Genomic DNA, 56235 nt, shown 5'->3' with positions numbered 1-56235 from the left:
GCGAGCGGTACGGTTTTCAGAACCAGCCGGCCGCAAGGCCAGCTCCCACGCCAGCCCTCAGACCGGCCGCCGCGCCGACGTTGCCGCCGAGCTGCGAGGTCGTGCCGGCGGCACGGCCGGCGTTTTTGGCGCGGCCACCGTCATGGCGAGTTCGAACAGGCCGTCCCACGGATCGGGCGGCGGATCGTTGCGATGATTGCCCGGCGTGCCGCCCGACAAACCCTTTACCTGCCGGTCGAGCCTGGCTGCCAGCGCAAGCGCCTTTTCCAGCGCGCCTTCAGTGACACGCGACAGCGCGGGCCCGATCAACCGTTCACGCGGACCCCACACGCGGTTCTCGCGCACCAGCACCGCCAGCGGCTTGCCGGCCGCCGCGCCGCGCTTGATGCGCAGCAGCGTGCGCACTTCTTCGACCACGGCCCACAGCACCAGCACCGCGGCTTCGCCTTCGCCACGCAAGCCGTCGAGCATGCGCGACAAACGGCCCACGTCGCCCGCCAGCATCGCTTCGTTCAGCTTGAAAACATCGTAACGGGCGACGTTGAGCACGGCGTCCTGAACCTGTTCGAAGCTCAACGAACCCGCCGGATACAGCAGCCCGAGCTTCTGAATTTCCTGATGCGCGGCGAGCAGATTACCTTCCACGCGCTCGGCGATAAACGCGAGCGCGCGCCGCCCTTCTTCGCCTGCGGCAACCCGCTGACCCTGCGCTGCAAGCCGCTGCCCAACCCAATTCGGCAACTGCGCGCGCTCGACCGGATCGATCTTCAACGCGACGCCCGCCTCGGACAAAGCCGTGAACCACGCCGACTTCTGCGTGGCCGCGTCGAGCCGCGGCAGCGTGATCATGGTGAGCACGTCGTCATTGACGGCAGCGGCGAGCGCTTTCAGCGCTTCCGCGCCTTCCTTGCCGGGCTTGCCGGACGGAATGCGCAACTCGACCAGTTGGCGGTCGCCGAACAGCGACATCGACTGGCTCGCGCCGAGCAACGAACTCCAGTCGAAGCCGCGCTCCACGGTGAACACCGAGCGGTCGGTGAAGCCGGCCGCGCGCGCCGTGGCGCGAATGCGGTCGCACGCTTCCTGCGCGAGCAGATGCTCGTCGCCGTACACGACGTACAGTCCGGCGAGTCCCTTGGCGAGATGCGCTTCGAGCGCGTCAAGTCGCAGTTGCATGGCTACCGATCGGCGAGGTTGAACAAAGACGGCAATTCGAACGAATGGTGCGACTCACAGCGGCGGCGGCGGCAACGGCGCGCGCGGCGCAACCGCGGGCACTTCCTCGCCCGGCGCCGGATGCATCGAGCGCACGACGGCCAGACGGCGCGTGAGCTGGTCGATCGCGTCTCTTTCCATGTCGTCGAAGAGAATGTTGCTTTCGGAGGCTTTCGCTTGCGAGAACTGATCGCTATAGGTCATCGCGCGGTTCAACGCGATCACGCTCGGCGGAATCAGCAGCGTGCCGTCCTTGGCCGTCAGCGAATAGTTCATGTTGAGGTTCAATTGATACTCTTCGACCACACCCAGCGAGTTCAGCGTCAGCGTGCCGATGCCGCGGCCTTCGGTGATCTGCAACGTGGCGTCGGCATTCGCGACCGACGTGACCACCACCGTGTCGCTGCCGCCTTCCACGATGCGCGCGAGACGCGCGCCCGCCGCCGCGGAACCGCCGGCGATATAGAGGCGTTTGAATGCGTAGTCCTGCTGGCCGCGCAACTGGAAGCCGCAAGCGGTCAACATCAGCACGCTGCAAGCCAGCGTCAAAAACGATCTGCGAGTCACATTGGCTCCTGGTTCGCAGTGGATTCCGCAGCGCGGACAAGCGCCGCCATGCGCGGCGGCGTCCTGCCTGCTGTCATGTCTTCGTCGATGCTCACACAACCACGTTCACGAGGCGTCCCGGCACCACGACGATTTTCTTCGGCGCCTTGCCTTCGCTGAACTTCGCGACCATGTCATGCGCGGCCGCGAGCTGTTCGATCGATTCGCGCGAGGCGTCTTTCGCCACCGTGATCGCGCCGCGCACCTTGCCGTTCACTTGCAGCACGAGTTCGATCTCGGACTGCTCCAGCGCTTGCTCGTCGACCTTCGGCCACGGCGCGTCGAGCAGCGAGCCGAGTTCGTCGGCGTAACCGAGTTCCTGCCACAACTGGAACGTGAGGTGCGGCACGACCGGATACAGCACGCGCAGCATCACGCTGCACGTTTCGCGCAGCACGGCCGGGCGGGCGCCCTTCGCGCTGTCGAGCGCGTTGAGCATCTTCATGGCGGCCGACACCACCGTGTTGTACTGCAGACGCTGGTAGTCGAAATCAGCCTGCTTCAGCACGCTGTAGATCTCGCGGCGCAGCGTCTTTTCAACATCGCTCAGTTGCGCGGCGTCGAACGTGCCGCCTTCGCGCAACGCGGCTTCGTTCGCCTGACTGAAGCTCCACACGCGGCGCAGGAAGCGGCTCGCGCCTTCCACACCCGAGCCGGACCATTCGAGCGACTGCTCGGGCGGTGCGGCGAACATCACGAACAGACGCGCGGTGTCCGCGCCATGCTGATCGATCAGCAATTGCGGATCGACGCCGTTGTTCTTCGACTTCGACATTTTCTCGACGCCGCCGAGCACCACCGGCTGACCGTCCTCATTCAGGACGGCGCCGACCGGGCGGCCCTTGTCGTCGAACGAAACGGTCACGTCGGCCGGGTTGTACCAGGTCTTCTTGCCCGCTTCGTTTTCGCGGTAATACGTTTCGTTGAGCACCATGCCCTGCGTGAGCAGGTTCCTGGCCGGCTCGCTGAATTTGACGAGGCCCATGTCGCGCATCACCTTCGCCCAGAAGCGCGAATACAAGAGGTGAAGAATCGCGTGTTCGATCCCGCCGATGTACTGATCCATCGGCGCCCAGTAGTCGGTGCGCTCGTCGACCATGGTCTTCGCATCCGGCGACGCGTAGCGGTAGAAGTACCACGACGAATCGACGAACGTGTCCATGGTGTCGGTTTCGCGTTTGGCCGCGCCGCCGCAGGTCGGGCAAGTGCAGTTCACAAACGCTTCGGACTTGGCGAGCGGATTGCCCGTGCCGTCCGGCACGAGGTCTTCCGGCAGCACCACCGGCAGATCTTTTTCCGGCACCGGCACGTCGCCGCACGTCGGGCAGTGGATGATCGGAATCGGCGTGCCCCAGTAACGCTGACGCGACACGCCCCAGTCACGCAGACGCCACGTGATCTGTTTGTCGCCGAGGCCGAGTTCCTTCAGGTCCGCGGCGATCTGGTCGACCGCTGCTTCATAGCCAAGGCCGTCGTACTTGCCGCTGTTGATCAGCGTGCCGGTCTTGTCGGCGTACCATTCTTGCCAGACATCGGTCGAGTATTCCTTGCCTTCAACCGCGACCACCTGCTTGATCGGCAGACCGTATTTCTTCACGAATGCGAAGTCGCGCTCGTCGTGCGCCGGCACGCCCATCACGGCGCCTTCGCCGTAGCTCATCAGCACGTAGTTGCCGATCCACACTTCGATCTGTTCCTGCGTCAGCGGATGCGTGACGTAGAAGCCGGTGGCCATGCCCTTCTTTTCCATGGTCGCGACGTCGGCTTCAGCGACGCCGCCGCGCTTGCATTCCTCGATGAAGGCCTGCAATTCCGGCTTGTCTTTCGCGAGACGCGTGGCGAGCGGATGCTCGGCGGCGATCGCGCAGAAGGTGACACCCATGATCGTGTCGGCGCGCGTGGTGAACACGCGCAGCAGCTTCTGTTCACCGTCGATCTCGTACGGGAAGCCGAAGTTCACGCCGAAGCTCTTGCCGATCCAGTTCTGCTGCATGATCTTGACACGCTCGGGCCAGCCGAGGCCTTCGAGGTCGTTCAGCAGTTCGTCCGCGTATTGCGTGATGCGCATGTAGTACATCGGGATTTCGCGCTTTTCGACGAGCGCGCCCGAACGCCAGCCCCGGCCGTCGATCACCTGCTCGTTGGCGAGCACGGTCTGGTCGACCGGATCCCAGTTGACGGTGCCGGTTTTCTTGTACGCGATGCCCTTTTCCAGCATCTTCAGGAACAGCCACTGGTTCCACTTGTAGTAGTCCGGGCTGCACGTGGCGACTTCGCGCGACCAGTCGATCGCGAGACCCATGGACTGCATCTGCTTCTTCATGTAAGCGATGTTGTCGTAGGTCCACTTCGCGGGCGGCACGTTGTTGGCCATTGCCGCGTTTTCCGCCGGCATGCCGAATGCGTCCCAACCCATTGGCATCAGCACGTTGTAGCCGTTCATCCGCAGATAGCGGTACATCACGTCGTTGATCGTGTAGTTGCGCACGTGGCCCATGTGCAGCTTGCCCGACGGGTACGGCAGCATCGAGACGCAATAGAACTTGGGCTTGTCGGTGGTTTCCGTCGATTTGTACGCGTCGATGGCGCGCCATTGCCCTTGCGCGGCGGATTCGACGTCGGAGGGAACGTATTTTTCGTGCATGGTGTGATGGGATCGCTGGGTCGGTGCTTTCGCACCGGCCGCTTGGTGCTCTGCTGGATGAATTGGCGTCGTTTCCCCTTCTGCGGGGGAAAGGGCTGATTATACCGTCCGCGGACGGGTCCGCCGCGCGGCGTGCTGCATGCGACGGCTTGGCTTGGCTTGGCTTGGCTTGGCTTGGCTTGGCTTGGCTTGGCTTGGCTTGGCTTGGCTTGGCTTGGCTTGGCTTGGCTTGGCTTGGCTTGGCTTGGCTTGGCTTGGCTTGGAAAGTATTTGCAGCGCGCGGCGCGAAAAGCAACTCGCACGCGATCTGGAAGCGCGGCGGCCTCATCACCCGCCCGTTCCACCAATTCCCGCGCCGCTAAGGCTTTGCAGCCGGCGGCGGCGGATCCGTCACGAAACCGATCCGCTCGAGGCCGGCCTGCTGCGCCGCGCCCATCACCTGCGCGATCACCTCGTAGCGCGTGGAGCGTTCGGCGCGCAACTGGATCTCCGGCTGATCGCTCTGCTTGCCCGCCTGCGCGAAGCGCGCGCGCATCTGCTCGAGCGTGATCACGCTGCCGTCCCAGTAGAGCTTGCCGGCGGCGTCGATGGAAAGAGAAATGGTTTGCGGCGTCTGGCGCGCGGGCGCGGCCGCGACCTTCGGCAAATCGAGCCGGATCGCGTGCGTGAATAAAGGCGCGGTAATGATAAAAATCACCAGCAGCACCAGCATGACGTCGATCAGCGGCGTCATGTTGATCTCGGCCATGGGCGCGGCCGTCTGCTTTTTCTCGAGTCCGCCGAATGCCATACCGCCTCCTTCCGCCCGAGCGCGCTTAGTGGGTCGGGGCCTGCTGGGCCCGCGCCGGCGCCTGCGCGTGGCCCTGCTCCGCCGGTGCGCACACGTAGGCGTGCAGGTCGTGCGCGAAGCCGTCGAGTTCCTCCGACAACTGCCGCACCATCCGCCCGAGCACGTTATAGGCGAGCACAGCCGGGATCGCCACCACAAGGCCGAAGGCGGTCATGATGAGCGCCTCGCCGACCGGCCCGGCGACGTTTTCGATCTGCGCCTGACCGCTCGCCGCGATGCTGCCGAGCGCGTGATAAATGCCCCAAACGGTGCCGAGCAGGCCGACGAACGGCGCCGTGCTACCCACCGAGGCCAGCAGCACCTGGCCGAATTCGAGCCGCCGCTGCGACACGTTGAGCGCCTGACGCAACGCCCGCAGCACTCGCTCGCCGCGTTCGACACGCGCGAGCAGTGCGCCCGGAATATCCACTTCAGACGCATGCAGCGCCGCTTCGGCCAGCGGCGTGAAGACGCGCTCGCGGTCCGCGCGCTTTAACGCCGCGACGCCTTCGGACAACGTCGGCGCCTGCCAGAAGAGCGCGATAGCGCGTGCGGCCTGGCGCTTGGCGCGCGTAAGAACCCAGCTTTTGACGATCAGAAAGCACCAGCTCGCAATCGACATGGCCAGCAGCACGTACGCGACCCCATGCGTGATGGCATCGCTGGTTTGCAGGTAATGGATGATGCCGCTGCTGCCTGCCATCTGACCTCGCCATGGAGTTGTGATTTCAGGGGCGCGAACACGAGGCGCGATGCCCCTGAAGTTCGCTCGGGAGATGCTCAGCGCAGACCGAGCACGTCCTGCATGTCGAAGAAACCGGTTGCGTGGCCTTCGAGGAAACGCACAGCACGAAGCGCGCCTTGCGCGTACGACAGACGGCTCGCCGATTTGTGCGTGATTTCGATCCGCTCGCCGATGCCCGCGAACAGCACCGTATGGTCGCCGACGATATCGCCGCCGCGAATCGCCGAAAAACCGATCGTGGACGGGTCGCGTTCGCCGGTCACGCCTTCGCGGCTGTAGACCGCGCAGTCGTCGAGATTGCGGCCGAGCGCGTTGGCGATCACCTCGCCCATGACCAGCGCCGTGCCGGACGGCGCGTCGACCTTGTGACGATGATGCGCCTCGATGATTTCAATGTCGTAGCCGGTCGCGAAATGCCTGGCCGCGAATTCGAGCAGCTTCAGCGTGACGTTCACGCCCACGCTCATGTTCGCCGAGAACATGATGGCGATCTTGTCCGCCGCGGCGCGCAACTGCGCCTTCTGCTCGTTGTCGAATCCGGTCGTGCCGATCACCATTTTGACGTTGTGACGCTGGGCCGCTTCGAGATGCATCAGCGTGCCTTCAGGGCGCGTGAAGTCGATCAGGTAATCGGATTCGGCGAACACGCGCTCGATGTCGTCGGTCAGCACAACGCCCGTCTGTTTGCCCAGAAATGCGCCAGCGTCCTGACCGAGTTGCGGAGAGCCCGCGCGGTCGAGCGCGCCGGACAACGTGGCGTCGGAATCGTTAAGGACTGTTTCGATGAGCATGCGGCCCATACGGCCCGATGCGCCAGCAATGGCAATTTTCATGGCTACGAGGGTTCGAAAGGCAAAACCCGGCAAGGCGGGCAAAAGCGGCGGCGGGCAGCACACCCAGGCGCCGCGCATGACTGAAAAACGAAGAACCGGACGGACGCTTTGCGCAGTGCGGTTGCCCGCGCAAAGCGCCTGTCTTAACAGCCTGTCTTAACACACGGACAGCGCGATTAGCCGCCCGTTCCCGAAGCCGGAGAAGAGGTCAGCGGCGCGTTGTGCGTCGGGCCGCTGTTGCTGCTCTGCGGGCCCGTCGGTCCAACCGGATTGCTGTTGTCCGTACCCGGATTTTGCGGCGGCGGCGGACGGTGGAACTGGAACTGCGGCTGACCCGCGGCCGTCGGGCTCTGTTGCGGGATGCCGCCGCCGTTGGCGGTCGGCGCGCTCGGCACGCTCGGACGCGCATTGGGCGACAACTGCACCGCATTGGTCGCACGATTGGCGGCTTGCGCGGCTTCGGCGTTGGCGTCCGTGGACGGCACGCCCGCTGCGGCCGCGCCGGCAACGGTCGGCGAACGCGTAGTGTCGAGCGTGGCCGGCGCGGTTGCAGCAACCGGCGCGCTCGCTTCGCTGGCGCCAGCGGCCACGGCCGCCGCGGCCTTCTTCTTGCCCAACTTGTCGCCGTCGATTTCAGCCAGCAATTCGAGGTTGGACGGCAGATCTTCGCCACCCGACCAGCTGGCGACACGGTCGCCCGCGAACATGACGACAAAGTCGCGCTGCTGCACGACGCTAGTCGAGCCGCGCTTGAAATAGAACACGTAGTCCCAGCGATCCGCGTGGAACATGTCGGTCAGGAGCGGCGTGCCGAGGAGTTGCTTGACCTGCGCGCGGGACAAGCCGACCTGCATCTGTGCAGCCGCTTCTTTCGAGACGAAATTGCCTTGCACCACTGTAATGCGGTACGGCGTGATGCTTTGGGCAATACGCTGTGTCAGGCTGTCGTACGTGGAACATCCGGCAAGAACCGCGACAGTCGCAACAGCGATCAAGGTACCCCGCATGCGGCTCCCCCGGTAGATCAATTGAGATTTTGAAATCATTTCACTCACCGTGCGGGCCCGCTGACGAGCCGCGCGAGTTTCATTCCATCGAAGATGACCAGAACGGCAAAAACACATTACTATGAGAGCCCAGCATTGTACTCTAGGGATCCCTTGTCATGACCAATCCAACCGATCTCAAGAATATCGGGCTCAAGGCGACCCTTCCGCGCCTCAAAATCCTTGAGATTTTTCAGCACAGCCCGGTGCGCCACCTGACGGCTGAAGACGTGTACCGCAACCTGCTGCACGAAGAACTCGATATCGGTCTTGCAACCGTGTATCGCGTGCTGACGCAATTCGAGCAGGCGGGCCTGCTCTCGCGCAGCAATTTCGAGTCGGGTAAGGCGGTGTTCGAACTGAACGAAGGGTCGCACCACGACCACCTCGTATGCCTCGATTGCGGGCTCGTTGAAGAATTTTTCGACTCGGAGATCGAGAGCCGTCAGCAGTCCATCGCGAAAGAACGCGGCTTCAAGCTGCAGGAACACGCTTTGGCGCTGTATGGCGCCTGCACCAAGGAGAATTGCCCGCATCGCAAGCATTGATGCGGCGCCGGCCGCGCCGGGGTGCGCGGTGCAAGCGGGCAGAAAAAGACCCGGCGGATGCGAATCGGCCGGGTCTTTTTGCATCTGCGCGGTGATTATGCGGGAAGGCTTTTTACGACCCTATTCCACCAACTCGGCGCTCGCTTCAAACGTGAGCCGCCACGGCTCTGCCAATGACAATTCGTCGCAATTAGGTTGCTCGCCGCCACGATCCACCACCACGAAATCGCTCACCCGATCGAGCGCGAGCAATGGGTGATGCCAGACGCCTTTCGCGTAGTTCACGCCCTGCCACGCGTCGGTCCAGAAGGCGCGCATCTGCGCCGGATCGAACTCGCCCGCCGGCGCGACGACCACCAGATAACGCCCCGCGGTTAAGGGAATGAAAGCCTGGCTGCCGAGCGGATGCCGCTCCATCATCGTGATTTCGACCGGCAGCGCGCGCGGCTGCGCGCGGAACAGGTTGATCAGCGGCCGCCCGCCATGCTCCGTCACGTCGACGCTGGCCAGATCGTGATAACGCTCGGTCGTGCCGCCGTTGATGGCGAAATGCCGCGCGCCGTCCAGTTCGATCACGTCGCCGAACGGCGCGAAGGCCGCGCGCGTGAGGCGTTCCATCTGCAATGTCTTCATCAACGACTCCGCTATGCGATTTCGCCCCACAGGCGCAGGCGCGACACGCCGCCGTCAGGAAAGATATTGAAACGAACGTGCGTGACCGGGCCCAGCGACGCGAGGTTGTCCGCGAAGGTGTGGACGTGGTCCATCTGCAGCTTCTGTTCGTCGAGCAGTACCGGCCAGAACATTGCCTGCGTGACGAGCGAATCGTCCGTGCCGCCCGTCACCGACGCGGCTTGCAGCGAGCAACGGTCCGGGAAGTTGCCCTTGAAGTGCGCCGTATCCACTTCGATCTTGCGGATCACGCCGGGCCGCGCCAACGCGACAATCGCCCAGTCGTTGCCCGGCTCGCGACGGCGCCGCGTTTCCCAGCCGTCGCCCATGTTGACGCCGCGACCCGGCATCAGCATCTGCGAGGCCGGCCCGAAGTGCTGGTTGTTCGCCGCGACCAGGTACGCGCCGTTCTCGATCGCCGCGAGATCCAGCAGCGTGCCGCGCTCCACGCGCTCCCAATCGCGCTTGGGCTGGCCGTACACGCGCAGGCGCGCGAGGCCGCCATCCGGATACAGATTCACACGCAGATGGGTGAAGGCGCGCGCGTCGTTCACGTCGACGTAGTGGTGCTGATTGCCCTGCAGCGTGGTGGCCGGCACGAGGGTTTGCCAGTCGGCGTTATCGGCCGGCACGTCGCCGTCCGCGTAGCAGGCGTCGATCGACGCCGCCGGCGGGAAGTTGCCGGTGAAGTGGCTCGTGTCCAGATCCACGCCATGCACGACGCCCGGGTGGGCGAGGCGGATCACGCAGTAGTCGTGGCCGGTAGTGCGCTTGCGGCGGGTTTCCCAGCCGTCCATCCATTTGCCGTGATCGTCGTATTTGCCGGGGATGAACACCGCCGGCTGCGGCTCCAGCATGCGTTCCTTCGGCGCGAAGAATTCGTCGCTGGCGAAGAGCGCCTTCGCGCCTAGACGCGGGTCGGCGAGGTTCATATAGCGACGGGCGAAGGCGGGAGCGTTGGGGTCGAGGATCGGATTAGCCATGGTCGTCTAGTCTCGGTCAGGCAGCGAAAAAGTGAAGGAGAGCCGGCATTCTTCAGATCTGCCGGCGCTGGGAGCGCGCTGCAATGGCGCGCGGTTTCCAATGAGGTTTCTCAGGTTCAGACCGCCGGAGCGTGCTCGCCGGCGGCAGCGGGTTCGGCACCTTCACCGGCCGGCACGTAACGCAACGCCGCATCGCGATTCAACACGCGATGCGCGCGCGCCCGGTCGATATCGTTTTCCCACACGGCGACCACCACCGTCGCCACGCAGTTGCCGATCAGATTGGTCAGCGCGCGGGCAATGCCGACGAACCAGTCGACCGGCAGGATCAGCACGAGGCCGAGCACCGGGATCGCCGGAATCGCGGACAACGTGGCGGCCAGAATCACGATCGCCGAGCCGGGAATGCCGTGCGCGCCCTTTGACGTCACCAGCGACACCAGCACCACCACGATCAGGTCATGCACCGACAACGGCGTGTTGGTGGCCTGCGCGATGAAGATAACCGCGAGCGTGAGATAGATGGAAAACCCGTCGAGATTGAACGAGTAGCCAGTCGGAATGACGAGACCGACGGTCGAATCCTTCACGCCCATCCATTCGAGCTTGCGCATGATCTGCGGCAGCACGGCGTCCGACGAGGCGGTGCCGAGCACGATCGACAGTTCTTCGCGCAGGTAGCGAATCAGCTTGAAAATGCTGAAGCCCGCGAGTCGCATGACGACGCCCAGCACGACGGCGACGAACACGAAACAGCTCACATAGAACACGAGCACCAGCATGCCGAGCTGCTTGAGCGACTCGACGCCATATGTGCCGGTGGTGAACGCGATTGCTCCGAGCACGCCGAGCGGCGCCAGCTTGATGATGAAGCCCATCACGCGGAAAAACACTTGCGACAGCTCGTCGATGAGGCTGCTCACACGCTGCGCCTTACTGCCGAGCAGCGACAGCGCCGAGCCGAACAGCACCGAAAACACGAGGATCTGCAGAATGTCGCCGGTGGCGAACGCGTTGATCGCCGTGTCGGGGATGATCTTCAGCAGAAAGCCGGCCGTGTCCTTGAGGCTCTTCGCGTGCTCGGTGTAGGTCGAGAGCGAGGCCGGATCCAGCGAGTGCAGATCGATGTTCATGCCGACGCCCGGACGCGTGACATACGCCAGGATCGCGCCGATCACGAGCGCGATCGTCGTCATCACCTCGAAGTAGATCACGGCCTTGAGGCCGACGCGCCCCACCTTGCGCAAGTCGCCGGCATGCGCCATGCCGCTGACCACGACACAAAAGACAATGGGCCCGATCACCATCTTGATCAGCTTGAGAAAGCCGTCGCCGAGCGGGCGCAGCGATTGAGCGAAATGCGGAAAAACGGCGCCGACTACGATGCCCGCAACTAGCGCAATGACGACCCGCCCAAACAGCGAATTGAAAAATTTCAACACGGCTTCCTCCTGGTTGCGATTCACATCTGTTCAGACTGGTCCGACCAGTGCTGTTATCTCGAATAGTAGGAAGCCGATATACTGACGTCAAGGATTCATAAAACGGTGTTTACCCGCTGTTTTTCATGGCGGTTTTGGGTCGGATCAGCGCCGGCGCGTAGCGAGCCGCACGAACGTTCAGACCACGCATTACAATGCTGGTCAGACCGCGCTTCCACAGTGAGCTAACGATGAAAAACGTCCCGCATACCGTTACCGATGCCGCCATCGCGACCATCCGCGAACGGATCGAAGCGGGCGTCTATCCGGTGGGCAGTTTGCTGCCAGCGCAGCGTCAACTTTCCGAAGAACTCTCGATCAGCCGCGCGTCGCTGCGCGAAGCGCTTTCGACACTCGAAGCGCTCGGCCTGCTGGTGATTCGACCCGGCAAGGGCGTCTACGTGGAAAGCGCGCAGGCGTCGGCCGCGCATGCGTGGCGCTTCGCGGAGCAGTCGTCGCTGCCGGACACTTATCAGATGCGCTTCGCGCTGGAAGGCTTTATCGCGCGCATGGCGGCGCTGGCGGTCAGCGATTCCGACCTCGCCTGGCTCGAAGACAACATCACCGCCATGCAAACAGCGCTCGCCTGCGACGAACTCGACGAAGCCGCCCGCCTCGACTACGACTTCCACATGCGCATCGTCAACATTGCCGGCAACGCGGCGATCGAATCGATTCTGAGCAGCAGCGCGGAAATCATGAAGGAAAGCCAGCGCATGCCGTTCTACCGGCGCGAATTGGTGCTGTCCACTTACAACGAGCATCGCGTGATTCTGGACGCGCTCAAGGCGCGCGATTCCGCCGCGGCCGGCAAAGCCATCGAGACGCATATCTCGAACGCCGCGCAGCGCGCCGGGGTCTATTTCCCGACGCCGCAGACGCAACCGCGGGCATAGAGGCATAGGCGAAAAAAAACCGCTCCGAAGAGCGGTTTTTCTTTGCCCAGCCACCGCCGGCACGAAGCCGGCATTGCGGGCGCAATGCGCGCAAGGCGCAGTCGGTTACTTCGCGTTGGCCAGCGCCACAGCCGTGTCCAGCATGCGGTTCGAGAAGCCCCACTCGTTGTCGTACCAGCTCGACACCTTCACCAGACGGCCCGACACCTTGGTCAGCGTCGCGTCGAACGTCGACGAAGCCGGGTTGTGGTTGAAGTCGATCGACACCAACGGTGCCTCGTTGTAACCGAGGATGCCCTTCAGCGAGCCTTCCGACGCTTCCTTCATGATCGCGTTGACTTCTTCGACCGTCGTGTCGCGCGCAGCGATAAACGACAGGTCGACCACCGACACGTTGATCGTCGGAACACGAATCGCGTAGCCGTCCAGCTTGCCGTTCAGTTCCGGCAACACCAGGCCGACCGCCGAAGCCGCGCCGGTCTTGGTCGGGATCTGGCTGTGCGTGGCCGAGCGAGCGCGGCGCAGGTCTTCGTGGTACACGTCCGTCAGAACCTGGTCGTTCGTGTACGCGTGGATCGTGGTCATCAGACCGTTCACCAGGCCGATCTTGTCGTTCAGCGGTTTGACGAGCGGCGCCAGGCAGTTCGTCGTGCACGATGCGTTCGAGATCACCGTGTCCGAGGCCTTCAGCACGTTGTGGTTCACGCCGTAGACGATCGTGGCGTCAACGTCTTTACCGCCCGGTGCCGAAATGATCACCTTCTTCGCGCCGCCCTTGATGTGCGCGCTCGCCTTTTCCTTGGTCGTGAAAAAGCCCGTGCATTCCATCACGACGTCGACATTCAGCTCGCCCCACGGCAGTTCGGCCGGGTTGCGGTTGGCCAGCACGCGGATCTTGTCGCCGTTGACAACCAGGTAGTCGCCGTCCACCGACACTTCGCCCGGGAACTTGCCGTGCGCCGTGTCGTATTGCGTCAGGTGAGCGTTGGTCTTGGCATCGCCGAGATCGTTGATGGCGACGATTTCGATATCGTGCTTCTTGCCGTTTTCATAGAAGGCGCGCAGCGTGTTGCGGCCGATCCGGCCGTAGCCGTTGATTGCGACGCGAATCGTCATGGTCTATCTCCTGAGGGCTGAAAAAATACGTCCAGGTTTCGTCTGACTGACTGCGTTGCCGCGCGCTCGCACGCACGCGGCAACGCTTGTTCAGGATCAGCCGAGGGCGGCTTTTGCCGTCTCTACCACGTGCTCGACGGTGAAGCCGAAATGCTTGAACAGCACGCCAGCCGGGGCCGATTCGCCGAACGTGTCGATGCCGACCACGCCGCCTTCCAGACCCACGTACTTGCGCCAGAAATCCGTGACGCCCGCTTCGATCGCGACGCGGCGCACGCCATGCGGCAGCACGCGTTCACGGTACTCGGCGTCCTGCTTGTCGAACACGGTGGTCGACGGCATGGACACGACGCGCGCCGCGATGCCTTCGCGCGCCAGCGGCTCGACTGCGTTCAGTGCCAGTTCGACTTCCGAACCGGTGGCGATCAGGATGACCTTGCGTGCGACGATTTCGTCGTTCCAGTCGCGCAGCACGTAACCGCCCTTCTCGATGTTGGCGATCTGCGCGTCCGTGCGCTCCGAGAACAGCAGATTCTGACGACTGAAGATCAGGCACGACGGGCCGTGGTGTTCGACCGCGTGGGTCCAGGCTACCGCAGTCTCAACGGTATCAGCCGGACGCCACACTTGCAGGTGCGGAATCAGACGCAGGCTGGCAACGTGTTCGACCGACTGGTGAGTCGGGCCGTCTTCGCCGAGGCCGATCGAGTCGTGCGTGAACACGAAGATCGACGGCGCTTTCATCAGCGCGGCGACGCGCAGCGCGTTGCGGCTGTAATCCGAGAACGTCAGGAACGTGCCGCCGAACGCCTTGAAGCCGCCGTGCAGCGCGATGCCGTTGATGGCGGCGCTCATGCCGAATTCGCGCACGCCGTAGTTGACGTAGTTGCCGGCAGCCTGACCTTCGGCGTTCACACGCACCGGCTTGGCGGCCTTCCAGTTGGTCAGGTTCGAACCGGTCAGGTCGGCGGAGCCGCCGAGCAGTTCCGGCAGCACGGCCGACAAAGCTTCGATAGCCTGCTGCGAAGCCTTGCGCGTCGCGATGGTTTCCGCGCGTTCGTTCGCGCCGGCGATGATCGCCTTGGCCTTTTCTTTCCAGTCGGCGGGCAGTTGCTTCGCGTCGCGACGCTTGAATTCCGCGGCTTCCTGCGGATATTTGGCTGCGTACGCGGCAAACGCCTTGTCCCAATCGGACTCGTTGCGCGCGCCGGCTTCTTTCGCGTCCCACGCTGCATAGACTTCTTGCGGGATCACGAACGGTTCCCACTTCCAGCCGATCTTTTCGCGCGTGGCCGCGACTTCCTTGTCGCCCAGCGCCGCGCCGTGCGAATCGTGGCTGCCGGCCTTGTTCGGCGAGCCTTCGCCGATCACCGTCTTGCAGCAGATCAGCGTGGGCTTGTCGGATTGCTTGGCTTGCTTGATGGCCGCGTCGACGGCTTCGACGTCGTGGCCGACCACGTTCGGGATCACGTTCCAGCCGTACGCTTCGAAGCGCTTGGGCGTGTCGTCGTGGAACCAGTGCACCACCTCGCCGTCGATCGAGATGCCGTTGTCGTCGTAGAACGCGATCAGCTTGTTCAGCTTCAGCACGCCCGCCAGCGAGCAGGCTTCGTGCGAGATGCCTTCCATCAGGCAGCCGTCGCCGACGAACACGTACGTGTGGTGGTCGACAATCTTCGCGTCAGGCTTGTTGAATTCGGTGGCGAGCAGCGACTCGGCGAGCGCCATGCCGACCGCATTCGCCAGACCCTGGCCGAGCGGGCCGGTGGTCGTCTCGACGCCCGGCGTGATGCCGTATTCCGGGTGGCCCGGCGTCTTCGAATGCATCTGGCGGAAGTTCTTCAGCTCGTCGATCGGCAGATCGTAGCCGGTGAGATGCAGCAGCGAGTACAGCAGCATCGAGCCGTGGCCGTTCGACAGCACGAAACGGTCGCGATCGGCCCACTGCGGGTTCTTCGGGTTGTGGCGCAGATGGCGCGACCACAGCGCCACGCCGATTTCTGCCATGCCCATCGGCATGCCGGGGTGGCCGGAATTCGCTTTTTGAACGGCGTCCATGGACAACGCGCGGATTGCGTTGGCCATCAGGGAAGTGGGTGCGGGAGACGGGGTCGTCATGTCGAGTCCGGAGACAGAGTCAGAAAGCGGTGCGCGCTTGAGTCCCGAATGCTCGAATGCCGGTTCACTTTGGCGCACGGTGCGGCGCCAGGAGACGCGAAACGGGCAGAGCAAACGGACAAGGCTGAAAGCGTGACATTCTAACAGAACGTTGCCCACGCCCCGCTCCGAAAGCCGTCTGGCTGTGCGGCCCGATGCGCCCGCCGAGCCCGCGCCGCGCGTCGGACATTACAATTGCTCAACCTCGACCCACCGCGCTCCGGACGGAGCCCGCCATCCGTGAGCATTCCCTTGCTGTTCCGACCGAATCCCGGCGCCGTCTACGGATTTCCGCACGCGAAGCGCCTCGTGCGCGTCGATTCGCCGTATCAGCGGATCGAGGTCTGGGACACGCCGCAACTCGGCCGGCTCTTCACCCTCGACGGCCGTCCGATGACCTCCACCGGCGACGAGTTCATCTACCACGAGTGCATGGTGCATCCGGCCGCGCTGGCGCATCCGTCGCCGCAAGCGGCGCTTGTGCTGGGCGGCGGCGACGGCGGTGCCGCGCGGCAATTGCTGAGGCACCCGGACATTGGACGGATCGTGGTAGCGGAGCTGGACGCGCAAGTCGTACGTCTGACGCGCGAACATCTGCCCGAGGTGCACGGCGGTGCATTCGACGACCCACGCGTCGAACTGATCATCGGCGACGCCGCGCAATACGTCGAGGCAGCCGCTCCGGCGCAATTCGATCTCGTCGTGTTCGACCTGACGCCGCCGGATTCACCCGCCGCCGGTCTGTACACGCGAGCCTTCTACCAGCGGCTCAAGCGCGTCATGAGCCCGACTGCAGCACTCTCCGTGCACCTCGGCTCGCCGTATTTTCATGCCGAACGCGTCGCGCGCCTGCTCGACGACCTGAGCGCGGCCTTCGCCGTCGTCCGCACCATGAGCACGTTCGTGCCGCTATACGGCTCGCTATGGATGATGGCGACCGCCAGCGACACGCTCGACCCCGCCGCCCTCACCGTCGATACGCTTACGGACCGCCTGGCCGCGCGAGGAATCGACACCCTGATGCACTACGACGCGGCCACCCACGCCGGACTGTTCTCGGCATCCCGCTCACTGCGAGATAAACTAGGTCAATTCTTAAAGCCAGCAAGCTAACGCGTGGGCAAAATGCACGGTTCCGTCGGACTGCGCTATCGGCATAACGATACGCAAACGTCCACCTGGACTCGCAGCACGTGCCCCGCCAACCCCATCGATCCGGAGAATCCCATGACCGCCTCCCGCCCAGCCGGTGTGCCCTGGTTGACCCCTTATCTGACGGTGCGCGACGCACATGCCGCGTCCGCGTTCTTCACAGCGGCGTTCGGCTTTGAAGTGCGTGACAGTGTCCAGGACGACGGTGTCGTCATGCATGTCGAGATGACCTATCAAGGCCAGTTGATTGTGATGTTCGCTCCGGAAGGCGCGTTCGGCTCGGCGGCGAAAACACCCAAAAGCGCGGGCGCAATCGCACCGCAATCGTTCTATGTCTATGTCGACGATGTCGACGCGATCTATGCGCGGGCGCTGGCCGCCGGCGCAAAGTCGCTGAGCGAGCCACAGGATCAGTTCTGGGGCGACCGCTTCGCCCAGGTCGAAGATCTGGACGGCTACCGCTGGGCGCTCGCTCGCCACCTTTCGTGAACCAATGAGTATTTTTCTGATGCCTCGCTTTTTCGTCGGTACGTCTCTCCAGCCCGAGGACGTCATGCCGCTTCCCGATGACGTCGTTCGGCATGTGCTCGTGCTGCGCCTGCAGCCCGGCGATTCAATCGTCCTTTTCAATGGCGAAGGCGGCGAATACAGCGCCGAACTCGTCGAAGTCGAACGGCGCTCGGCCGTGGTGAAGATCCGCGAATTCCGCGCTATCGAGGTCGAGGCGCCCTATCGCCTCACGCTCGCACAGGGCATTGCCGGCGGCGACAAGATGGACTGGCTGATCGAAAAAGCCGTCGAACTGGGTGCGTCCAGCTTCGTGCCGTTGACCACCACGCGCAGCGTCGTGCGTCTTTCCGGCGATCGCGCGCAGCGGCGCCATGCGCACTGGCAAGGCATCGTCCGGGCGTCGTGTGAGCAGTGCGGGCGCAATCGCCTGCCGGAAGTGATGCCGGTGCGCGAGATCGCCACCTGGCTCGGCTCGATGCCCCGCACGCCTGAAGAAGGCGACCTGCGCATTCTGCTCTCACCGCGCGCCAGCATCAGCTTTTCCGCGTTGCCCCCCGAACCGCCGAAAGGACGCGTGACTGTGCTGGTGGGCCCGGAAGGCGGCTTTTCCGCGACCGAGGAAGCAGCGGCGGCCGCTCACGGGTTTACCGCCGTCGGCCTCGGGCCGCGCGTGATGCGTACCGAAACGGCCGGCATCGCCGTTCTCTCCGCGCTGGCGGCCGGCTGGGGCGGCTGGTAAGCCGCTCGCCTGCCACGCCGGCCGTCTCGATTGAGGGCAGCAAGCCGGTGTCGACATTCGCACCAAAAGCTAAGGCCCGCCGACTGGCGGGCCTTTGCTGTTTTGCCTGAACGCGCAACGCCGAAGCAAAAACTCAGGCGAACGAGTAAAACACCCGGAACGCCACTTTCCGCTCGGCCCAGAACTCCGCCGCTTCGCGGAACACGTCCAGCAGCGTCTCGCGCCCTTCCTTGTCGAACTTCTGGGCGACCGGCAACTGTTCGAGCACGATCACAAAGCCCGGCTGCGTACCCGCTTTCTGGACAAGATCGGTCAGGCAGTCGTAGAGCGCGTCGTAATTCTTGCCGAAATGCTTCGGAAACAGGAACGAGGTCGCGATAGTTTCGAGCACCTCCTGCTTGGACTGCGCGTTGGCGCAATACGCATAGAGAAAATGCTGGCCGAGCCGGTTGGCTTCGTCCGCGAGATCCTGCACGCGGAACGCGCGGATCGACTGTACGATGTTGGGTCGTACGGTCTTGAAAAGACTCATGGGCTCCTCGTTCGATGAAACCACAGTGCCTGCTTCGCTCTGGTTCTCGCGGCCCTGATCGCCGGCTCGCATCCGCATGACGCGTTGGAACAAATTGCCGTCGCCGGCCGCGAAAAGATCCGTCGCGACTCCGGAGTCGTGCGCGTAGACGTTGTCGCTCATGCCGTTCATCCCGATGTCATTCAACAATACGATTAAAACTGGTGTAGTGGTCGTCCGAGTAGTAACAATTGTCGGTTCGCTTCAGCGGACCTCCGCAGACGATGCGACGCGCCCCGCGATTACGTGAGCGAGGCGTGGGAACGGTGTATTCGTGGTAATAGCCGCGCCGATGGGCCGGCAGCAACCGTTCGCGATTGCCGAATACGATGCCGTCCTTCTCATACGGGTAAGGCCCGCCTGCGGCAATCAAGTTCAATGTATTGACCGCTTCGCGTGGCAACTGCGCCAGCGCGACGGTGCCCTGCAACTGCGCGTTCGCGTCAGCGGGTGCCGTGGAGTCGCGCGCAAACGCGCCAGGCACGGGGCCGGATAAAACGCACAGCGTAATAGCACCGATCAGCACGCCTTTCATGCGATGCCACTTGCGTGCCATGTATCAGGGTTCCCCGCTGTTAGATCACGAGTTTGACGACCATGAAAGTCGTAAGGGTATCGCTAATGGCCCCCGGAATCAACGCTCGCCGGGCCGGCGAAATCCTCACATAGGGCGCGAAATGGCCACCGGCGCGGCTTTGACGACTTTTGACAGAATATTTAGCTTAGTCAAGCTAAACTTTATCTCAATGTTGCGAATGGCGGTGGAGGCAGGCAAGTGGGGAGCGGATGCCGGGCCGCTTTGCGTCAGTCAGTAAAGTTCGATTCCCGAGGCAAGGGCGATTCGCCCATTAGCGTTCCGAGGCGGAATGTCTGACTTGCCGTTTTTCCTGGGTGGCAATCCCCTGTTCACCCTAAGGCGTGCCCGTTGCGGGCGCGCCTTTTTTTTGCATGGCGCACGGTCTTCAAACCGGCGCCATGCTTCGTCTGGATCGTGGATTAACGGGCCGCGATCACATCCGCCACCAGCAGCGCCGTCATATTGACGATCCGGCGCACCGTTGCCGAAGCCGTCAGCACGTGCACCGGCTTGGCCGCGCCCAGCAGCATCGGACCAATCGCGATGTTGTTGCCCGCGGCGGTCTTCAGCAGGTTGTACGAGATGTTGGCCGCGTCGATGTTCGGCAGCACCAGCAGATTGGCGTCGCCTTCGAGCGTCGAGTCGGGCATCACTTCGCGGCGCAGATTCGCGTCGAGCGCGATGTCGCCGTGCATTTCGCCGTCCACTTGCAGGTCCGGCGCGCGTTCGCGCAGGATCGCCAGCGTGTCGCGCATTTTCTGTGCGGTCGGCGCGTTGCTCGTGCCGAAGTTCGAATGCGACAGCAGCGCGATCTTCGGCTCGATGCCGAAACGGCGAACTTCTTCAGCCGCCATGATCGTGATTTCGGCCAGTTGCTCCGGCGTCGGATCGACGTTCACGTGCGTGTCGACCAGGAAAATCTGGCGGTTCGGCAGCACCAGCGCGTTCATCGCCGCGTAGACCTTCGCGCCTTCCTTCTTGCCGATCACCTGATCGATGAAGTGCAGGTGGCGATGCGTGGTCGACACCGTGCCGCAGATCATGCCGTCGGCCTCGCCCTTTTCAACCAGCATCGCGCCGATCAGCGTGGTGCGGCGGCGCATTTCGAGCTTCGCCATCTGCGCGCTGATGCCCTTGCGCGACATCATCTTGTGATATTCCTGCCAGAAATCGCGATAGCGCTCGTCGTGGTCGGTGTTGACGACCGTGTAGTCCTGCCCTGCGATAAGACGCAGACCGTAGCGCGCAATACGCTGCTCGATCACCGCCGGACGGCCGATCAGGATCGGCTTGGCCAGCTTTTCGTCGACGATGATCTGCATGGCGCGCAGCACGCGCTCTTCTTCGCCTTCCGCGAACACAATGCGCTTTTTCTCCGGCTCGACGCCACGCGCGAGCTGGAAAATCGGCTTCATGGTCGTGCCGCTGTGATACACGAACTGCTGCAGATGCTGTTCGTAGGCTTCCATGTCCTCGATAGGACGCTCGGCAACGCCCGAATCCATCGCGGCCTTCGCCACGGCCGGTGCGACCTTGACGATCAGACGCGGATCGAACGGCTTCGGAATCAGGTATTCCGGACCGAACGACAGGTCCTGAATACCGTACGCCGTCGCGACGATGTCGCTCTGCTCCTGGCGCGCCAGTTCGGCGATCGCGTTGACCGCCGCGATTTCCATTTCCCGCGTCACCGTCGTCGCGCCCGCGTCCAGCGCGCCGCGGAACAGGAACGGGAACACCAGCACGTTGTTCACCTGGTTCGGGTAGTCGGTGCGGCCGGTGCACAGCACGGCGTCCGGACGCACTTCCAGCGCCAGTTCCGGCAGGATTTCCGGCGTCGGGTTGGCCAGCGCCAGAATCAGCGGCTTGTCCGCCATCTGCTTGACCATGTCCTGCTTGAGCACGCCACCGGCCGACAGACCGAGGAACACGTCCGCGCCGCCAATCGCTTCAGCGAGCGTGCGCGCGTCGGTTTCACGCGCGAAGCGCTCCTTGTCCGGATCCATCAGTTCGACGCGACCCTTGTAGACCACGCCGGCCAGATCGGTCACGGTGATGTTTTCGAGCGGCAGGCCGATATCGACCAGCAGATCCAGGCAGGCCAGCGCCGCCGCGCCCGCGCCCGAGGAGACCAGCTTGACCTCCTTGATGTCCTTGCCGACCACCTTCAAACCGTTGGTGATGGCCGCCGCCACGACGATCGCGGTGCCGTGCTGGTCGTCGTGGAAGACCGGAATCTTCATGCGCTTGCGGCATTCGCGTTCGACGATGAAGCAGTCCGGCGCCTTGATGTCTTCGAGGTTGATGCCGCCGAAGGTCGGCTCCAGCGCCGCGATCACGTCGACCAGCTTGTGCGGATCGGACTCGTTCAGCTCGATATCGAACACGTCGATGCCGGCGAACTTCTTGAACAGGACGGCCTTGCCCTCCATGACCGGCTTCGAGGCGAGCGGCCCGATGTTGCCGAGGCCCAGCACCGCGGTGCCGTTCGTGACGACGCCGACCAGGTTGCTGCGCGCGGTGAAGCGCGCGGCGTTCAACGGGTTTTCGACGATTTCTTCACACGCGAACGCGACGCCGGGCGAGTACGCCAGCGCGAGGTCGCGCTGGTTGATCATCTGCTTGGTCGGGGCGATCGCGATCTTCCCGGGGGTGGGGAACTCGTGGTAATCGAGGGCGGCTTCGCGGAGTTTGCTATTGACGGGAGTCGACATAAGGCGGGCTTCGGAGGGCGGATTAGAATAGACGTTCGACGGCATTGTAGCCCTAATTGCCGGCCCAATTCCTTCAATACGGGTACAACTGCCGCGACTGAAACATAGCGAAAGGCTGACGTGGCATGCTGTGGGCGGAACGCGACCCGAATCGGAGTTGCGGGCGGATCGAAGGTTTACCCTTCGTTCGCTCCGTACAATGCGCGCCGTTAGCCGAACTTCACGGCACCTGACCATTCACCTGCGCGTTCACCCTCGCATCCACCCATCGCCACCATGCTCTCAGAGTTTTCGCTGATCGATCGTTTCTTTGCCCGCCGCGCCGCTGCCCGGCCATCCGATGTTGCCGCAGGCTCGCTCGGCATCGGCGACGACTGCGCGCTGCTCGCGCCGCGCGCCGGCGAAATGCTGGCGATATCGACGGACATGCTGGTCGAAGGCCGCCACTTTTTCGCCGATGTCGATCCCGAGGCGCTCGGTCACAAAGCGCTCGCCGTGAATCTGTCGGACCTCGCCGCGATGGGCGCGCAACCGCAGGCGTTCACGCTGGCGTTCGCCTTGCCCAAGGCAGAAGAAGCCTGGCTCGCCGCGTTCAGCGAAGGGCTGTTCGCGCTGGCCGAACGCTACGGATGCGAGCTGATCGGTGGCGATACGACCGGCGGCCCGCTGAATCTGTGCATCACCGTGTTCGGCAGCGTGCCGCCGCGCGCTGCGCTGCGCCGCGACGCCGCGCAGCCGGGCGACGACATCTGGATCTCCGGCACGCTCGGCGACGCGCGCGCCGGCCTCGGCGTACAGCGCGGCGAATGGTCCGCCAATGCCGGCGACACTGCGACGTTTCGCCGCGCCCTCGATCGACCGGAGCCACGCGTCGCGCTCGGCATGGCGTTGCGCGGCATTGCCCACGCCGCGCTCGACCTCTCGGACGGCCTTGCCGGCGATCTGCTGCACATTCTGGAACGCTCGAACCTGCGGGCCACCGTCGATGTCGACGCCGTGCCGCGCTCAGATGCGCTGCGCCGCCTCGCCCCCGACATCCAGCGACGCTGCACGCTCGCCGGTGGCGACGACTACGAGCTGTGCTTCACGGCGCCGGTCGCAGCGCGCACCGCGGTCGACAAGGCCGGCCACGAGGTGGGGATTCAGCTCACCCGCATCGGTACAATAAGCGCTCTCGAAACGGCGCCCGACCGCCCGGCGATCGGCTGGCACGACGCCGCCGGCGCGCCGCTCACTCTGACGTTGCAAGGCTTCGACCACTTTCATGCAGACTGATCCCCCGCTCGGCCCGGCCGACAAACTCATCGCCGCCGAGACCTCCCCGCCCCCGCCCGCGCCCGATCAGCGCCCGCCTGGCCGTCAGCCGCGTCGCGCCACAGCGCGTTTCATGCTGTCGCATCCGCTGCACATTCTGTCGCTTGGGTTTGGCAGCGGCTTGTCGCCGATTGCGCCGGGCACGATCGGCACGTTGTTCGCGTGGGCTTCGTTCGCCGTTCTCAGCCGCCATCTGACGGTCATCGAGTGGGCCGTACTGATCGTCGTCGGCTTCTTCGGCGGCATTGCGGTTTGCGGCTTCACCGCGAAGAAGCTCGGCACCGACGATCCGTCGCCAGTCGTGTGGGACGAAATCATCGCGTTCTGGCTGGTGCTGCTGATGGTCACGCCGGTCACGCTGACCGGCCAGTTCTGGGCGTTCATCGTGTTCCGCTTTTTCGACATGGTGAAGCCGCCGCCCATCGGCTATTTCGATCGCCGTCTGAAAGGTGGCTTTGGCATCATGTTCGATGACCTGGTTGCCGCGTTTTTCACGCTGCTCGTGATTGCGCTCTGGCGTATGTCCGTTTGATTGCTGCCCGGCGGCCGCCGCGCCGCCGTGCATTCACCGCCAGCCCCCGTTTTCCGGATTGACGCCATGCCTACCGATTCCGTCGTTCATCAGCTCGCGATTCGCGTGAGCAACCGTCTGCGCGACGAGCGCCTCATGCTCGTCACCGCCGAGTCCTGCACGGGCGGCATGGTGGCGACCGCGATCACCGATATTTCCGGCAGCAGCGGCTGGTTCGAGCGCGGCTTCGTCACGTATTCGAATCAGGCGAAGAGCGAGATGATCGGCGTGCCCGCCGAGCTGATCGACAAACACGGCGCGGTCAGCGAGCAGGTGGCGCGCGCCATGGCCGAAGGCGCGCTGCGCAACAGCCGCGCGCAGGTCTCGCTGTCGATTACCGGGGTGGCCGGGCCGGGCGGCGGCACCGAGACGAAACCGGTCGGCATGGTCTCGTTCGGCTGGAGCAACCGGCTGCATACGTCGGTGGAGACGAAGATTTTCAAGGGCGACCGCGAGAAGATTCGCGTGCAGGCTGCCGCGCATGCGCTGCGCGGCGTACTAGCCTTGCTCGACGAACGCGAGCACTAACCTCTGTTCGAAGCGGAAAGCCCATGCCTGATTCGCACGCAATCAAAGACGAACTGATCCGCCGCCTCGAACTCAAGCCGCATCCCGAAGGCGGATTTTTCAGCGAGACGTATCGCTCGGTGGAGCGTGTGATCCGCGACAGAGAGAGCGGCTCAGCGCAAACGCGCTCCGCGTCGACGGCGATCTATTACCTGCTGTGCGACGGCGCGCATTCGGCGTGGCATCGGATCAAATCCGACGAGGTCTGGCATTTCTATGCGGGCGAGCCGTTGAACGTCCACGTGTTAGACGAAACGGGGGCGCTGGTGACGCATAAACTGGGCAATGCGCTGACGCATCCGGATGCCGTGTTTCAGGCGGTAGTGCCGGCAGGGTTATGGTTCGCGGCGGAATGCGCCGACCCGGCGGCCTTCGCGCTGGTGGGTTGCACGGTGGCGCCGGGTTTTGAATTCAGCGAATTCGAGCTGGCGGATGTTGACGCGTTGAAAGCGCGGCACTCACAGCATGCCGCGTTGATCGCGCGGCTGGGGCCAAACTCAACTCCACGCGCACCCGAACAACGCTAGCCCGTGATTTACCGGAACGCGTTGATCCGATCCCGCGTTTCCATCGCGGCCTTCGCCGCGGCTTCGGCGAAATCGTCGCCCTTGCCCGCGTAAATAATCGCGCGCGACGAGTTGATCAGCATGCCCGTGCCGTTCGCGGTGCGGCCGGCGCTGACGGTCGCTTGCACGTCGCCGCCTTGCGCGCCGATGCCCGGAATCAGCAGCGGCATATCGCCGACGATCCCGCGCACCACCTCGATTTCCTTCGGGAAAGTCGCGCCGACCACCAGACTCAGTTGGCCGCTCGCATTCCATTTCTCGGCCGCCAGTTGCGCGACGACCTGATATAGCGGACGGCCGCCCGTCTCCAGGAATTGCAGATCGGAGCCGCCCGGATTCGACGTGCGGCACAGCACGATCACGCCCTTGCCTGCATGCTCCAGATACGGTTCGATCGAGTCGAAGCCCATGTACGGATTCACCGTCACCGCGTCCGCCTGATAGCGCTCGAACGCCTCGCGCGCATATTGTTCGGCGGTGCTGCCGATGTCGCCGCGCTTCGCGTCCAGAATCACGGGCCGGCCCGGATGGTTCGCGTGAATGTGGGCGATCAGCTGCTCGAGCTGATCTTCCGCGCGATGCGCCGCGAAGTAGGCAATCTGCGGTTTAAACGACGACGCATACAGCGCGGTCGCGTCGACGATCGTGCGGCAGAAATCGAAGATCGCCTCGGGACGGCCCGCGAGCGCGCCCGGGAATTTGCTCGGCTCGGGATCGAGGCCGACGCACAGCAGCGAGTTGGTGCGCTGCCAGGCGTCGTTGAGTGTCTGGATGAAGTTGGGCATGGTGGTCTCGCGGCAAGCAGGAAAACGGAAGAGGCGCGTATTTTACCCGTCCCGCGCGGCGGGCCGCGCCGGGAGCGTGCGGCAGCGGCGGTCCGGCGCCAGATGCTGACAGGCGCGGCTACCGGCCGCAATTCGTCGTGAGTGCGCACATTCATCGGCCAGGCGCTCGCGAAGAACCGTGCGAGCCGATGATGTCCGCAGCGCATCAGGGTATGCACACGTGCGCCCTGTCGCGCTATCCTCGCTCGCTACTGCCGCCGCTTCGAGCCGCGCGCGCCCGGCATCGAGCGCAACCCTGTGCGTTCGACGGTGAAGCGGAACGTGCGCGTCAGTCGCTCGCCACGTCCCAGCAAAGTCATGCCGTTTTCGCTCGCGCCGCCGACCAGGTTCATCGCGTTGATCGGATGATCCACCGGTTCGAAGCAGAAAAAGTCTTCGCCGGGCGGCGTGTACAGCACGTAGTAATCGGTGTCGGCGGCAATGTTCAGCGACAGGCGGCGCTTCGGCCACACGACCGCCGCTTGCCCGCTCCAGCCGGTAAAAGCGTGATTGACCATGGTTTCCGGCAGCGGATACGCCACGCCGAATTGCCAGGCGGGCGGCGCCGGCACATGCCGCACCGGCAGCCAGTCGTCGCCGGAGAGCCACAAGCCGCCGGCAGCAGCCGACAACTCGGTGTCCGCGTCGCGCACGAAGAAGGGATGCACGCCCAGCCCGAAAGGCAGCGCCTCGCGGCCGGCATTTTCGATTTCGAGCGCGACGACGAGCGTCGGGCCGTCCAGCGTATAAGTTTGCGTGGCACGGTAGGCGTACGGCTTGCCGTCGCGGCGCTCGAGCGTGAGGCGGACGTTTTCACGATCCGACTCCGCGACCTGCCAGACCGATTGCCAACCGTCGCCGTGAATTGGCAAGGGTTCGTCGGCGCGATTGCGCGGCACCTCGACCCGCCGTCCCGCCACATTGAATTGCCCGCCGCCGATGCGGTTCGAATACGGCAGCAGCGGATAACAGGCCAACTGATTCGGTTGCGTATCGGCCGTGACGTGGCGGCAGCGGCGGAAGATCGGCGTGAGCGCACCGTCGTTACGCCAGTCGAAACGAGTGACGCCGCCACCGAGCGTCGGCGCGACGTCGAGCCGCAGTTGCGCATTGGCAAGCGTGATGCATGCGACATCGCCGCCGCTGTCTTCGCCGACGGCCACCGCCGACGTGCTGGGACCGGCGAGCACCGGATTGGCCGCCGCCGCGAGTCGCGAGCGTCGACTCTGTGAGGTCTGAGGGGAGGAGGAAACAGGATTCGCAACAGTCATATCTGGCTCCATCGAGAGGCTTGGGACGTTGCCGTCATTGCTGACGGATGCTGTTGGGCGATTTTCTTAAAACGGGTCGCCTCTGGGTCCGAACTGCATGCTGCCGATTTGCTGCCACTGGGATTGCACCATCAACTTGCGATTCACTTCTGATTCACTGCCCGACCGTGCTTGATTGCTTCATGGCTGCCTAGGGAGCGAGGCAGCGTCATTCTGCGCTAAGCGGGCGCGCCTTGGAACACCGGCTCCGGCAAACCTTGCCGTCCGAGCGTGGCGATAAACACGCCGCCTGCCTGCATATCGTCGGCGAGCGCCGCCGCATCGAGGCCGCAGCGCGCGCTCGTAATGTACAGCGTGTCCAGCTGCGTGCCGCCCAGCGCGACGCAACTCGGCTGCGCGGTCGGCACGTCGACGCGCTCCGTTTCCACGCCGTCCGGTCCGTAACGCACGGCGCGCCGGCCGCCCCACTGCGCGTTCCACAGGCCGCCGTCGCGGTCGACGGTCGAGCCGTCGGGTTCGCCGCTGGCGTCGGTGAGGCGGGTGAACAGGCGGTCATTGGCGATGCTACCGTCCGCGCGATAGTCGCACGCACGGATTTCGCGTGTCGGCGAATCGCAGTAGTACATCGTCGCGCCGTCGGGACTGAACGCGATGCTGTTCGAGATAGCCGGCGCGGGCAACGGCAAACGCTCCAGCGACAAATCTTGACTGAGCCGGTAGAAGCCGCCGATTGCCTGCAACGGCGCGCCCTCATCTTTGGTGCCGAACACGAAGCGGCCCTGACGGTCGCAGCGGCCGTCGTTCACGCGGGTGTTCAAGCCGGCCTCGACGTCGATGATGCGCCGCGTCTCGCCGGTGGCCAGCTCGAAAAACGCGAGATGCGTGGCCAGGCCGAGCAACAGGTAACGCGGATCCGCGCACAGCGCAAAGGTGGCGAGACGCTCGGGCATCTGCCAGGACATGTTGCTGCCGTCCCGTGGGTCGTAGCGCCACAGACGCGCGCCTTCAATATCCGTCCAGTAGAAACGGCCGGTTTGCGCGCACCATGTCGCGCCTTCGCCGAGCGTGCATTTCGTATCGAGCAGCAGCGCGGCCGTGCTGGATGAACCGCTCGCACTCACGCCCAGCCTCCGTCCACGATAATGTCCTGCGCGGTGATCATCCGGCTGTCGTCGGCGGCGAGGAAGAGCGCCATGCGCGCGAGATCGGCCGGTTCCAGCTCGGCGTCGATACACTGCCCTTCCTTGATCGAACGACGGCCCGCGTCGTCGAGCCACAAGCGTTTCTGCTTCTCGGTCATCACCCAGCCTGGCACCAGCGTATTGACGCGGATATTGAAGTGGCCGAGGTCGCGCGCAAGACCGCGCGTCAAACCCTGCACTGCGGACTTCGACATCACATAGACCGGATAGCCGCCGTTTTTCAGCATCCAGCTGATCGAACCGAGATTGATGATCGAGCCGCTGTTGGCGGCTTTCATGTCTTCCATCACCGCCTGCGCCGCGAAGAACTGGTGACGGATGTTCACCGCGATGCCCGCGTCGAACGACTCGCGCGTGACTTCGCCGATCGTATGGCGCTTGTCGTTCGCGGCGTTGTTCACCAGCACCTGAATCGGACCGAGCGCGGCCTTCACGTCGGCGATTGCCTTTTGCAGCGCGTCGATGTCGGTCAGATCGCACGACAGGAACAGCGGCTTGTGTTTCGAATCGCCAAGTTCGTCGGCAAGCGCTTCACCAGCGCTCGCGTCGATATCGAAAAACGCGACGCGCGCGCCTTGCGCCGCGAAATGCTCGACGAACGATGCGCCGATGCCGGTCGCGCCGCCCGTGATCAACACCGTGCGGTCGACGAGGCTCGGATAACGCGCGAAGGCGCTGTCCGCGAGACGGACGTTTGCATTGGCCGGAGACGACATCGTTCGATTCCTTTTAGAGCAAGTGAGTGGGCGGGGCGTTTAATCGCGCGAGCCGCGGTTCTTCAACTGGTCGAGCAGCACGGCGGCGAGCAGGATCGCGCCACGCACGAGGTACTGATAGAACGCGTCGATGTTCATCAGGTTCATCACGTTCTCGACCGTGCCCATGATCAGCACGCCGATCACCACGCCGGAAATCGTCGCGCGGCCGCCGAGCAGCGACACGCCGCCCAGCACGCACGCCGAAATCACGTTCAGCTCGAAGCCTTCCGCGGCATTCGGCTGACCCGACGTGATACGCGAGGCCAGAATCACACCGGCCAGCGCCGTCACCGCGCCCTGGATCAGGAAGATGTAGACGCGCGTGCGTTCCACATTGATACCGGCCAGACGCGAGGCTTCCGGATTGCCGCCGATCGCGAGCGTATTGCGGCCATACACGGTCTGGTTGAGCATCACGCCGAACACGATGAAGCACAGCAGCGTGACCCAGATCGGCAGCGACACGCCGAAGAAGCTCAAGCCGCCGAGCGCGATAAACGTATCCGACGACACGCCCACCGCCTGACCGTGCGAGACGATAAAGCCGAGACCGCGGACGATTTCCATCGTGGCGAGCGTCGTGATCAGCGCGTTGATGCGCAGATACGCGATCACCGCGCCGTTGACGAAACCGATCACGCCGCCCGCCGCCACCGCCGCGACGATCGCGATGAAGGTGTTACCGGTTGCGTTGAGCACCATCGCGCACAACACGCCGGCGAACGCGACCGTCGAGCCAACCGACAAGTCGAAGTCGCGCGAGGCGAGACAGAACATCATCGTGCACGCGACCATGCCGATCTGCGAGATCGACAGCGCGAGGCCGAGCATGTTCTCGATCGAGAAGAAGTGATCGACGGTCAACGACATCGTGACGAACATCACGACGAAGATCACGATCAGGCTGTACTCGGTGATCTGCTGCCACCATTTGGCCTTGTCGTTCGACTGCGGAATCAACGCATCGGCAGCGCTCTTGGCGGCCTGTTGCGCGAGGTTTTCTCTGGCTTGCATGTTGAAGACTCCTCCCGTTCCCCACGGGTTGCCGGACTTTCGTCCGAATGATGTTCAGGCCGCCTGTTGGGCAGCGGTTTCCGTTCCGGGCAGTGCGGTCGAGCTTTGCGGCAGCGCGAGGCTCAATACCGATTGTTCCGTTGCATCCTTACGCGACAGTTCGCCGGAAATCCGGCCCTGGCGCATTACGACGATCCGGTCGGACACGCCGAGCACTTCAGGCAGCTCCGACGAAATCATCACGATCGCGCAGCCGCGTTCGGCAAGCTGATAGATCACGTTGTAGATTTCATGCTTCGCGCCGACGTCGATACCGCGCGTCGGCTCGTCGAGAATCACCACTTTCAGATCAGGCTCCGCCAACCAGCGCGACAGAATCGCCTTCTGCTGATTACCCCCCGAAAGGAAACGGATTTTCTGGCGGCGGCTCGGCGTCTTGATCTTCAACAGCTTGATGAAACGGTCCGCGGTTTCCGCTTCCTTCTTGCGGTCGAGGAACATCCCGGCGCGCAGATAGTGACGGCGGCAACTGATATTGATGTTCTCCGACACGGTCGCCATCGCGACAATGCCTTCTTCCTTGCGGTCTTCCGGGCACAGCACGATGCCGTGCCTGATCGCTTCGCCCGCGCTGCGCACCTTGATCGGCTTGCCGTCGAGCATCAACTCGCCGCCCTTCTTGTGATCGGCGCCGTACACCAGATGCATCAGTTCGCTGCGGCCCGCGCCCACCAGGCCAAAGAAGCCGACAATCTCGCCGCGCCGCACTTCGAAGCTGGCCGGCTGCGCGAGCGCATGACCTTCGATCGCCTTCGCCGCGAAACGCACTTCGCCGAGCGGCCGCGCCGAGTAGTTATAGATGTCCGAAATTTCCCGCCCCACCATCTCGCTGACGATGGTGTCGCGCGACACGCCTTCGAGCGTCGGATGCGAGGCGATCTTGCGGCCGTCGCGGAAGATCGTGCAGGCGTCACACAGTTCGTAGATCTCGTCCATGCGGTGCGAGATGTAGATCATCGCGCGGTTGTCGGCGCGCAGATCGCGCACCAGCTTGAACAGCACTTCCGTCTCACGATGCGACAGCGAACTGGTCGGCTCGTCCAGCGCGATCACGCGCGCGTTACGCAGCAGCGCCTTGCAGATTTCCACCATCTGCCGTTGCGCGATCGAGAGCTTGCGCAGCTTCGCGTTCGGGTCGAGCGCCACGCCCATCGCTTCGAGGCGTTCGCGCACGAAGCGTTTGGCTTCGCGCTTGTTGACCCAGCCGAGCGAGTTCGGCAGTTGACCGAGCAGCAGGTTTTCCGCGACCGTCAGATCGGGCACGTATTGCAGTTCCTGGTGAATCACCGCGATACCCGCCGCGATCGACGACGCCGCGCTCGTGAAGCGCACCTCGTTGCCGTCGATCATCACGCGGCCCGAGTCGGGCTGATATTCACCACCGAGAATCTTCAGCAGGGTCGATTTCCCTGCGCCGTTTTCGCCCATCAGGCCGTGCACCTGGCCGACGTTGACGTCGAAGGACACACCGTCGAGCGCGCGCACGCCTGGAAAGACTTTACCGATATTGTCAAAACGTAGCGTCGCTGACACTTCGCCTCCTGTTGCTTCGTGTGAACCGAGTTCGTCGATGTGCTTGGCGGGCAACATCGCAAAAGCACGGCCTGTCTCTACTGCTGATCTTTTATTGCTGCTGCCGGCGCGCCGATCTTGGCAAAAGGCGCGCCGGCAGTTCACTTCATCTCACCACCTGCAGAATCAACCCGCTTAATTCGCCGCGAGTCCCATCTTCTGGCGCACATCGGCGACGTTGTCACGCGTGGCCAGCATGCCGGTCGTGAGCGTCAGCGGCGGCGGTGCCTTGCCTTGCGTGATCCAGTCGTACATCAGCGTGGAGGTTTCTTCGCCGTGACGCTTCGGGCTGATGATGACCGTGCCGTAGAAGCCCGTCGGCGACGGCTTCTTGAACTCGTTGAGTGCCGAGTCCGAACCGCCGATGCCGATACCGATCATGTTGTCCGCCTTGAAGCCGCGGCCTTCCGCGGCACGCACGGCGCCGAGCACGGCTTCGTCGTTCAGGCCGTAAGCGACCCAGTGCTTGAAGTTCGGATTCTTCGTCAGCGCGATGTTGGCGGCGTTGAACGCGTTTTCGGTGTCGGTCTTCGCTTGCGGCGCGGCGATGATGTTGGCCTTCGGGAAGCCGGCGGCGACCAGTGCGTCGGTTGCGCCGCTGGTGCGGTCATGCGCGGTCGGCAGCTGTTCGTAGGTCACGTCGATCGCGCCCACGTCCTTCATGTCCCAGCCGCGCTTCTTGATTTCCGCAGCCAGGCCGTCGCCGACCTGCTTGCCGATGTTGTACGCCGAGATGCCCATATGCGGCACCGACGCGATCGGCTTGCCCGCGCCATCGACCAGGCGGTCGTCCACCGTCATCATCTTCAGGCCGTCGGCCTTCGCTTTCGCGACGATGCCCGGTCCGAGCTTGACGTCAGGCGTGCAGATCACGAAGCCTTGCGCCTTTTGCGCCGACAGGTTGTCGATGGCGCTCATCACCTTCTCGCCCGACGGCGCGCCGATCTTCACCAGCGTGAAGCCCTTTTCCTTGGCGGCGATTTCGGCGAACTTCCACTCGTCCTGGAACCACGGTTCTTCCGGCTGCTTCACGAGGAAGCCGATCTTCACCGGATCGGCGGCTTGCGCGACCGGTGCGTTGAAGAGCACACCCGTCGCCGCTGCTGCCAGCGTGAGGAAAATTCTACGTTTCATGATGCGTGTCTCCTGACTAATTGATAACGAGAAGGTATCGGCCGCGTCTTCTTGTACCGGGTGTGACACACGCGGCCAGCGCGTCGTCCGGTGTACTCCATGCGCCCCTGCGCAATCCGAGTCCTGCAAAAATCAGTCGTGATACAGCGCCGAGCGCCCGCCATCCACCGTGATGCAGGTGGCGTTGATGAACGGCGCTTCGTCCGAGGCGAGAAACACCGCCGTCATCGCCACTTCTTCCGGGCGGCCAATGCGTTTCATCGGCTGCAGATCGAGCGTCGCCTGCTGGGCGGCGGCCGGATCGGCTTGTTCGTTCCACCAGTCATGCGTCAATTGCGTTTCGATGTAACCCGGCGCGATCGCATTGACCCGCACATTGCGCGGCGCGTATTCGATGCCGAGCGCGCGCGTCAGGCCGATCACGCCGTGCTTTGCCACGGGGTAGGGAAAGCAGCCCGGAATGATCTTGAACGAATGTGTCGATGCGATGTTCACAATGCTGCCCGCGCCGCGTTCGACCATGCCCGGCAAGGCCGCGCGGCAACCGTTCCACACGCCGTCGAGATCGACCGCGAAGCAGCGGCGCCAGTCGTCGTCGGTCATGGTGAGCGGGTCGCAGAACACGTTGATGCCGGCGTTGTTCACCAGCACGTCGAGCGCGCCGAATGCGCGTTCGGCTTCGCTCACCGCGTGCTGAACCGACGCGGATTGCGTCACGTCCGTGTGCACCGCGAGCACGTGCGCGCCCGTCTGCGCCTCGATGTGCTCCGCCGTCTGCTGCGCGGTCTCGATATCCAGTTCGGCCAGCACGACGGCCGCGCCTTCGCGCGCGAACGCATGCGCGATCGCCGCGCCGATGCCGCGACCGGCGCCGGTGACAAGAGCGACTTTGCCGGCGAGCCGTTTCATTTCTTCGCACCCGCGCGAGCGATGCGCAAACCGTTGATGTAAGCCTTCGCGTGCGAAGCCGTCACTGCCGCACTCTGCCCCGGCTTATACAGCGCCGAGCCGAGGCCGAAGCCGTTCGCGCCCGCGCTCAGAAACGGGCCCATGTTGTCGGGCGTGATGCCGCCGACCGGTACCAGCGGCACTTCCGCCGCGATCACCGCGCGCCACGCTTTCACCACCTGACAGCCGAGTTGTTCGGCGGGGAACATCTTCAGCACGTCCGCGCCGTTCTTCAACGCAAGGAATGCTTCGTTGGGCGTCGCGACGCCCGGCGCGCAGGCCATGCCTTGCGCTTTCGCAGCACCGACGACTTCCGGATCGCTATGCGGCATGACGATCAGTTCGCCGCCCGCCGACTTCACGTCGTTGACGAAACTCGGATGCAGCACCGTACCCGCGCCGACGATCGCATCCGCCGGCAACACCTTGCGGATCGCTGCGATGCTGTCGAAAGGCTGCGGCGAATTCAGCGGCACTTCGACAATCCGGAAGCCGGCTTCGTAGAGCGCCTGGCCGTGCTCGGCGGCATCGGCGGGCGTCACGCCGCGCATGATCGCGATCAGCGGACACGCCTCGAAAGCCGCGACCAAACCCGCGTGCGGCATGTACGGAGCGGGCAGATTGATGTGAGGTTGCATGTCGGTTCCTTGTTTCGTGAGCGGCGGCGCTGATGGTCAGGCGCGCGCCGTCTTGGCGGCCGGTTTGACGAGCCCCGCCTGCGAGGCGACGCGCCACAGGCCGCGCTCGGTGGCGTGCTTGACCAGCTCCGCCTGGGTGCAGCCGAATTGCGCCAGCGCGAGCCGATAACGCTCGCACAGCGCTTCGTTGCCGATCAGGCGCAGGCTCTGCCCGGCGAGCGCGCTTTGCTGTTGCGCAAGCACGGCGTCGAGACCGGCCAGTTCGTGTCCGATCAGTAACCCCGACAGATAGTCCGGTTGCTGTTCGCGCGACAGTTGTCCGGTGAGGCCGAGCGTGCGCGAACTGAACACGGTCGCGAGCACTCCCGCCTGGCCTTTTTCCCGCGCGATGTTCACGCCATGCAGGAACGCGCCGGTGTCCGGAAGATCAGGCGTGAGCATGGTGCGGCCGAGAATCGTGTGCTCGCGCAGTGCCGCGAATACTTCGCCGGTCATGAAGGTGTGGAAACGCTCGATGCGGTCCGCCTGCACCACGGCCCATTTGGCGTGGGTGCCGGGGAGGCCGATCAGCGAGCGCTTGCCGCTGTCGACAGTGTTTGTTTGTTCGCCGAGCGCGCCGAAGATCTGCGTTTCTTCGCCGCGCATCACGTTGGGCAGTTCGCCGCGTTGCAGGACGCCCGGCACGATATGCAGCGTCACGCCGCACGCCGCCTGCACGCGGACGATGCCCGCCACCAGCGCATCGGCGCTCGCCGGCGTGTCCACGTACGGCGCTTCCAGCCAGCCCTGCGCGCTGCCGACCATGCCTGCGGCGATCACCGGGGCGGCGGGCGCTTGTTCGAGCCAGGCGCCGCAGGTGTCGTCGAAGGCCGCGTCGAAGCCGCCCTGCTCCGCGCTGCGCGGCAGATTCATGATGCCCGCCGTCGATGCGCGCGTCGCCAGCACGTTGCCGGACGCGTCGTACAGATAGGCGCGCAGCGACGTTGTGCCCCAGTCGAGCGCGATCAGCGCGGCGTGCTCGTGGCTCGCATCGACCGAAACGGCTGCGGTGTGGCCGGCTGCCTGGGTGGGAGAACCCGCTCGCTTCATCGCTTGATCCTGCGGGTTGCCGGCTGCGGAGCGCGCCAGCCGAGTTCTTCCGAAATCGCGCGCGCTTCGCGCTGCACGACCGGAATCAGTTCGTCCATGCGTTCGAGCGACATGTATGGAATCGTGCTCGCCACCGACAGCGCCGCCACCACCGCGCCCGACGCATCGCGCACGGGAGCCGCGACGCAGCGGATCGACGCTTCGTTTTCTTCGAGATCGAAGGTGTAGCCGCCGGCCGCGTAGTTGGTCATGCGCTGCATGAAGGTCTGCGCGTCGGGACGGTTGTCCGGCTTGAAACTGACGCCGGCGAGCGCGCGGCGCGAGGCGTCGAAGAGCGACTGCCAGACGTCCGGCGTGAGGTCGAGCATCATAGCCTTGCCGATCCCCGTCGATGCCAGCGGCATGCGGTGACCGACGCGCGAGCGCATTTCGAGGCCGCGGGTGCCAGGGATTTTGTCGATGTACAGGACGTCGTCGCCGTCGCGCACGCCGAGGTGGATCGTGTCGAGCGTTTGTTCCGCGAGCGATTCGAGGTGCTGGCGAGCGACCGCGGTGAGCGGCATCTGTTCGAGCGCGATTGTGCCGAGTTCGATTAGCTTCGGGCCGAGCAGGTAGCCGCCTTGGACCTGGCGCAGATAGCGCGCCTGCACGAGGCTGCTGACCAGGCGATGCGTGGTGCTGCGGGTCGTGCCGAGCGCGGCGCCGAAGGTGCGGAGGTCGCGCACGCCCGCTGCTGCGGCTTCCAGGATCGCCAGGCCGCGCAGGAGGGTTTGCGTGCCGGCTTGCTGCGGGGTGATGTCGAGCAGCGTGCTGGGGAGCGCGATTCCGTCCACCGGGGCCGGGTGGATGCCGGCGTTCGCGCGCGGTGTCTTGGCGGCGGGCGCCGACGGACGCGGCGGCGTGCCGCTAGTCGCGTGGTCGACGGATGGCGATAGATCGGCTTCGGATTCGCTCGCGGCGTGAGTAGGCATCGCTTTGTTCATGGCGATTCGCTTTTCGGTGGTTTTTTTGCGCTTACAGCGCGGGGCCGGAGAGGGGGCCTTGATTGCTCGCGGTATGGCTGGCGCGGCGGTGATGCCTTTGGGCTTTAGGCATGGTTTGGGCTTTGTCTCCGGTTTCTTCTTGCTGTCGCTTTTTCGGCGCCTGGCGGCGGGAGTTTCTCCATGCCGTGCGGCGCTTTCTGCTTGTTGGGTTGGATTGTAGGGCGGTTTTTGAGAAAGCTCCAATATGTGAGTGTTGGATTCAGATAATGGGATTTTTTTGCTGTGGGGTGAGGGTGTTGGGGTGTGGTGTGCGGGTGCTGGCCTTTCCTTGACGCGTTAGTGGTCTATTAGCGTCGCCCCTGTGCGGGGCAGGCACCTACTTTCTTTGCCGCGGCAAAGAAAGTAGGCAAAGAAAGCCGCTTCACACCGCTAACCCCTAAGCGGGGCCCTCGCGCAGCCGCGGTAGTGGTGCATCTGGAATCTGTGCTCTCGCACATTCGGCCACGGTGACAAAGCCGTCATACTTCCCGCCTCGCGCTGCGCGCTCCCCGGAAGGGTCCGCTTCTGACCCGTAGGTTTCTCTGTGCGCTGTGGGGCCGTCGGCTTCGCCTCGGCGTGGCGCTGAAGTGCCGGTGTGTGAAGAGCGACGCCGGGGATGGAATCGCCAACGGTTTCGCGAGGTCTTGCAACGGTGCGAGTAGCCCCCCCTTCCGCATTGCCCGCCCCCTCTTCTCGGCACAGCCGTTGAGAACACGAACTAGGGCTTGAGAAATTTCGGAATTGATTGCCGCACGCACCTTTTAGCCTGCGCAGGTGTTCGCTTGCTGGAAGACACGTTTTAGAATTCTTTTGTCGTGTATTCCGCGACATACAGGTTTAACAGCCTACTAGCGTAGTACCCCGTACGATTGCTCACGCAACTGTGCGGCTGCCTTTGCGCGTCTGTTCTCAACGGGCGGGCCTTGGCGGGGGAGCCTCACGGCTCGCCGGTTTTTGGTACTGCGCTCCGGTCTGTTAACCCCGTCACTGTGCCCGCTCACCACCTTGCAAGCGCGTGTCGGGCGATCCAGGTAAGTTTCAGGGAGATCGCGCCATGAGTAAATCCGTCAAGAATTCTCGAACCACGTCGCGCCCACCCGTTGATGCACTTCAATACGAAAAGCTCGCCTTGTCTGCCTTTGGGCTGCTTGAGCGGCAGCTAAGTCAACTGGACAAGCTGGTGACACTTGCGGCCTCGATAGTCAGCAGTCCGGCGGTGACGCGAGAGGAGAGACATCGCCAACGGAAATTACTGGAACTGCTGCTCGACACGGGCGAGGATTACCAACGCGAAGTCGAGATCGACCGCGAGTTGTACCAGGTGATCGCGCTTGATGCCAAGGGAATTCCGCAGAGCCGCATCACAGCGCGCCGCGCAGCGGACCTTCTTGCAAAGGCCACGAAGACAGCGTCAGAAGACCGCGAGTGCATCGGCGCAAAAAGAACGATGCAGAACAGGCAACCTCGCTTTAGAAGCATCACGCGAGCAACGACAGCAGCGCATTGACAAAGCTCTGCGTCGATATACGTCGCTTCGAAGAAGCCCCGAACTGAAGCGCACCAAATACCGAAAGTCGTTAGGGCCCAAAGCCGACGGCCCCACAGCGCACAGAGAAACCCACTGGTTAGAAGCAGACCCTTCCGGCGAGCGCGTAGCGCGAGGCGGGAAGTATGACGGCCTTGTCACTAGCGCCGAATGTGCGAGAACACAGATTCCAGATGCACCACTACCGCAGCTGCGCGAGGGCTCCGCTTAAGGGTTAGCGGTGTAAAGCGGCTTTCTTTGCCTACTTTCTTTGCCGCGGCAAAGAAAGTAGGTGCCTGCCCCGCACAGGGGCGACGCTAATAGACCACTGAGAATACAAGGAAAGGCCAACACCACAAAAACCCCACCCAAAGCACCGCGCAAGGGCAAAAACCTCATCAATCGGGCAACTCCGCCGCCCCCATCCGCCTCGCAATAACCCGCGCCCGCTGCGCCAAATACTGCGACCCCCGATGCTCATCAAAATACTTAGGCTGCGGCAGCATGACAGCCAATCGCGCCGACTGCGCAGCAGTCAACTTACTCGCCGACGTCTTGTAATAATAACGAGCCGCCGCCTCAGCCCCATAAACCCCATTCCCCCACTCAACGGAGTTGAGATAAATCTCAAAGATCCGTTCCTTATCCATCAAGGTCTCAAGCATCCAGGTAATGATGAGTTCCTGCCCCTTCCGGATATAACTCTTCTCCCGCGACAAGAACAGATTCCGCGCCAGCTGCTGAGTGATAGTCGACCCACCGCGCACAATCTTGCCCTTAGCCTTATTCCGCTCCCAAGCCTGCAAAATAGCGTCGGTCTCATAGCCGTTGTTATTAACAAAATTCGCATCCTCAGAAGCAATAATCGCGCGCTTCAGATTCCGCGAAATCTGGTCATACGACACCCACGTATGCTGCACTGAAAGATCCGGCCGATCCTGCGACAACCGCCACGCGTCCGACCGCATAAACGACGTACTCCGCGGATTGACGTAGTTCCAAACCGCGATCTGCCCGAAGTAAAACGCCTGCGTCGCCAGCCACGCAATCGCCACCACGGCGCCCAGATAGACGATCCATCGCACCGGACCTGGCCGGCTCACGCGCCGCGTTGCTGTCATCGTGCGTCGAGTCCTCGTGTCAATGGCCGCTGCAAAGTAATCGCCGCCTTAGGTGTGCGACGGCGCCGTCAACAGCGCGCGCAATTCGGCCAGCACCGGCGCGCCATCGGGCCGCACGCCACGCCACACGTAAAACGATTCAGCCGCCTGTTCGACCAGCATGCCGAGCCCGTCCGCACCGCGCGCGCCCAGCTTCCGCGCGTGCTCCATGAAGACCGTCGGATGCGCGCCGTACATCATGTCGTAGGCAAGCGTCCCGTTGCCGAACGCGCGGTCGTCGCACTCCGGCAGCGACGCGTCCAGACTGCCCGCCGTCGCGTTGACGATCACGTCATAGGTGCCCGCCTCGATCGCCCGCGCGCTGCCGCCGCTCAATCGGCACGCGGCATCACGCGCGGCTTGCGCGAATTGATCCACCAGCGCCTCGGCCTTTTCCGCCGTGCGATTGACGATGGTCAACGTATGCGGCGCGCGGTCCAGCATCGGCAGCACCACGCCGCGCGCGGCGCCGCCCGCGCCGAGCAATAGAATGCGCGCGCCCCTCAAGGACACGCCGAGATTCACCTCGATGTCGCGCACGAGGCCGAAGCCGTCCGTGTTGTCGCCGTAAATACCATTCGCGTCGATGCGCAACGTATTCACCGCGCCCGCCGCCGCCGCGCGCGGCGACAACGTGTCCGCAAAGGCATGCGCGTCGAGCTTGAACGGCACGGTCACGTTCAGCCCACGCCCGCCCGCATCGATGAAAGCCCGCACGTGCGGCACGAACGCATCCACCGGCGCGAGCAGGTGGCCATACTCGACGGGCTCGCCGGTCTGCGCGGCAAAGCGCCCATGAATGAACGGCGACTTGCTGTGGCCGACCGGGTTGCCGATGACCGCATAGCGGTCGCGTGAATCCTGGGTGCTCATCGCCCCGGCTCCGCAATGTGCTGATGGGTAACGGCACCGTCCGCGCCATCGCTGCTTTCGGCATCGTTCTTCACAGCAGCCGCGTCGTTGCCGTCGAATTCGGCTTCCGCCTGCGCCTCGGCTTCGCCTTCGGCGCTCTCGTTCGGGGCGTCGATGATCTCCTCTTCGCCCTCGTCCGCTTCCTCAGCCTCGCTGCCGCTCGTCACGGTCGGCGCGTCGAGCACGTGTAGCAGACGCACGGACGCTTCGACTGTCAACTCATCGATCGACATCACTTCCATCTGCAAACGCGTGCCGCGCGCGTGCACGCCGAGGCCAGGCACATGCAGCAGCAGCGGAATCTCTTCAAGGCGCACCAGATCGCCCTTCACGACCGACGCCACCACCTGCTTCCTGTTCTCCTGCTTCAGCCAGCGCAGACACCAGAAATATTCCATGCGACGCTGGTGATCGGCGTACGCGGTATACGTATCGTCGAAACCTTGCACGACAGCGAACAGATCGGCGTCTTTGGGCTTGAACGGAGCGGCCAGTTTCGCGGTCACGCCGTGCTGCACGCAGGCAATCAGCTGCCACTGATTAACCAGGTCGACATAACGACGCAGCGGCGACGTGCTCCAGGCGTACTGCGTGACGCCGAGTCCTTCGTGCGGTGCGGCGTTAGTCTGCATACGCGTGCGCTTCGGACCGGTCGGCGCACCGAATGCGCGTTGCGTGCGATAAATGCCCGGCACGCCGTGGTCATGCAGGAACGCGCCCCACGACGAGTTCGCGAGAATCGCCAACTCGGCGACGATCGTATCGAGCGGCGACCCACGCCGGCGCGGTGTGATCGTGATGTGCTCGCCTTCCACGTAGAAGTTGAAGTCGGTGTTGCGCTGCACTTCGCGACGCAAACCGTAACCGGCGCGCGCGGCCTGACGCTTTTCGAACAGCGCCTGCGCGAACGGCCACAGCACGGCGATGTCGTCCTTGTGCGGATAGTCGCCGGTGCCGGCGGCGAGCGCCTCTTCGGTGACCAACTCGTCGAGCGTGTTGTGGCGCAGGTTGTTCTTGACGAACACGCGCTCGGCGCGCGTTTCGCTCGCGACGATTTCCTGCGTCTCGCGATTGACGATCACATACAGCGAGAGCGCCGGACGCAAGCCGCCTTCGGCCAGCGTGAACGCTTCGACGACGCTGTCGGGCAGCATGGTGATCTTGTCGCCAGGCATATACACCGTCGACAGACGCGTGCGAGCGATCGCATCGACCTCGTCGCCACGCTGAATGCCGAGCGCCGGTGCGGCGATGTGCACGCCGATCCGCACGCGGCCATCGGCCAGATGCTCGACGGAGAAAGCGTCGTCGATTTCAGTCGTGGTGATGTCGTCGATCGAAAATGCCTGCAGGTTTGCTTCGGGCAGATCCTCCGGCAAGCTGCCGACCGTAACGGGCGGAAAGGCCGTGCCGTGCGGGAAAAACTCGGAGAGGAATTTCGCTTCGTGCAGCGCGCGCGCCGACGGAATGGCGCCGTTTTCCAGCATCAGACGCGCTTGCGAGATGCCGCGCGCTGCCGCCGCGCCTTCGAGCGCCTTGTACTCGATCGTGTTCTTGTCCGGCCTGGTCAACAGAGCCAGCGCCTTGCTGCCGGTGAAGGCTTCCGGCAGACGGCCGGCTTTCAGCTCGTCTTCGTAGCCGGCCTGCACCAGCGCCTGCTGGCGCTTGCGCTCGAGGCCGGCGAGCGCCATCTTCAGTTGTTCCTGTGGCGCGCGCTGATACATGCCACGGCCCTTGCGGCGGAAGTACACCGGCGAGCCGTGCATGCGCAACACCAGCGCGGCGCGCTCTATCGAGCCGAAACGCTCGCCGAAATACTCGGCGCCAAGGGTCGCGAACGGAAACTCGTCGTCAGGCGCGCATTCCCACAGAAAATCCAGATCGATCTCCTGCGCGGCGGCGTCGGCCTGTTGCATCAGCTCGGCCGCGCTCGGCTTGTCGAATTCGATCAGCACGTCTTTCGCGCGCACCTTGGTGCGCCGGCCGCCCGGCAGCTCGACCTGAAAAGCATCGCCCTGGCGCGACAGCACGCTGCCGGCCTTGAAACTGCCCGATTCCTCGAAGAAAACGTTCACTCAATACTCTCGTTCTGACTTGCATCCGCCGGCGCGCCCGATCTGGTTCAGCGATCGGTCATTGCGCGCGCGGCACGGCAACGTGTCGTGGTAGTGGATCCGCGGCGCGGTACGCGCGCCTGCGGCATGAATCATGATGCGCGGCAACTGCCGCGCTGCCGGAACACCCGGCATGACGTGACTTAATGCAACATCAAGCGGCTTCGCGCGGCGCCGGCGGCTCGACGTCTTCGGCGTCGCAAAAGGCCAGCACGTCGTCGACGTATTGCGCGAACTCGCTGATCGCATGGTCGCTCCCTTCGATCAGCGTAGTCCGTGCGCCGGGATAGTGCGCGAGCATTTCGCGGTAGTCGAGCACTTCGTCGCCGGTGGCGGCCATCAAATAATAGCGTTCAGGCCGCGTGATCGAGGCGACGCCGAGCGCGCGCAACTCATCCAGGTGATGCGGCTCGACGACGATGCTGCCGCCGCCGTGCCACAACGGCTGCTCGCCGAGATAGGCGCTCAGATCGCGCTGCGGCACGACCGCCGGGTTCAGCAGCACCGCCGGCCAACCGTGCTTTTCAGCCAGATGCGTGGCGAAATAGCCGCCGAGCGAACTGCCGATCAGCGTGACGACTTTCGGCTGCGCCGCGGCCACCAGCGATTCGGCGAGCGCCACGGTCTCGAACGGCGAAACCGGCAACATCGGACAACACCATTCGTCGCTGCGGCCGAGCTCGACGAGCCGCGCCGCCAGCACGCGCGCCTTGAACGAATTGGGTGACGAGCGGAAACCGTGTAGATAAAGGATCACGAAGCGCCTCGCGCGGAAAGGGCGTCGAGCAGTTTCTGATGCACGCCGCCGAAGCCGCCGTTGCTCATCACCAGAATCTGGTCGCCCGGGCGCGCTGCGTGGACTACCGCCTTGACCAGCGCGTCGAGATTGTCGAAAGCCTGCGCCTTGCCGCCGAGCGGCGCGAGCGCCTCGCCGAGATTCCAGCCGAGCGCGTCGCGGCCGGTCGGCGCGCCGTAGCCGAACACGAGGTCGGCGTCGGCGAGACTGGCCGGCAATTGCGCCTTCATCACGCCGAGCTTCATGGTGTTCGAACGCGGTTCCAGCACGGCGAGAATCCGCGTGTTGTCGCGGCCGACGCGGGCGCGCAAGCCGGCCACGGTCGTATCGATCGCGGTCGGGTGATGCGCGAAGTCGTCGTACACGGTCACGCCGTCGACGCTGCCGCGCACTTCCATGCGCCGCTTGACGTTGCGAAAGCTCGCCAGCGACCGGGCCGCCTGCGCCGGCGGCACGCCGACATGGCGTGCGGCGGCAATCGCGGCCAGCGCGTTCATGCGGTTGTGCTCGCCTTGCACCTCCCACTCGACCACGCCGACGCGCTTGCTGTTGTGATACACGGCGAAGCGCTCGTCGACCGGCACGCCGTCTTCCGCCGGCAAGGTTTGCCAGCCGCCCTGCACGCCGAAGCGCTCCACTTCGCTCCAGCAGCCGCGTGTCAGCACGCGCTCGAGCGCGTCTTCACGGCCATTCGTGACCACGCGGCCGATGCCCGGCACGGTGCGGATCAGATGATGGAACTGCGTTTCGATCGCGCCCAGATCCGGAAAGATGTCGGCGTGATCGAATTCGAGGTTGTTCAGCACCGCGGTCTTGGGCCGGTAGTGGACGAACTTGGAGCGTTTGTCGAAGAAGGCCGTGTCGTACTCGTCGGCTTCGATCACAAAGAAGCTGGAGTCGGTCAGCCGTGCCGACACGCCGAAATTCAGCGGCACGCCGCCGATCAGAAAGCCCGGGTTGAGGCCGGCGTCTTCGAGCAGCCAGGTCAGCATCGAGCTGGTGGTGGTCTTGCCGTGCGTGCCGGCCACCGCCAGCACCCATTTGCCGTTCAGCACATGCTCGCCGAGCCATTGCGGGCCGGAGGTGTACGGCAAGCCGCGGTCGAGAATGGCTTCCATCAGCGGGTTGCCGCGCGAGACCACATTGCCGATCACGAACAGGTCCGCGTTCAGGCCGTTCAACTGGTCCGCGTCGTAGCCTTCAATCAGGCCAATGCCTTGCGCCTCGAGCTGGGTGCTCATGGGCGGATAGACGCCGGCGTCGCAACCCGTCACGGTGTGGCCCGCGCCGCGCGCGAGGACCGCGAGACCGCCCATGAACGTGCCGCAGATACCGAGGATGTGGATGTGCATAAGCCTGTCGTGCCGCGCGGGCGTTTTTCCTGGAAAAGCCCCTACTAATCCGGCGCTTCGCGCCGTTCCCCCGAGGGGGCAAGAAAAGCGGGCGCGGCCCGGGGTTTTCCTGAGAGGGATGGGAGCGCAGAAGAGCGGCCGAAACGACCGTCTGCAAAGGACGCTATTGTAACCGACGCCTTTCGATCACCCTATGCGCGCGCGCCCGCCCCGCCGCGCCCCGCGCGCTGTGCGACCCGCCAGGAAAGGCCGTCGCCAATCTCTAGTATGATCGAGGGATGGTTCGCAAATCACACTTCGATCCGCAGCGCGTGCGCGAGGAAATCGCCATCGCGGCTGCCCGCCTGATCGCCGAAGACGGTCTGGACTACGCCACGGCGAAGCGCAAAGCCGCCCGCCAGGTGATCGGCGAGAGCCGTGTTGCCGGCGAATGGCTGCCGGATAACGACCAGATTGAAGAAGAAATCCGCGAGTATCAGTCGCTATTCCAGGGCGACAGCCAGCCCGCGCTGCTGCGGCGGCTGCGCCATATCGCAGTCGACTGGATGGAACGGCTCGCGCCGTTCAATCCTTATTTGACCGGCGCGGTGCTAGGCGGCACCGCCGGCGAGCACTCGGATATCCACCTTCAGGTGTTCTGCGACAACCCCAAAGAAGTCGCGATCTATTTTCTTAACGCCGACATTCAGTACGACGTCTCGGAAACGCGGCATTTCGCCGGCCGCGGCTATGTCGAGACGCTTAGCTTCCTGTGGCGCCCCACGAATGAAGGCCGCGACGCGGAGCCGGTCGGCGTGCACGTGGCGCTCTACGAAACGGACGACCTGCGCGGCGCGGTGCGTGCCGACGCGCGCGGCCGCACGGCGCGCGCGAACCTGCAGGCCGTGCAGACGCTGCTCGACGGCAGCGACGTCGCTCCTTCAACCAACTAGACTGACCAAGATGAATATGAGACGGATTCTGGCCGGCGCGTGTGTCGCCATCGCCGCCGCGGGGGGCGGTGTATTGGCCAACCATTGGCTGAACGGCGGCACCGGGGAAGTCGCGCACGCCGCGCAACCGGCCTCCCCCCAAAGCGCCGTCGCGCAGCTCTGGACCGCCCCCGTCACGACGGTGGACGGCAAGCCGCAAACGCTAAGTGTGCTCAAAGGGCACCCAATCGTCGTCAACTTCTGGGCGTCGTGGTGTGGGCCTTGCGTCGAAGAAATGCCGTCTCTGTCGCAGCTTCAGCGCGACTACGCGAAAAAAGGCATCCAGTTCGTTGGACTTGGCGTCGATTCAGAGAAAAACGTTCAGGCGTTCCTGCAGAAAGTAAAAGTAGCGTATCCGATCTATATCACCGGCTTCGGCGGTGCCGACCTCGCGCGTGCGTTCGGCAATACTGCGGGCGGGCTGCCGTTTACCGTCGTAATCGACGCAAATGGCAACATTCGCTCGACAAAATTGGGACAAATCGACCCACAAGCGCTGAAACAAACGCTCGACGCGCTTTAAATTTCACATTCTTCTGACGCTCGATTACCTGCGGAAGGCGCGAAATTACGCGCAAATTCCGCGGATTTGAGAGAAGATGGGCGCCCGGCACGACGTCAAAGCGCCGCCGGCATCGATCCGTACGCGCGCGAAACTAGACAAGTTTCTCTAATCAGCGCTAAAGTGCGCCCAATTCCACGGAAAAAGAAGCGACCATGACGCGACTGCTGGTACTGCACGGACCCAACCTCAACCTTCTCGGCACCCGGGAACCCGAGGTCTACGGTCGCGTGACCTTGCCGCAGATCGATCAGGCGCTGGCGGACCGCGCAGCGGACGCAGGCGTCGAACTCGCGTCGTTCCAGAGCAATCACGAAGGCGCTCTGGTGGACCGCATCCAATCCGCGCGGACTGAAAAAACCGATTTCATACTGATCAATCCCGCCGCGTACACGCACACCAGCGTGGCCATTCGGGACGCACTGGCGGGGGTCGGCATCCCGTTCGTCGAGATTCATCTGTCGAACGTGCATCGTCGCGAACCGTTCCGGCATCACTCGTATTTCTCCGACCAGGCTGAGGGCGTGATTTGCGGTCTCGGCTGGAAGGGATATATGTACGCGCTCGAATTCGCGCTCGACCGGCTGTCCGCCGGCTCGTCGCGCGGCTGATTCCAAACACGTCTAATTTGCGCCGGCTGCGTATGCGCCGGCACTTTTCGCATTAAAGGGGCTGCCTGATGGACTTACGTAAACTGAAAACTCTGATCGACCTCGTCTCGGAGTCCGGTATTTCCGAACTCGAAGTGACCGAGGGCGAAGGCAAGGTCCGCATCGTCAAGAATGCGCCGCCGGTTTACGTGCAGCCGTCCGCCTCATATGCGCCGCAATACGCGCAGCCGGCACCGGCAATCGGCGGCGAAGCGCCGGCTGCCGCAGCCGCGCCGGCTACGCCGGCCGCCGTCGCGCCGCAAGGCCATGTGGTGACCTCGCCGATGGTCGGCACGTTCTACCGTGCGCCGTCGCCGGGCGCCGATCCGTTCGTCCAGGTGGGCGACACGGTCAAGGAAGGCCAGACGATCTGCATTATCGAAGCGATGAAGCTGCTCAACGAAATCGAGTCGGACAAGTCCGGCGTGGTGAAGGAAATCCTCGTCGAAAACGGCCAGGCGGTCGAGTACGGCCAACCGCTGTTCGTGGTCGGCTGACGCGGCGCGCTTTACGCATGCCGCCCGCGCGCCCGTCGTTCCCAGGCGCGCGACCGATCCTCTGAGGCAGCCGGCGTTGTGATCAACCCGGCGCCCATTGATGAGTCGAAAAACCGCTATGTTTGAAAAAATCCTCATTGCCAATCGTGGCGAGATCGCGCTTCGTATCCAGCGCGCCTGCCGCGAACTCGGCGTCAAGACGGTCGTCGTTTATTCCGAAGCCGACAAGGAAGCCAAGTACGTGAAGCTCGCCGACGAGGCCGTCTGTATCGGCCCGGCGCCTTCGAACCTGAGCTATCTGAACATGCCCGCGCTGATCAGCGCGGCGGAAGTCACCGACGCCGAAGCGATTCACCCCGGCTACGGCTTCCTCTCGGAAAACGCCGACTTCGCCGAACGTGTCGAACAGTCCGGCTTCACTTTCATCGGCCCGCGCCCGGAAACCATCCGGATGATGGGCGACAAGGTCACGGCCAAGCAGACCATGATCAAGACCGGCGTGCCGTGCGTGCCGGGTTCGGAAGGCGCGTTGCCGGACGATCCGAAAGAGATCGTGAAGATTGCCCGCCAGGTCGGCTATCCGGTCATCATCAAGGCCGCCGGCGGCGGCGGTGGCCGCGGCATGCGCGTGGTCCACACGGAAGCGGCGCTGGTCAACGCGGTCAACATGACGCGCGAAGAAGCCGGCCGTGCATTCGGCAACCCGCAGGTCTACATGGAGAAATTCCTGGAGAACCCGCGGCACATCGAAATTCAGGTGCTGGCTGACTCGTTCAAGAACGCAGTCTGGCTGGGCGAACGTGATTGCTCGATGCAGCGCCGTCACCAGAAAGTGATCGAAGAGGCGCCGGCGCCGGGTATCGCGCGTCGCCTGATCGACCGCATCGGCGACCGTTGCGCGGACGCCTGCAAGAAGATGGGCTATCTCGGCGCGGGTACGTTCGAGTTCCTGTACGAAAACGGCGAGTTCTACTTCATCGAAATGAACACGCGCGTGCAGGTCGAGCATCCGGTCACGGAGCTGATCACGGGCGTCGATATCGTGCAGGAACAGATCCGCATCGCGGCCGGCGAGAAGCTCGCCTTCCGTCAGCGCGACATCGTGTTCAAGGGTCACGCGATCGAATGCCGGATCAACGCGGAAGATCCGTTCAAGTTCATTCCGTCGCCGGGACGTTTGACGTCGTGGCACATGCCGGGCGGTCCCGGCATCCGCGTCGACTCGCATGCCTACAATGGCTATTTCGTGCCGCCGAACTATGATTCGATGATCGGCAAGCTGATCGCTTACGGCGCCACGCGCGAACAGGCGATCAAGCGCATGCGCATCGCGTTGTCGGAGATGGTGGTGGAAGGCATTCAGACCAACATCCCGCTGCACCGCGAGCTGATGCTGGACGCGAAATTCGTCGAAGGCGGCACCAGCATTCATTACCTCGAAAACCGGTTGGCCGCGAAGCTGCAGGCCGCGCCGGAAGAAGCGTAACCCATGAGCTACCGGGAACTGATCGCCGAGTTGGCACGCGAGCAGGCAGAGGAATTCTCCGACGCGCTGCTCGAGTTGGGCGCGTTGTCCGTATCGGTTGAAGATGCGGACGCCGACACGCCCGACGAGCAGCCGCTGTTCGGCGAACCCGGTCTCACGCCGGATCGCACGGCGTGGCAGCGTTCGCGCGTGATCGCGCTGGTCGCGCCGGAACACGACCCTGCGGTGTTGCTCACCGCCGCCGCCAATGAAATCGGCCTCCCGGCGGCGCCTTCGTTCACCGTGCGTGAAGTCGAAGATCAGGATTGGGTGCGCCTCACGCAGTCGCAGTTCGATCCGATCAAGATCGGCGAACGCATCTGGGTCGTGCCGTCGTGGCACGATGCGCCGGACCCCCAAGCACTGGTGCTGGAGCTGGATCCTGGGCTCGCCTTCGGCACCGGCAGCCATCCCACCACGCGGCTTTGCATGGAATGGCTGGAGCAGTCGGTGCAGCCCGAGCAGTCCGTGCTCGATTACGGTTGCGGCTCCGGCATTCTCGCGATCCTCGCGAAAAAGTGCGGCGCGAATCCGGTGTACGGCATCGACATCGATCCGCAAGCGGTCGAGTCGGCGCGTCACAATAGCGAGCGCAACCGCGCGGAGGTCACCTATGGCCTGCCCGACGAATGCCCCGCCGGCGAGTTCGATATCGTGGTCGCCAATATCCTGTCCAACCCGCTCAAACTGATGGCGTCGATGCTCACGTCGAAGGTCAAGCCGGGTGGCAAGATCGCGCTGTCCGGCATTCTGGCGCGGCAAGCGGACGAGGTCGCGCAGGTCTACTCACGGTGGATCGACATCAGCGTATGGCGCGAACACGAGGGTTGGGTATGCCTGTCGGGAACGCGTCGCGAAAGCCATTAGAATAAGGCGTATTGTCCAACCAACGGCCTTCCGGCTCATCGGCTCAATATGCTCCTGGCGACGCGTTGCCCCTTCTGCGAAACCGTTTTTCGTCTGCAAACGGAACAGCTTGCGCTGCGCCGCGGCCTTGTGCGCTGCGGACATTGCCACGAAGTATTCGACGCATCGAGCAGTCTGTTCGACATTAGCGAAGGCGGTGATTTTTCGACCGCCAAACCGGTCGCCGCGGCTGCGGCGATAGAAGCGCTTTCGGGCGTGCGGCCGAAAAGCCCCGACTTCAGCGCCGAAGCATGGGACCCGTGGGCGCCGGCACCCGACGCCGCCATCGACAAGCGTCTGCGCCACAACGCCGGCAATGTACCGCTCTCCCCGGTCTCGACCGGCGCGGGCGTCGCCGTCACGCCGCGCCACGCTCCGGAGCCCGAACTGCAAGCCGGCGCATCCAACGCGCCGCTACCGCCCGACGATGAACCGGTGCTGGCGGACGCGCCGCTCGACCCGTTCGCGTATCACCTGGACCCGCCCGAGGAAGATACCGAAGCGCCGCGTGTCTGGCACAAAACCGAGCGCGCGCCCGATACGGCGCCGAGCGAACCGCTCGAAGAGCCGGTTCTGGACGAGCCGGCTACCTTGTATGGCATTCCTGACAATGAACCGCGTTTCGGCGCGGCCGGCTTAGGTGCGGCCGGCCTAGGTGCGGCCGGCGCGGGTCCGGCGGGCTTCGGTCCGGCCGGCGCAGGCACAGCTAGGCCGGATGCGCCGATGGCTACAGGCGCAGGCGCGGCGGCCTTTGCCGCTGCCGGCCCCGCCGCCGCTACCGGTCCCGTCTCCGCCAGCGGCGAACCCTTCTCCGTGCAGCCGATCGACGACGGCCCCGATCCCTTCCCCGTGGTGCGCGAAACCCGCCCGGCCGAACCGCGGCGCATGGGCTGGATCGTCGCCGGCTCCGTGGTGGCGGCGCTGTTGATCGTCGCGCTGCTCGCGCAACTCGCCTGGTGGCAACGCGAAACGGTGATGGTGTATTTCCCGCGCTCGCAGACGCTCTATGCGAAGGCCTGCTTGACGCTCGGTTGCCAGGTTACGCCGCCGCACGACATCGACGGCTTGCAGGTCGAACCGTCCGATCTGCGGCAGATCGACGGTCCGCACAAGCTCGAACTGAAGATGCCGCTGCGTAACCGTTTCAATATCGCGCTCGCCTATCCGGCCATCGAACTCACGTTGCTCGACGACCAGAACAACGTCGCGGTGCGCCGCGTGCTGTGGCCGCAAGACTACGTCCCGCCCGGCACGCAGATCGCGGCCGGACTGCCCGCGCACACGACCCAGACCATGATCGTGCATCTCGACACGGGCAATGCGGTCGCTTCCAATTTCCGCGTACAGATTTTTTATCCGTAACGCTTTCCCGCGCGCCCGGCACTGACCGGGCGCGTTCACCGTCAATCCTGACGAATTTTCGGAGCACGACAACATGAGTCAAGTTACGCTGGGTGGCAACCCGATCGAAGTAGCCGGCACGTTCCCGTCCGTGGGCCAGGCCGCTCCCGCTTTCTCGCTGGTCGGCAAGGATCTGAAGCCGGTGTCGCTCGCCGATTTCGCCGGCAAGCGCAAAGTGCTGAACATTGTCCCGAGCCTCGACACACCGACCTGCGCCACCTCGACCCGCAAGTTCAACGAAGCCGCCGCCAAGCTGACCAACACGGTTGTGATCGTCGTGTCGGGCGACCTGCCGTTCGCGGCGTCGCGCTTCTGCACGACCGAAGGCATCGAGAACGTCGTCACGGCGTCCACGTTCCGCGGCCATGAGTTCGCGCAAGCCTACGGCGTCGACGTGACGAGCGGCCCGCTGGCCGGCCTGACGGCACGCGCCGTGGTGGTGATCGACGAGAACGACAAGGTCGTTCACGCTGAACTGGTCGGCGAAATCAAGAACGAACCGAACTACGACGCAGCCCTCGCCGCGCTGAAGTAACACCTTCGCGCACGAACCCGGCGCCGCGCTTCATGCGCGGCGCTGTCACATCGTCGCGCCCATTCCCTTTATCGTTTTTACAGGAACGCTCGCCTTGGCTACGCTGATTTGCGGCTCGCTCGCCTACGACAACATCATGACCTTCGAAGGCCGGTTCCGGGAGCACATCCTGCCGGAGCAGGTCCACATCCTGAACGTGAGCTTTCTGGTGCCGACCATGCGCCGCGAGTTCGGCGGCTGCGCGGGCAACATTGCCTACTCGCTGCATCTGCTGGGCGGCGACGCGCGCATCATGGGCACGCTCGGCTCGGTCGACGCGCAGCTCTATATGGACCGGTTCGAACAACTCGGACTGTCGACGGAGAGCGTGCTGGTGGTGCCGGACACGTACACGGCGCAGGCGATGATCACTACGGACCTGGAAAACAATCAGATCACTGCGTTCCACCCGGGCGCGATGATGCAGTCGCATCTGAATCGCGCTGATCAGGCCAAGGGCATCACGCTCGGCATCGTCGGGCCGGACGGTTACGACGGCATGATCCAGCACGCCGAGCATCTCGCGGCAGCGGGCATCCCGTACATTTTCGATGTAGGCCAGGGCTTGCCGCTCTTCGACAGCGAGTCGCTGCGGCGCATGATTGAACTCGCCACTTATGTAGCGGTCAATGACTACGAAGCCAAACTGGTGAGCAACAAAACGGGCTGGTCGATCGAAGAGATCGCCGGCAAGGTCGAGGCGCTGATCGTCACGCTCGGCGAGCATGGCGCGCAGATCCATCACGCGGGCGGTATCGAAGAGATTCCGGCGGTGAAGGCACAGCAAGTGCTCGATCCGACAGGTTGCGGCGACGCGTTTCGCGGCGGCTTGCTGTACGGCATCGAGAACAAGCTCGGCTGGGCCACCACCGGGCGGCTGGCGAGCTTGATGGGCGCGCTGAAGATCGAACATCAGGGCCCGCAAAATTACGCGCCCAGCCGGGCCGAGATCAACGAGCGGTTCAAGCAGGCGTTCGGATACGACCTGCCGTAATACCGAGAGCTATTGGAGTTTAGGGAATGAGAATAACGAGTCGCCTGATCGTGGCCGCCTTGATTGCCGGTTCGCTGGCCATGTCGGGGTGTGCGTACAACAGCAGTTCCGCGGACGTGTACACGGCGTCGCAGGCGCAGCGCGAAGAAACGGTCCGCATGGGCACGGTGGATAGCGTGCGCGCCGTGAAGATCAGTTCGAACAATGGTCAGCCGAGCGGTCTCGGCGCGATCGGTGGCGGCGCTCTAGGCGCGGTGGCCGGCAGCAGGATCGGCGGTGGCACCGGCGCGATCGTCACGGGCATTATTGGCGGCCTGGCAGGCGCGGTGGCCGGCAATGCGGTCGAGAACGGCGTCGCGGTGCATGACGGTCTCGAGGTCACCGTCCGCCTCGACAACGGCGACATGCGCGCCATCACGCAAAGTGCCACCGGCGAGATCTTCCGCGCCGGCGAACGCGTACGGTTGCTCTCCAGCGGCGGCGTCACGCGCGTCACGCACTAAGTTTCCCCTCTCGCGCGGCGAGGCTGTCTGCCGCCGCGACGACCTCACACGCATGCCCTCCCCTGTGCATGCGTTTTTTTTCGCCTGCACGTTTTTCGCCGGGTGACTTCGCCTGGTGATTTCGCCGGGCGATTTCGCCGGGCGAAAAAAATCCCGTCGCCGGAAACCGGCAACGGGACTGACCGAGTAGCGCTCATCACGCTACTCAAGCGCTACTCGATCATCGGACACATCATGCGACGTGTCGAAGTACTTCTACCGCTCAGCGTCCGGATTACGGACGGCTGCCCGTCGGGAACGGCCATGCCGCTGCCGGGTTCAGCGCGGTCTTCACCGTCGCCGCCGGTGCGCTCGAGACAGAAGTCGCAGCGGGTGCGGGAGCCGCCTTCTTGGCGACAGCCTTCTTCGCAGGGGCAGCCTTCTTGGCAGGAGCAGCGGCTTTCTTCGCGGCAGCCTTCTTGGCAGGCGCAGCCTTTTTAGCGGCAGCCTTTTTCGCGGGCGCAGCCTTTTTAGCAGCAGCCTTTTTCGCAGGCGCAGCCTTCTTGGCAGCAGCCTTCTTAGCCGGTGCAGCCTTCTTCGCTGCAGCCTTCTTGGCCGGTGCTGCCTTCTTTGCTGCAACCTTCTTCACTGCGGCTTTCTTAGCCGGTGCAGCCTTCTTCGCCGCAACCTTCTTCACTGCGACTTTCTTGGCTGCAGCCTTCTTGGCCGGAGCAGCTTTCTTCGCTGCAACCTTCTTGGCCGGTGCTGCCTTCTTCGCTGCGACCTTCTTCACTGCCACTTTCTTGGCAGCGACTTTCTTTGCCGGAGCAGCTTTCTTAGCCGGAGCAGCCTTCTTTGCTGCGACCTTCTTGGCTGCGGGTTTCTTTGCGGCGGCTTTTTTTGCAGTTGCCATCATTTTCTCCTTCAGGTTTTCAGATGAGAGTCAGTTCAAACTACACCCTTCGTCAAAACCCGCTTCCCGCGGACGCTTCTCAGGGCGCGCGCTACGAAGCGGGCTATTCATCGGCGTACGCAGGTGCTGCGCGCTTACGCTAATGAATGCGGTAAGGCGCGCCGTGCCCAAAGGCACCGCGCGCCAGATCTGTTCGGCGTTGAAGCTCAACGCCGGCAATTGCTTGATCGAGCCGCCGGCAACGACGCCAGCGGCTTTTTCCGGGGGGAAGTTTGCCCATCCCACTGAAGGGTTCGCAAAGTGCCTGTCATAGTTGTGGGCCGCGAAGGCACGCGGCGCACCGGGCATGCTTTGCATCAGGCGATTCTGCTCCTAGCCAAAATTGCCGCGGCCCAAGCCGACGGCATCCCCATCGATGAATGCATCTGCAGCACGAACTCGGATCACTCCCAGGTCAGCGCGCCGCCAGTCTGATATTCGATCACTCGCGTCTCGAAGAAGTTGCGCTCCTTCTTCAGGTCGATCATCTCGCTCATCCACGGGAACGGGTTTTCCTCGTTCGGGTACAGCGGATCGAGACCGATCTGCTGGCAACGGCGGTTGCAGATGAAGCGCAAATAGCTCTTGAACATCGACGCATTGAGGCCGAGCACCCCGCGCGGCATCGTGTCTTCTGCGTAACGATATTCAAGTTCGACCGCTTGCTGGAAGATCTCGCGGATTTCCGCGCGGAACTCAGCCGTCCAGAGTTGCGGGTTTTCGAGTTTGATCTGGTTGATCAGGTCGATGCCGAAGTTGCAGTGCATCGACTCGTCGCGCAGGATGTACTGGTACTGTTCCGCGGCGCCGGTCATCTTGTTCTGGCGACCCAGCGCCAGAATTTGCGTAAAGCCGACGTAGAAGAACAGGCCTTCCATCACACAGGCGAACACGATCAGCGAGCGCAGCAGCGTCTGGTCTGCCTCGAGCGTGCCGGTCTTGAAGGCCGGATCGGTCAGCACGTGGATGTACGGAATCAGGAATTCGTCTTTTGCGCGGATCGAGGAAACCTCGTGATACGCGTTGAAGATTTCGCCTTCGTCGAGACCCAGCGATTCGACGATGTACTGGTAGGCGTGCGTGTGGATCGCCTCTTCGAACGCCTGGCGCAGCAGGAACTGGCGGCATTCGGGCGCCGTGATGTGGCGGTAGGTGCCCAGCACGATATTGTTGGCGGCGAGGGAATCGGCCGTGACGAAGAAGCCCAGGTTGCGCTTGACGATGCGGCGCTCGTCTTCGGTCAGACCGTTCGGGTCTTTCCAGAGGGCGATGTCGCGCGACATGTTCACTTCTTGCGGCATCCAGTGGTTGGCGCAACCAGCCAGATACTTTTCCCAGGCCCACTTGTATTTGAACGGCACCAACTGATTGACGTCGGTCTGGCCGTTGATGATGCGCTTGTCGGCGACGTTGACCCGCGCTTCCGAAACGGCAGCCGTTCCGGTAACAGCGTGAGCGACGGGAGCGACAGCGATGTCGTTCGCGAAAACGTCTTGAGCCGAGGGAGCATGAGGAGCGGAACGCGTTCCGACTTGCGAACCGACAGCCGATCCCGCAGCGTTGCGCAACACATTCTGTTGCGTAGCGCTCGAGGGAGTTACGGCAGTGATCTCGTCATCCCAGTTGAGCATAAATGTCACCATCAATTTAGAACGGTTTGTACCATCTTTTCACGAGCGATAAAAGAGTTCGCTGATGAAAAATCCTGTTTTCGATTCGCGTTGCTACGTTCATACAACACTTTGTTCAACGGAGTGTGTGCATCACCTCATGTGAAGCGTGTTGAACGTGTGTCGTCGAGGTGCTTCGCGAGCTCGAAGAGCAACGTGTCGATGCGACGTTTCGCTGCTCTATCTATCTGTATTGCGGAGCGTGCCTGTAGCGTCTTGCGACTGCTGACTGCTGACTCGCGTTGCTCGTCGCGATGGTCCGCGCTTGCTTCGCGCTTGCCCTGCGAGTGCTTCGCATTTGCCTCGCGTTTGCCTCGCATTTGCCTATTCGTCAGTGCCGGCGAGGTGAAGTTCAATGCCATGTCGAGCGATGCATCGGGCCGGCTGCGTTGATCGACCCATCGATCGAAGCGTTTGCTGCGCGCACTGTGTCGCGCGCTTCGTCTGGTGCTGCCGACAGCTGATTGCCGAGTGACCGCTTCAAGACTTCAGTGACCTCCCCTGCTTCACTGCGTCGCTTCACTGCATAGCCTCGCTGCATAGCCTCGCTGCGTTGCGATGAACAGCGCGCCTCGGATTTCACTGGCCGCGCCGCTCATCGGCTTCAC

54 protein-coding genes are annotated in these 56235 nt (G+C 63.7%); 20 read left to right on the top strand and 34 right to left on the bottom strand.

Annotated features, from left to right (window positions below; all coding sequences use genetic code 11):
* Positions 1 to 57: 57 nt before the first annotated feature.
* From holA to B0G73_RS32520, 7 genes are all read right to left on the bottom strand, one after another.
* Positions 58 to 1176, bottom strand: a complete 1119-nt coding sequence (gene holA / locus B0G73_RS32555; RefSeq protein ID WP_106285237.1) for a DNA polymerase III subunit delta — start codon at positions 1174 to 1176, stop codon at positions 58 to 60.
* 54 nt (positions 1177 to 1230) lie between these two features.
* On the bottom strand, positions 1231 to 1782 hold the full coding sequence (gene lptE / locus B0G73_RS32550; RefSeq protein ID WP_106285236.1) for an LPS assembly lipoprotein LptE: 552 nt from the start codon (positions 1780 to 1782) through the stop codon (positions 1231 to 1233).
* A gap of 91 nt (positions 1783 to 1873) precedes the next feature.
* The gene (leuS, locus tag B0G73_RS32545; RefSeq protein ID WP_106285235.1) at positions 1874 to 4465 is read right to left on the bottom strand and encodes a leucine--tRNA ligase; all 2592 of its coding nucleotides are present in this window, start codon (positions 4463 to 4465) and stop codon (positions 1874 to 1876) included.
* Positions 4466 to 4823: 358 nt separating this feature from the next.
* Positions 4824 to 5255 carry a biopolymer transporter ExbD gene (locus B0G73_RS32535; RefSeq protein ID WP_106285233.1) on the bottom strand — a complete coding sequence of 144 codons (432 nt, stop codon included), beginning with the start codon at positions 5253 to 5255 and terminating at the stop codon, positions 4824 to 4826.
* A gap of 25 nt (positions 5256 to 5280) precedes the next feature.
* Positions 5281 to 5997, bottom strand: coding sequence for a MotA/TolQ/ExbB proton channel family protein (locus B0G73_RS32530; RefSeq protein ID WP_106285232.1), 717 nt, complete (start codon positions 5995 to 5997; stop codon positions 5281 to 5283).
* A gap of 77 nt (positions 5998 to 6074) precedes the next feature.
* Complete coding sequence (dapB, locus tag B0G73_RS32525; RefSeq protein WP_106285231.1) at positions 6075 to 6872, bottom strand: 4-hydroxy-tetrahydrodipicolinate reductase; 798 nt, start codon at positions 6870 to 6872, stop codon at positions 6075 to 6077.
* 176 nt (positions 6873 to 7048) lie between these two features.
* Positions 7049 to 7879: an outer membrane protein assembly factor BamE gene (locus B0G73_RS32520; protein WP_106285230.1), complete on the bottom strand. Its 831-nt coding sequence runs from the start codon at positions 7877 to 7879 to the stop codon at positions 7049 to 7051.
* Between the two features lie 158 nt (positions 7880 to 8037).
* On the opposite strand from B0G73_RS32520, the gene fur reads away from it, so the two are divergent.
* Positions 8038 to 8466 carry a ferric iron uptake transcriptional regulator gene (gene fur, locus B0G73_RS32515; protein WP_012434340.1) on the top strand — a complete coding sequence of 143 codons (429 nt, stop codon included), beginning with the start codon at positions 8038 to 8040 and terminating at the stop codon, positions 8464 to 8466.
* A 120-nt stretch (positions 8467 to 8586) separates the two neighbouring features.
* On the opposite strand, the gene B0G73_RS32510 is transcribed toward fur, so the two are convergent.
* The 3 genes from B0G73_RS32510 to B0G73_RS32500 all read right to left on the bottom strand — a co-directional run bounded on the left by B0G73_RS32510 (position 8587) and on the right by B0G73_RS32500 (position 11563).
* The gene (locus B0G73_RS32510; protein WP_106285229.1) at positions 8587 to 9099 is read right to left on the bottom strand and encodes an ureidoglycolate lyase; all 513 of its coding nucleotides are present in this window, start codon (positions 9097 to 9099) and stop codon (positions 8587 to 8589) included.
* Between the two features lie 11 nt (positions 9100 to 9110).
* A complete protein-coding gene (alc, locus tag B0G73_RS32505) occupies positions 9111 to 10121 on the bottom strand; it encodes an allantoicase (RefSeq protein ID WP_106285228.1) in 1011 nt (336 codons plus the stop codon).
* Positions 10122 to 10237: 116 nt separating this feature from the next.
* Positions 10238 to 11563 carry a C4-dicarboxylate transporter DctA gene (locus B0G73_RS32500; RefSeq protein WP_106285249.1) on the bottom strand — a complete coding sequence of 442 codons (1326 nt, stop codon included), beginning with the start codon at positions 11561 to 11563 and terminating at the stop codon, positions 10238 to 10240.
* Between the two features lie 230 nt (positions 11564 to 11793).
* On the opposite strand from B0G73_RS32500, the gene B0G73_RS32495 reads away from it, so the two are divergent.
* Positions 11794 to 12498, top strand: coding sequence for a FadR/GntR family transcriptional regulator (locus B0G73_RS32495; protein ID WP_106285227.1), 705 nt, complete (start codon positions 11794 to 11796; stop codon positions 12496 to 12498).
* A 105-nt stretch (positions 12499 to 12603) separates the two neighbouring features.
* On the opposite strand, the gene gap is transcribed toward B0G73_RS32495, so the two are convergent.
* Both gap and tkt read right to left on the bottom strand, forming a co-directional pair.
* Entirely contained in the window at positions 12604 to 13614 is a 1011-nt protein-coding gene (gap, locus tag B0G73_RS32490) for a type I glyceraldehyde-3-phosphate dehydrogenase (RefSeq protein WP_106285226.1), read from the bottom strand.
* Positions 13615 to 13710: 96 nt separating this feature from the next.
* Positions 13711 to 15732, bottom strand: coding sequence for a transketolase (gene tkt, locus B0G73_RS32485; protein ID WP_106285248.1), 2022 nt, complete (start codon positions 15730 to 15732; stop codon positions 13711 to 13713).
* Between the two features lie 279 nt (positions 15733 to 16011).
* On the opposite strand from tkt, the gene speE reads away from it, so the two are divergent.
* From speE to B0G73_RS32470, 3 genes are all read left to right on the top strand, one after another.
* Positions 16012 to 16884, top strand: a complete 873-nt coding sequence (speE, locus tag B0G73_RS32480; protein ID WP_106285225.1) for a polyamine aminopropyltransferase — start codon at positions 16012 to 16014, stop codon at positions 16882 to 16884.
* A gap of 114 nt (positions 16885 to 16998) precedes the next feature.
* On the top strand, positions 16999 to 17412 hold the full coding sequence (locus tag B0G73_RS32475) for a glyoxalase/bleomycin resistance/extradiol dioxygenase family protein (protein ID WP_106285247.1): 414 nt from the start codon (positions 16999 to 17001) through the stop codon (positions 17410 to 17412).
* Between the two features lie 19 nt (positions 17413 to 17431).
* On the top strand, positions 17432 to 18172 hold the full coding sequence (locus B0G73_RS32470; RefSeq protein ID WP_106285224.1) for a 16S rRNA (uracil(1498)-N(3))-methyltransferase: 741 nt from the start codon (positions 17432 to 17434) through the stop codon (positions 18170 to 18172).
* 133 nt (positions 18173 to 18305) lie between these two features.
* On the opposite strand, the gene B0G73_RS32465 is transcribed toward B0G73_RS32470, so the two are convergent.
* The 3 genes from B0G73_RS32465 to B0G73_RS32455 form a co-directional block, all read right to left on the bottom strand.
* Positions 18306 to 18866: a barstar family protein gene (locus B0G73_RS32465; RefSeq protein ID WP_106285246.1), complete on the bottom strand. Its 561-nt coding sequence runs from the start codon at positions 18864 to 18866 to the stop codon at positions 18306 to 18308.
* A gap of 16 nt (positions 18867 to 18882) precedes the next feature.
* The gene (locus tag B0G73_RS32460) at positions 18883 to 19299 is read right to left on the bottom strand and encodes a ribonuclease (RefSeq protein WP_106285223.1); all 417 of its coding nucleotides are present in this window, start codon (positions 19297 to 19299) and stop codon (positions 18883 to 18885) included.
* 440 nt (positions 19300 to 19739) lie between these two features.
* The gene (locus tag B0G73_RS32455) at positions 19740 to 22079 is read right to left on the bottom strand and encodes an NADP-dependent malic enzyme (RefSeq protein WP_012434352.1); all 2340 of its coding nucleotides are present in this window, start codon (positions 22077 to 22079) and stop codon (positions 19740 to 19742) included.
* Between the two features lie 231 nt (positions 22080 to 22310).
* Between B0G73_RS32455 and thiL the strand changes: the two genes are divergently transcribed.
* The 4 genes from thiL (at position 22311) to B0G73_RS32435 (ending at position 25013) form a co-directional block, all read left to right on the top strand.
* Positions 22311 to 23309 (top strand): thiamine-phosphate kinase, encoded by a 999-nt coding sequence (thiL, locus tag B0G73_RS32450; RefSeq protein WP_106285222.1) that lies wholly within the window; start codon positions 22311 to 22313, stop codon positions 23307 to 23309.
* Positions 23299 to 23880, top strand: coding sequence for a phosphatidylglycerophosphatase A (locus B0G73_RS32445; RefSeq protein ID WP_181196688.1), 582 nt, complete (start codon positions 23299 to 23301; stop codon positions 23878 to 23880). The genes thiL and B0G73_RS32445 overlap by 11 nt, the downstream gene beginning before the upstream one ends.
* Before the next feature lie 66 nt (positions 23881 to 23946).
* On the top strand, positions 23947 to 24447 hold the full coding sequence (locus tag B0G73_RS32440) for a CinA family protein (RefSeq protein ID WP_106285221.1): 501 nt from the start codon (positions 23947 to 23949) through the stop codon (positions 24445 to 24447).
* Between the two features lie 23 nt (positions 24448 to 24470).
* On the top strand, positions 24471 to 25013 hold the full coding sequence (locus B0G73_RS32435; RefSeq protein ID WP_106285220.1) for a cupin domain-containing protein: 543 nt from the start codon (positions 24471 to 24473) through the stop codon (positions 25011 to 25013).
* An 8-nt stretch (positions 25014 to 25021) separates the two neighbouring features.
* Here the strand turns inward: B0G73_RS32435 and pyrF are convergent, their stop codons facing one another.
* The 11 genes from pyrF to B0G73_RS32380 all read right to left on the bottom strand — a co-directional run bounded on the left by pyrF (position 25022) and on the right by B0G73_RS32380 (position 36545).
* Entirely contained in the window at positions 25022 to 25837 is an 816-nt protein-coding gene (gene pyrF, locus B0G73_RS32430; RefSeq protein ID WP_106285219.1) for an orotidine-5'-phosphate decarboxylase, read from the bottom strand.
* A 248-nt stretch (positions 25838 to 26085) separates the two neighbouring features.
* Positions 26086 to 27147, bottom strand: a complete 1062-nt coding sequence (locus tag B0G73_RS32425) for an aldose 1-epimerase (RefSeq protein ID WP_106285218.1) — start codon at positions 27145 to 27147, stop codon at positions 26086 to 26088.
* A 218-nt stretch (positions 27148 to 27365) separates the two neighbouring features.
* Positions 27366 to 28268 carry an SMP-30/gluconolactonase/LRE family protein gene (locus tag B0G73_RS32420; protein WP_106285217.1) on the bottom strand — a complete coding sequence of 301 codons (903 nt, stop codon included), beginning with the start codon at positions 28266 to 28268 and terminating at the stop codon, positions 27366 to 27368.
* Positions 28265 to 29065 carry an SDR family NAD(P)-dependent oxidoreductase gene (locus tag B0G73_RS32415; RefSeq protein ID WP_106285216.1) on the bottom strand — a complete coding sequence of 267 codons (801 nt, stop codon included), beginning with the start codon at positions 29063 to 29065 and terminating at the stop codon, positions 28265 to 28267. The genes B0G73_RS32420 and B0G73_RS32415 overlap by 4 nt, the downstream gene beginning before the upstream one ends.
* Positions 29066 to 29104: 39 nt before the next feature.
* Positions 29105 to 30121: an L-arabinose ABC transporter permease AraH gene (gene araH / locus B0G73_RS32410; protein WP_106285215.1), complete on the bottom strand. Its 1017-nt coding sequence runs from the start codon at positions 30119 to 30121 to the stop codon at positions 29105 to 29107.
* A 54-nt stretch (positions 30122 to 30175) separates the two neighbouring features.
* Entirely contained in the window at positions 30176 to 31714 is a 1539-nt protein-coding gene (araG, locus tag B0G73_RS32405; protein ID WP_106285244.1) for an L-arabinose ABC transporter ATP-binding protein AraG, read from the bottom strand.
* Positions 31715 to 31888: 174 nt separating this feature from the next.
* Positions 31889 to 32887: an arabinose ABC transporter substrate-binding protein gene (locus tag B0G73_RS32400; protein ID WP_106285214.1), complete on the bottom strand. Its 999-nt coding sequence runs from the start codon at positions 32885 to 32887 to the stop codon at positions 31889 to 31891.
* A 132-nt stretch (positions 32888 to 33019) separates the two neighbouring features.
* A complete protein-coding gene (locus tag B0G73_RS32395; protein ID WP_106285213.1) occupies positions 33020 to 33796 on the bottom strand; it encodes an SDR family oxidoreductase in 777 nt (258 codons plus the stop codon).
* Positions 33793 to 34473: a 2-dehydro-3-deoxy-6-phosphogalactonate aldolase gene (locus B0G73_RS32390; protein WP_106285212.1), complete on the bottom strand. Its 681-nt coding sequence runs from the start codon at positions 34471 to 34473 to the stop codon at positions 33793 to 33795. The genes B0G73_RS32395 and B0G73_RS32390 overlap by 4 nt, the downstream gene beginning before the upstream one ends.
* Positions 34474 to 34509: 36 nt before the next feature.
* Entirely contained in the window at positions 34510 to 35562 is a 1053-nt protein-coding gene (locus B0G73_RS32385; protein WP_106285211.1) for a 2-dehydro-3-deoxygalactonokinase, read from the bottom strand.
* Positions 35559 to 36545: an IclR family transcriptional regulator gene (locus tag B0G73_RS32380; RefSeq protein ID WP_106285210.1), complete on the bottom strand. Its 987-nt coding sequence runs from the start codon at positions 36543 to 36545 to the stop codon at positions 35559 to 35561. The genes B0G73_RS32385 and B0G73_RS32380 overlap by 4 nt, the downstream gene beginning before the upstream one ends.
* A gap of 1093 nt (positions 36546 to 37638) precedes the next feature.
* Here B0G73_RS32380 and B0G73_RS32370 point away from each other — a divergent pair.
* Complete coding sequence (locus B0G73_RS32370) at positions 37639 to 38091, top strand: hypothetical protein (protein WP_106285209.1); 453 nt, start codon at positions 37639 to 37641, stop codon at positions 38089 to 38091.
* A gap of 416 nt (positions 38092 to 38507) precedes the next feature.
* On the opposite strand, the gene mtgA is transcribed toward B0G73_RS32370, so the two are convergent.
* The 5 genes from mtgA to mpl form a co-directional block, all read right to left on the bottom strand.
* A complete protein-coding gene (gene mtgA, locus B0G73_RS32360) occupies positions 38508 to 39230 on the bottom strand; it encodes a monofunctional biosynthetic peptidoglycan transglycosylase (protein ID WP_106285208.1) in 723 nt (240 codons plus the stop codon).
* Positions 39231 to 39278: 48 nt separating this feature from the next.
* Positions 39279 to 40142, bottom strand: a complete 864-nt coding sequence (gene aroE / locus B0G73_RS32355; protein WP_106285207.1) for a shikimate dehydrogenase — start codon at positions 40140 to 40142, stop codon at positions 39279 to 39281.
* Complete coding sequence (locus tag B0G73_RS32350) at positions 40139 to 42256, bottom strand: ribonuclease catalytic domain-containing protein (RefSeq protein ID WP_106285206.1); 2118 nt, start codon at positions 42254 to 42256, stop codon at positions 40139 to 40141. The genes aroE and B0G73_RS32350 overlap by 4 nt, the downstream gene beginning before the upstream one ends.
* Positions 42257 to 42449: 193 nt before the next feature.
* Entirely contained in the window at positions 42450 to 43052 is a 603-nt protein-coding gene (locus B0G73_RS32345; RefSeq protein WP_106285205.1) for a YqiA/YcfP family alpha/beta fold hydrolase, read from the bottom strand.
* Positions 43049 to 44443 carry a UDP-N-acetylmuramate:L-alanyl-gamma-D-glutamyl-meso-diaminopimelate ligase gene (mpl, locus tag B0G73_RS32340; protein ID WP_106285204.1) on the bottom strand — a complete coding sequence of 465 codons (1395 nt, stop codon included), beginning with the start codon at positions 44441 to 44443 and terminating at the stop codon, positions 43049 to 43051. Before mpl ends, B0G73_RS32345 begins: the two co-directional genes overlap by 4 nt.
* 278 nt (positions 44444 to 44721) lie before the next feature.
* Here mpl and B0G73_RS32335 point away from each other — a divergent pair, with 278 nt between their 5' ends.
* From B0G73_RS32335 to B0G73_RS32290, 10 genes are all read left to right on the top strand, one after another.
* Positions 44722 to 45375 (top strand): UDP-N-acetylmuramate--alanine ligase, encoded by a 654-nt coding sequence (locus B0G73_RS32335; RefSeq protein ID WP_106285203.1) that lies wholly within the window; start codon positions 44722 to 44724, stop codon positions 45373 to 45375.
* A 10-nt stretch (positions 45376 to 45385) separates the two neighbouring features.
* On the top strand, positions 45386 to 45937 hold the full coding sequence (locus B0G73_RS32330; protein ID WP_181196687.1) for a TlpA disulfide reductase family protein: 552 nt from the start codon (positions 45386 to 45388) through the stop codon (positions 45935 to 45937).
* Positions 45938 to 46131: 194 nt separating this feature from the next.
* On the top strand, positions 46132 to 46587 hold the full coding sequence (gene aroQ / locus B0G73_RS32325) for a type II 3-dehydroquinate dehydratase (RefSeq protein ID WP_030100935.1): 456 nt from the start codon (positions 46132 to 46134) through the stop codon (positions 46585 to 46587).
* 68 nt (positions 46588 to 46655) lie between these two features.
* Positions 46656 to 47123 (top strand): acetyl-CoA carboxylase biotin carboxyl carrier protein, encoded by a 468-nt coding sequence (accB, locus tag B0G73_RS32320; protein WP_106285201.1) that lies wholly within the window; start codon positions 46656 to 46658, stop codon positions 47121 to 47123.
* Positions 47124 to 47241: 118 nt separating this feature from the next.
* Positions 47242 to 48609, top strand: coding sequence for an acetyl-CoA carboxylase biotin carboxylase subunit (gene accC, locus B0G73_RS32315; protein WP_106285200.1), 1368 nt, complete (start codon positions 47242 to 47244; stop codon positions 48607 to 48609).
* A gap of 3 nt (positions 48610 to 48612) precedes the next feature.
* Complete coding sequence (gene prmA / locus B0G73_RS32310; RefSeq protein ID WP_106285199.1) at positions 48613 to 49515, top strand: 50S ribosomal protein L11 methyltransferase; 903 nt, start codon at positions 48613 to 48615, stop codon at positions 49513 to 49515.
* Between the two features lie 48 nt (positions 49516 to 49563).
* Positions 49564 to 50916 (top strand): zinc-ribbon and DUF3426 domain-containing protein, encoded by a 1353-nt coding sequence (locus tag B0G73_RS32305; RefSeq protein WP_106285198.1) that lies wholly within the window; start codon positions 49564 to 49566, stop codon positions 50914 to 50916.
* 73 nt (positions 50917 to 50989) lie between these two features.
* Complete coding sequence (gene tpx, locus B0G73_RS32300; RefSeq protein ID WP_106285197.1) at positions 50990 to 51490, top strand: thiol peroxidase; 501 nt, start codon at positions 50990 to 50992, stop codon at positions 51488 to 51490.
* A gap of 94 nt (positions 51491 to 51584) precedes the next feature.
* Complete coding sequence (locus B0G73_RS32295; protein ID WP_106285196.1) at positions 51585 to 52523, top strand: carbohydrate kinase family protein; 939 nt, start codon at positions 51585 to 51587, stop codon at positions 52521 to 52523.
* A 26-nt stretch (positions 52524 to 52549) separates the two neighbouring features.
* Entirely contained in the window at positions 52550 to 53026 is a 477-nt protein-coding gene (locus B0G73_RS32290) for a glycine zipper 2TM domain-containing protein (protein WP_106285195.1), read from the top strand.
* A gap of 274 nt (positions 53027 to 53300) precedes the next feature.
* Here B0G73_RS32290 and B0G73_RS32285 read toward each other — a convergent pair whose 3' ends face one another.
* The 3 genes from B0G73_RS32285 to B0G73_RS32275 form a co-directional block, all read right to left on the bottom strand.
* The gene (locus B0G73_RS32285) at positions 53301 to 53918 is read right to left on the bottom strand and encodes a histone H1-like DNA-binding protein (RefSeq protein ID WP_012434386.1); all 618 of its coding nucleotides are present in this window, start codon (positions 53916 to 53918) and stop codon (positions 53301 to 53303) included.
* A 30-nt stretch (positions 53919 to 53948) separates the two neighbouring features.
* Positions 53949 to 54275, bottom strand: a complete 327-nt coding sequence (locus B0G73_RS32280; RefSeq protein ID WP_106285194.1) for a hypothetical protein — start codon at positions 54273 to 54275, stop codon at positions 53949 to 53951.
* Between the two features lie 86 nt (positions 54276 to 54361).
* Complete coding sequence (locus tag B0G73_RS32275) at positions 54362 to 55588, bottom strand: ribonucleotide-diphosphate reductase subunit beta (protein WP_106285193.1); 1227 nt, start codon at positions 55586 to 55588, stop codon at positions 54362 to 54364.
* Positions 55589 to 56235 lie beyond the last annotated feature (647 nt).

The organism is Paraburkholderia sp. BL25I1N1, assembly GCF_003002025.1.
Classification (GTDB): Bacteria; Pseudomonadota; Gammaproteobacteria; order Burkholderiales; family Burkholderiaceae; genus Paraburkholderia.
This window is presented reverse-complemented; position numbering and strand designations above follow the sequence as displayed.

What these genes read in the sequence shown, in the direction of transcription:
- B0G73_RS32455 (WP_012434352.1), bottom strand. Translation starts at nt 22,079, where the DNA reads ATGCCGTCGAACGTCTATTCTAATCCGCCCTCCGAAGCCCGCCTTATG.
- araH (WP_106285215.1), bottom strand. Translation starts at nt 30,121, where the DNA reads ATGCAAGCCAGAGAAAACCTCGCGCAACAGGCCGCCAAGAGCGCTGCC.
- B0G73_RS32380 (WP_106285210.1), bottom strand. Translation starts at nt 36,545, where the DNA reads ATGAACAAAGCGATGCCTACTCACGCCGCGAGCGAATCCGAAGCCGAT.
- B0G73_RS32495 (WP_106285227.1), top strand. Translation starts at nt 11,794, where the DNA reads ATGAAAAACGTCCCGCATACCGTTACCGATGCCGCCATCGCGACCATC.
- B0G73_RS32290 (WP_106285195.1), top strand. Translation starts at nt 52,550, where the DNA reads ATGAGAATAACGAGTCGCCTGATCGTGGCCGCCTTGATTGCCGGTTCG.
- B0G73_RS32535 (WP_106285233.1), bottom strand. Translation starts at nt 5,255, where the DNA reads ATGGCATTCGGCGGACTCGAGAAAAAGCAGACGGCCGCGCCCATGGCC.
- B0G73_RS32435 (WP_106285220.1), top strand. Translation starts at nt 24,471, where the DNA reads ATGCCTGATTCGCACGCAATCAAAGACGAACTGATCCGCCGCCTCGAA.
- B0G73_RS32390 (WP_106285212.1), bottom strand. Translation starts at nt 34,473, where the DNA reads ATGCAACCTCACATCAATCTGCCCGCTCCGTACATGCCGCACGCGGGT.
- B0G73_RS32400 (WP_106285214.1), bottom strand. Translation starts at nt 32,887, where the DNA reads ATGAAACGTAGAATTTTCCTCACGCTGGCAGCAGCGGCGACGGGTGTG.
- B0G73_RS32395 (WP_106285213.1), bottom strand. Translation starts at nt 33,796, where the DNA reads ATGAAACGGCTCGCCGGCAAAGTCGCTCTTGTCACCGGCGCCGGTCGC.
- fur (WP_012434340.1), top strand. Translation starts at nt 8,038, where the DNA reads ATGACCAATCCAACCGATCTCAAGAATATCGGGCTCAAGGCGACCCTT.
- B0G73_RS32440 (WP_106285221.1), top strand. Translation starts at nt 23,947, where the DNA reads ATGCCTACCGATTCCGTCGTTCATCAGCTCGCGATTCGCGTGAGCAAC.
- B0G73_RS32335 (WP_106285203.1), top strand. Translation starts at nt 44,722, where the DNA reads ATGGTTCGCAAATCACACTTCGATCCGCAGCGCGTGCGCGAGGAAATC.
- B0G73_RS32275 (WP_106285193.1), bottom strand. Translation starts at nt 55,588, where the DNA reads ATGCTCAACTGGGATGACGAGATCACTGCCGTAACTCCCTCGAGCGCT.
- B0G73_RS32510 (WP_106285229.1), bottom strand. Translation starts at nt 9,099, where the DNA reads ATGAAGACATTGCAGATGGAACGCCTCACGCGCGCGGCCTTCGCGCCG.
- B0G73_RS32385 (WP_106285211.1), bottom strand. Translation starts at nt 35,562, where the DNA reads ATGAAGCGAGCGGGTTCTCCCACCCAGGCAGCCGGCCACACCGCAGCC.
- B0G73_RS32425 (WP_106285218.1), bottom strand. Translation starts at nt 27,147, where the DNA reads ATGACTGTTGCGAATCCTGTTTCCTCCTCCCCTCAGACCTCACAGAGT.
- B0G73_RS32445 (WP_181196688.1), top strand. Translation starts at nt 23,299, where the DNA reads ATGCAGACTGATCCCCCGCTCGGCCCGGCCGACAAACTCATCGCCGCC.
- B0G73_RS32465 (WP_106285246.1), bottom strand. Translation starts at nt 18,866, where the DNA reads ATGAGCGACAACGTCTACGCGCACGACTCCGGAGTCGCGACGGATCTT.
- alc (WP_106285228.1), bottom strand. Translation starts at nt 10,121, where the DNA reads ATGGCTAATCCGATCCTCGACCCCAACGCTCCCGCCTTCGCCCGTCGC.
- B0G73_RS32460 (WP_106285223.1), bottom strand. Translation starts at nt 19,299, where the DNA reads ATGGCACGCAAGTGGCATCGCATGAAAGGCGTGCTGATCGGTGCTATT.
- aroQ (WP_030100935.1), top strand. Translation starts at nt 46,132, where the DNA reads ATGACGCGACTGCTGGTACTGCACGGACCCAACCTCAACCTTCTCGGC.
- mpl (WP_106285204.1), bottom strand. Translation starts at nt 44,443, where the DNA reads ATGCACATCCACATCCTCGGTATCTGCGGCACGTTCATGGGCGGTCTC.
- leuS (WP_106285235.1), bottom strand. Translation starts at nt 4,465, where the DNA reads ATGCACGAAAAATACGTTCCCTCCGACGTCGAATCCGCCGCGCAAGGG.
- B0G73_RS32415 (WP_106285216.1), bottom strand. Translation starts at nt 29,065, where the DNA reads ATGTCGTCTCCGGCCAATGCAAACGTCCGTCTCGCGGACAGCGCCTTC.
- B0G73_RS32370 (WP_106285209.1), top strand. Translation starts at nt 37,639, where the DNA reads ATGAGTAAATCCGTCAAGAATTCTCGAACCACGTCGCGCCCACCCGTT.
- mtgA (WP_106285208.1), bottom strand. Translation starts at nt 39,230, where the DNA reads ATGACAGCAACGCGGCGCGTGAGCCGGCCAGGTCCGGTGCGATGGATC.
- tkt (WP_106285248.1), bottom strand. Translation starts at nt 15,732, where the DNA reads ATGACGACCCCGTCTCCCGCACCCACTTCCCTGATGGCCAACGCAATC.
- aroE (WP_106285207.1), bottom strand. Translation starts at nt 40,142, where the DNA reads ATGAGCACCCAGGATTCACGCGACCGCTATGCGGTCATCGGCAACCCG.
- accC (WP_106285200.1), top strand. Translation starts at nt 47,242, where the DNA reads ATGTTTGAAAAAATCCTCATTGCCAATCGTGGCGAGATCGCGCTTCGT.
- accB (WP_106285201.1), top strand. Translation starts at nt 46,656, where the DNA reads ATGGACTTACGTAAACTGAAAACTCTGATCGACCTCGTCTCGGAGTCC.
- B0G73_RS32520 (WP_106285230.1), bottom strand. Translation starts at nt 7,879, where the DNA reads ATGCGGGGTACCTTGATCGCTGTTGCGACTGTCGCGGTTCTTGCCGGA.
- prmA (WP_106285199.1), top strand. Translation starts at nt 48,613, where the DNA reads ATGAGCTACCGGGAACTGATCGCCGAGTTGGCACGCGAGCAGGCAGAG.
- thiL (WP_106285222.1), top strand. Translation starts at nt 22,311, where the DNA reads ATGCTCTCAGAGTTTTCGCTGATCGATCGTTTCTTTGCCCGCCGCGCC.
- B0G73_RS32330 (WP_181196687.1), top strand. Translation starts at nt 45,386, where the DNA reads ATGAATATGAGACGGATTCTGGCCGGCGCGTGTGTCGCCATCGCCGCC.
- B0G73_RS32470 (WP_106285224.1), top strand. Translation starts at nt 17,432, where the DNA reads ATGCCTCGCTTTTTCGTCGGTACGTCTCTCCAGCCCGAGGACGTCATG.
- B0G73_RS32285 (WP_012434386.1), bottom strand. Translation starts at nt 53,918, where the DNA reads ATGGCAACTGCAAAAAAAGCCGCCGCAAAGAAACCCGCAGCCAAGAAG.
- holA (WP_106285237.1), bottom strand. Translation starts at nt 1,176, where the DNA reads ATGCAACTGCGACTTGACGCGCTCGAAGCGCATCTCGCCAAGGGACTC.
- B0G73_RS32280 (WP_106285194.1), bottom strand. Translation starts at nt 54,275, where the DNA reads ATGCAAAGCATGCCCGGTGCGCCGCGTGCCTTCGCGGCCCACAACTAT.
- B0G73_RS32475 (WP_106285247.1), top strand. Translation starts at nt 16,999, where the DNA reads ATGACCGCCTCCCGCCCAGCCGGTGTGCCCTGGTTGACCCCTTATCTG.
- B0G73_RS32305 (WP_106285198.1), top strand. Translation starts at nt 49,564, where the DNA reads ATGCTCCTGGCGACGCGTTGCCCCTTCTGCGAAACCGTTTTTCGTCTG.
- tpx (WP_106285197.1), top strand. Translation starts at nt 50,990, where the DNA reads ATGAGTCAAGTTACGCTGGGTGGCAACCCGATCGAAGTAGCCGGCACG.
- pyrF (WP_106285219.1), bottom strand. Translation starts at nt 25,837, where the DNA reads ATGCCCAACTTCATCCAGACACTCAACGACGCCTGGCAGCGCACCAAC.
- B0G73_RS32530 (WP_106285232.1), bottom strand. Translation starts at nt 5,997, where the DNA reads ATGGCAGGCAGCAGCGGCATCATCCATTACCTGCAAACCAGCGATGCC.
- gap (WP_106285226.1), bottom strand. Translation starts at nt 13,614, where the DNA reads ATGACGATTCGCGTCGCAATCAACGGCTACGGCCGGATCGGCCGCAAC.
- dapB (WP_106285231.1), bottom strand. Translation starts at nt 6,872, where the DNA reads ATGAAAATTGCCATTGCTGGCGCATCGGGCCGTATGGGCCGCATGCTC.